Annotated in this window: 32 protein-coding genes and 1 tRNA gene; 20 read left to right on the top strand and 13 right to left on the bottom strand. The window is 44.2% G+C overall.

Annotated features, from left to right (window positions below; translation table 11 throughout):
• The first annotated feature begins 191 nt into the window (after positions 1–191).
• The 3 genes from PSI23_RS09310 to PSI23_RS09300 all read left to right on the top strand — a co-directional run bounded on the left by PSI23_RS09310 (position 192) and on the right by PSI23_RS09300 (position 1,877).
• On the top strand, positions 192–653 hold the full coding sequence (locus tag PSI23_RS09310; RefSeq protein ID WP_273554829.1) for a YchJ family protein: 462 nt from the start codon (positions 192–194) through the stop codon (positions 651–653).
• Between the two features lie 67 nt (positions 654–720).
• On the top strand, positions 721–1,569 hold the full coding sequence (gene purU / locus PSI23_RS09305) for a formyltetrahydrofolate deformylase (RefSeq protein WP_273554828.1): 849 nt from the start codon (positions 721–723) through the stop codon (positions 1,567–1,569).
• A 223-nt stretch (positions 1,570–1,792) separates the two neighbouring features.
• Positions 1,793–1,877, top strand: a tRNA-Tyr gene (locus tag PSI23_RS09300).
• 531 nt (positions 1,878–2,408) lie between these two features.
• Here PSI23_RS09300 and PSI23_RS09295 read toward each other — a convergent pair.
• Positions 2,409–3,272, bottom strand: coding sequence for a helix-turn-helix domain-containing protein (locus PSI23_RS09295; protein WP_273554827.1), 864 nt, complete (start codon positions 3,270–3,272; stop codon positions 2,409–2,411).
• Between the two features lie 651 nt (positions 3,273–3,923).
• On the opposite strand from PSI23_RS09295, the gene xthA reads away from it, so the two are divergent.
• The gene (gene xthA / locus PSI23_RS09290) at positions 3,924–4,730 is read left to right on the top strand and encodes an exodeoxyribonuclease III (RefSeq protein ID WP_273554826.1); all 807 of its coding nucleotides are present in this window, start codon (positions 3,924–3,926) and stop codon (positions 4,728–4,730) included.
• Positions 4,731–4,800: 70 nt separating this feature from the next.
• On the opposite strand, the gene PSI23_RS09285 is transcribed toward xthA, so the two are convergent.
• From PSI23_RS09285 to PSI23_RS09275, 3 genes are read right to left on the bottom strand one after another with little or no spacing between them, the layout of a single operon-like run.
• The gene (locus tag PSI23_RS09285) at positions 4,801–6,732 is read right to left on the bottom strand and encodes a DNA topoisomerase III (protein ID WP_273554825.1); all 1,932 of its coding nucleotides are present in this window, start codon (positions 6,730–6,732) and stop codon (positions 4,801–4,803) included.
• Between the two features lie 4 nt (positions 6,733–6,736).
• Positions 6,737–7,780 (bottom strand): selenide, water dikinase SelD, encoded by a 1,044-nt coding sequence (gene selD / locus PSI23_RS09280; protein ID WP_273554857.1) that lies wholly within the window; start codon positions 7,778–7,780, stop codon positions 6,737–6,739.
• Between the two features lie 12 nt (positions 7,781–7,792).
• Positions 7,793–8,344: an NAD(P)H nitroreductase gene (locus PSI23_RS09275; RefSeq protein WP_092518454.1), complete on the bottom strand. Its 552-nt coding sequence runs from the start codon at positions 8,342–8,344 to the stop codon at positions 7,793–7,795.
• Positions 8,345–8,511: 167 nt separating this feature from the next.
• Here PSI23_RS09275 and sppA point away from each other — a divergent pair, with 167 nt between their 5' ends.
• The 3 genes from sppA (at position 8,512) to pncA (ending at position 12,179) form a co-directional block, all read left to right on the top strand.
• Positions 8,512–10,389, top strand: coding sequence for a signal peptide peptidase SppA (sppA, locus tag PSI23_RS09270; RefSeq protein ID WP_273554824.1), 1,878 nt, complete (start codon positions 8,512–8,514; stop codon positions 10,387–10,389).
• Between the two features lie 110 nt (positions 10,390–10,499).
• Complete coding sequence (ansA, locus tag PSI23_RS09265) at positions 10,500–11,519, top strand: asparaginase (protein WP_273554823.1); 1,020 nt, start codon at positions 10,500–10,502, stop codon at positions 11,517–11,519.
• A gap of 24 nt (positions 11,520–11,543) precedes the next feature.
• On the top strand, positions 11,544–12,179 hold the full coding sequence (gene pncA / locus PSI23_RS09260) for a bifunctional nicotinamidase/pyrazinamidase (RefSeq protein WP_273554856.1): 636 nt from the start codon (positions 11,544–11,546) through the stop codon (positions 12,177–12,179).
• Positions 12,180–12,263: 84 nt separating this feature from the next.
• On the opposite strand, the gene PSI23_RS09255 is transcribed toward pncA, so the two are convergent.
• Both PSI23_RS09255 and msrB read right to left on the bottom strand, forming a co-directional pair.
• Positions 12,264–12,545: a YeaC family protein gene (locus PSI23_RS09255; RefSeq protein WP_273554822.1), complete on the bottom strand. Its 282-nt coding sequence runs from the start codon at positions 12,543–12,545 to the stop codon at positions 12,264–12,266.
• A 225-nt stretch (positions 12,546–12,770) separates the two neighbouring features.
• Complete coding sequence (gene msrB / locus PSI23_RS09250) at positions 12,771–13,184, bottom strand: peptide-methionine (R)-S-oxide reductase MsrB (RefSeq protein ID WP_273554821.1); 414 nt, start codon at positions 13,182–13,184, stop codon at positions 12,771–12,773.
• A gap of 342 nt (positions 13,185–13,526) precedes the next feature.
• On the opposite strand from msrB, the gene gapA reads away from it, so the two are divergent.
• Complete coding sequence (gene gapA / locus PSI23_RS09245) at positions 13,527–14,522, top strand: glyceraldehyde-3-phosphate dehydrogenase (RefSeq protein WP_273554820.1); 996 nt, start codon at positions 13,527–13,529, stop codon at positions 14,520–14,522.
• Positions 14,523–14,651: 129 nt separating this feature from the next.
• On the top strand, positions 14,652–15,575 hold the full coding sequence (locus PSI23_RS09240; protein WP_273554819.1) for a D-hexose-6-phosphate mutarotase: 924 nt from the start codon (positions 14,652–14,654) through the stop codon (positions 15,573–15,575).
• A 92-nt stretch (positions 15,576–15,667) separates the two neighbouring features.
• Here the strand turns inward: PSI23_RS09240 and alr are convergent, their stop codons facing one another.
• The 3 genes from alr to fadR form a co-directional block, all read right to left on the bottom strand.
• Positions 15,668–16,735 carry an alanine racemase gene (alr, locus tag PSI23_RS09235; protein ID WP_273554818.1) on the bottom strand — a complete coding sequence of 356 codons (1,068 nt, stop codon included), beginning with the start codon at positions 16,733–16,735 and terminating at the stop codon, positions 15,668–15,670.
• Positions 16,736–16,754: 19 nt separating this feature from the next.
• Positions 16,755–18,056 (bottom strand): D-amino acid dehydrogenase, encoded by a 1,302-nt coding sequence (locus PSI23_RS09230; protein WP_273554817.1) that lies wholly within the window; start codon positions 18,054–18,056, stop codon positions 16,755–16,757.
• A 720-nt stretch (positions 18,057–18,776) separates the two neighbouring features.
• The gene (fadR, locus tag PSI23_RS09225; protein ID WP_273554816.1) at positions 18,777–19,499 is read right to left on the bottom strand and encodes a fatty acid metabolism transcriptional regulator FadR; all 723 of its coding nucleotides are present in this window, start codon (positions 19,497–19,499) and stop codon (positions 18,777–18,779) included.
• A gap of 254 nt (positions 19,500–19,753) precedes the next feature.
• Here fadR and nhaB point away from each other — a divergent pair, with 254 nt between their 5' ends.
• Together nhaB and dsbB are read left to right on the top strand one after the other, a co-directional pair.
• Entirely contained in the window at positions 19,754–21,298 is a 1,545-nt protein-coding gene (nhaB, locus tag PSI23_RS09220; protein WP_273554815.1) for a sodium/proton antiporter NhaB, read from the top strand.
• 185 nt (positions 21,299–21,483) lie between these two features.
• Entirely contained in the window at positions 21,484–21,996 is a 513-nt protein-coding gene (dsbB, locus tag PSI23_RS09215; protein ID WP_273554814.1) for a disulfide bond formation protein DsbB, read from the top strand.
• A gap of 283 nt (positions 21,997–22,279) precedes the next feature.
• Here the strand turns inward: dsbB and PSI23_RS09210 are convergent, their stop codons facing one another.
• Positions 22,280–23,293, bottom strand: a complete 1,014-nt coding sequence (locus tag PSI23_RS09210) for a helix-turn-helix domain-containing protein (protein WP_273554813.1) — start codon at positions 23,291–23,293, stop codon at positions 22,280–22,282.
• A gap of 264 nt (positions 23,294–23,557) precedes the next feature.
• On the opposite strand from PSI23_RS09210, the gene PSI23_RS09205 reads away from it, so the two are divergent.
• The 9 genes from PSI23_RS09205 to PSI23_RS09165 are packed head-to-tail and all read left to right on the top strand — an operon-like array spanning position 23,558 to position 53,570.
• Positions 23,558–25,564, top strand: a complete 2,007-nt coding sequence (locus PSI23_RS09205; protein ID WP_273554812.1) for a TonB-dependent receptor — start codon at positions 23,558–23,560, stop codon at positions 25,562–25,564.
• Positions 25,561–26,817: an MFS transporter gene (locus PSI23_RS09200; RefSeq protein WP_273554811.1), complete on the top strand. Its 1,257-nt coding sequence runs from the start codon at positions 25,561–25,563 to the stop codon at positions 26,815–26,817. Before PSI23_RS09205 ends, PSI23_RS09200 begins: the two co-directional genes overlap by 4 nt.
• Positions 26,804–28,648, top strand: coding sequence for an ABC transporter ATP-binding protein (locus tag PSI23_RS09195; RefSeq protein ID WP_273554810.1), 1,845 nt, complete (start codon positions 26,804–26,806; stop codon positions 28,646–28,648). The genes PSI23_RS09200 and PSI23_RS09195 overlap by 14 nt, the downstream gene beginning before the upstream one ends.
• Positions 28,635–30,407: an ABC transporter ATP-binding protein gene (locus PSI23_RS09190; protein WP_273554809.1), complete on the top strand. Its 1,773-nt coding sequence runs from the start codon at positions 28,635–28,637 to the stop codon at positions 30,405–30,407. Before PSI23_RS09195 ends, PSI23_RS09190 begins: the two co-directional genes overlap by 14 nt.
• 60 nt (positions 30,408–30,467) lie before the next feature.
• On the top strand, positions 30,468–36,737 hold the full coding sequence (locus tag PSI23_RS09185) for a non-ribosomal peptide synthetase (protein ID WP_273554808.1): 6,270 nt from the start codon (positions 30,468–30,470) through the stop codon (positions 36,735–36,737).
• On the top strand, positions 36,734–48,709 hold the full coding sequence (locus PSI23_RS09180; RefSeq protein ID WP_273554807.1) for a non-ribosomal peptide synthetase/type I polyketide synthase: 11,976 nt from the start codon (positions 36,734–36,736) through the stop codon (positions 48,707–48,709). Before PSI23_RS09185 ends, PSI23_RS09180 begins: the two co-directional genes overlap by 4 nt.
• Positions 48,706–49,803: a Gfo/Idh/MocA family oxidoreductase gene (locus PSI23_RS09175; RefSeq protein WP_273554806.1), complete on the top strand. Its 1,098-nt coding sequence runs from the start codon at positions 48,706–48,708 to the stop codon at positions 49,801–49,803. Before PSI23_RS09180 ends, PSI23_RS09175 begins: the two co-directional genes overlap by 4 nt.
• Before the next feature lie 12 nt (positions 49,804–49,815).
• Positions 49,816–50,619, top strand: coding sequence for a thioesterase II family protein (locus PSI23_RS09170; RefSeq protein ID WP_373567311.1), 804 nt, complete (start codon positions 49,816–49,818; stop codon positions 50,617–50,619).
• A 35-nt stretch (positions 50,620–50,654) separates the two neighbouring features.
• Positions 50,655–53,570: a salicylate synthase gene (locus tag PSI23_RS09165; protein ID WP_373567313.1), complete on the top strand. Its 2,916-nt coding sequence runs from the start codon at positions 50,655–50,657 to the stop codon at positions 53,568–53,570.
• Positions 53,571–53,805: 235 nt separating this feature from the next.
• Here PSI23_RS09165 and PSI23_RS09160 read toward each other — a convergent pair whose 3' ends face one another.
• From PSI23_RS09160 to PSI23_RS09150, 3 genes are all read right to left on the bottom strand, one after another.
• On the bottom strand, positions 53,806–54,273 hold the full coding sequence (locus PSI23_RS09160) for a hypothetical protein (protein WP_273554804.1): 468 nt from the start codon (positions 54,271–54,273) through the stop codon (positions 53,806–53,808).
• Positions 54,274–54,280: 7 nt separating this feature from the next.
• Positions 54,281–54,724, bottom strand: a complete 444-nt coding sequence (locus tag PSI23_RS09155) for a hypothetical protein (RefSeq protein WP_273554803.1) — start codon at positions 54,722–54,724, stop codon at positions 54,281–54,283.
• 478 nt (positions 54,725–55,202) lie between these two features.
• On the bottom strand, positions 55,203–57,671 hold a 2,469-nt coding region (locus tag PSI23_RS09150; protein ID WP_273554802.1), incomplete at its 5' end, for an adhesion domain-containing protein.

Below are 57,671 nucleotides of genomic sequence, written 5' to 3'. Positions count from 1 at the left end.
ATATTCTCTTTCCTCGCAATTCTTTTTCATAACGTCAGCCTTTACCAAACATTGCAGCTCTTGCCCATATTCGAGTATCATCGATCGATGATAACCTAATAGATCTGTACTATTTATACTCTTTTATACTCTTCATATCTTTGCAAGATCACTGGTACTAACAGCAATCACTTTAAATAACTGGAGTTATTTTGACAAAAATGTGTCCCTGCGGCAGTGGCTCATCTTTCGCCCTTTGCTGTAGCTCCTATCTTGGAAACCATCATCCTGCCCCAAATGCTGAATCCTTAATGCGTTCCAGATATAGTGCTTACGTCACACAAAATGCAGATTATCTCATCGCTACCTGGCACCCAGATTGCGAGGCTGAACACTGGCGTACAGAAATAGAACAAAGTTTTGCTGGTGTACAATGGCTGGGATTAAATATCCTCGAAACTAATCAAGGAGAACATAATAACGAAGCCTATGTCGAATTTTCAGCTTGCTTTATTGAACAAGGAAAGCAAGATAGACAATTGATTCATGAGCGCTCACGTTTTTTGCGCATTGACCAATGTTGGTTTTATATAGATGGCATTCGTCCTCAAGTAGGCCGAAACAGCCCTTGCCCATGTGGTTCAGGCAAAAAATACAAGAAGTGCTGTGGTTAAATCAGTATCTAAATATTAAACATAACAATTCACACACAGTGAAAAATATTTAAGGATCTTGTAATCCATGCAAAACACAAACATGCAAAGAAAAATCTTGCGTACAATTTGTCCTGATTCCAAAGGATTAATCGCAAAAATCACAAATATTTGTTACAAACATCAATTAAACATCGTTCAAAATAATGAATTTGTTGATCATTGTACTGGACGATTTTTTATGCGTACCGAGCTAGAAGGTATTTTTAATGATGAAACCCTTCTGGCCGATTTGGATGACGCCCTGCCAACGGGTTCAAGCCGTGAATTAAATAAAGCAGGTCGACGCCGTATCGTTATCATGGTGACAAAAGAAGCACATTGCATTGGCGATATCTTAGTCAAAAGTGTCTATGGCGGGCTGGATGTCGAAATTGCAGCTGTTATCGGCAATCATACTACCTTGCAACAGCTGGTTGAACAGTTTGATATTCCATTCCATTACATCAGTCATGAGGGATTAACCCGCGAACAACATGATGAATCATTGATGGCTCAGATTGATCAATATAAACCTGACTATGTTGTGCTTGCTAAATATATGCGAGTCTTAACACCAACATTTGTTCAGCATTACCCGAATCAAATAATCAATATTCATCACTCATTCTTACCTGCATTCATCGGTGCACGCCCCTATCATCAGGCTTATGAGCGTGGTGTGAAAATTATTGGCGCAACGGCTCATTATGTAAATGACAATTTGGATGAAGGGCCAATCATCACTCAAGATGTAATAAATGTGGATCATACTTATACAGCTGAAGAGATGATGCGTGCAGGACTAGATGTTGAGAAAAATGTGTTGAGCCAAGCATTACACTGGGTATTTTCTCAGCGTGTCTTTGTATATGGTAACCGTACCGTTATTCTTTGATAAGATATGAAATAATAAAGTATTGCATCTATACCTGATAGGAGAAAATGTAACCTATAATAGATGGGTTCCTATTGATAGCATTACCCAATAGGTTACAATCCGATCACAGAGCTCACAAAACAAGCGCTCGATACTTTATTTTCAATTACCTACTTTACAGCGGCGGCTTATTTGATATTATGCCGTCCGCTGACAACGACAGCATACAATTCAAAAATCTGGTGGGGTTCCCGAGCGGCCAAAGGGAGCAGACTGTAAATCTGCCGTCACAGACTTCGAAGGTTCGAATCCTTCCCCCACCACCATCAAAGATTTACATTCCATTACATCCAAATCAAAAGAAAATTCTTTTAATGGTTTATAAACAGTAAGTTATAACGTAACAACGTGTAGAATGTATCGATTTGGAAAGTGCTAATGCGTTCAGCATAACTGTGGGCGGGGTGTAAAACTTTGTGCAGAGAAATGACGAGACGTGCAATATCTACATAAACCAACATCTGCATAAATCAATACCTACATAAACCGAAGGTGAGGAACGAAATGACGAACTCCCCTTCCTCACCACTATCAAGAATCTATTCCAAGCTCTCAATGCATTACAAAATCAACAAATGGCTACTTCATTGCTTACATTAATCGTCGAAGCTCATCGCTATTTGTTTAAAAAATCTGTTTAAAAAACCTGTTCAAAATAGACATGTTTGAAATAAAACAGATCAACAAAGCACTTCAGATTAACGACCAAATCAATGTTTTCAAAATTAATGCATTTGTTGGGCAAGTACCAATAGCGGAGCAAGGGATCTGATAGTTCGCTCCGCTTATGCAATCGGTTATTCCATATCGCTGACAGAGTCGATAAAACGATTTAACACGCTTGAATGAGATTTTGATTTGTAGACATAACACTGATTAAGTGCATCAGGCCGTGATATTGGAATGAAGCCTAGGCTTTCTCCCTCTTCCAACGCACCGGAGTGGGAATCTGTAATAAAAATATAATCACTTGACTGAATAAAATTGAGACAACATTCTATATTATCCATCTGACGAATATTAACTTTTTCTCCATTTTTTACCATTTCCTCTTCCAAACTCTTTATCAAATTGCCTTTATAGAGTACTGGGTCACATAACCATGTTCTCTTTTTCAACAATTGAGTAAAGTCCCCATTTACTTCATCCAATAACTCTCTACGGCAGCAGATCCCCAAATTTGGTCCATTAATTTTCCGCACAAGACTGAATCGATCACTAAGTACTTTTTCTGAACTTAAAATTATTGTATTGCCCTCATAGTCAACTATTTCATCAATGTTATCATAACTGAAGCGTAATATATTAACTTGAGCATTATTTCTGTCCGCTGCTTTATAAAGCGAAATCAGATGCTTTTTCTTACCCCAATCATGGTATATATTTACAACATTACAAATACTCCCGCTGATGTGTTTCTTTGTAATTTCTTTCTCTTTCAAATAGAGCTCTTTCAGGTCATTATATAACTCCACTCCGTCTTTGGTCAGAATCATCCCAAACTTCTCCCTTTTAAATAAGCGCTTTCCTAACGTCGCTTCAAAGTCTTTAATTGATTTAGCGACTGGGGGAGTCGTACGGTTCATCACTCTTGCCGCCTTGCTTAAAGAACCCATTTCCACCACCGCCATGAATGCTTCTAATTTACGAGAAAAAAACATAATTCACCGTTCCTATGTAACTTGTGGCTAAAATAATTTCCTTGAAATGGCCTTCTCATCAGGTAACCGCTAAATCAAACTTGATATTATGAAGGTATAATTTTGTACAATAAAAACAGATATTTTTCAAATGACATTTATATAAAATGCCAGTCCCTGATGCAATAATGCGGTTTAGGTGAACTATATTATTCACCCATATCATGATGAATATTCCATCGTGATTATAAGCCATTAATAAATATAACCATGGCCTACAAGTTCAAATTTCTATCAGAGATTGATTAACTCTTCTACTTTTTCATTAATTAATTTTTGTAACGCATGCCATAAAATAAATTTCAAGGACAAAAATCCTCACAGAAATTATAATATCAGGCATTAAATATAACACGCTATAACTAGTGGATTATAATATATACATTAATTTACCACTTGTTAATTCTGTATTTTTTTATTATTTAAAAAACGATTCGACACTCTAAATTTTGGCTAACGAGAGTATTATACTCAATATAGTATTATATATAGGAGTAAAATAGCGAGTTATAAAGATAGTCTGGTAAAATTTATTATTTAATAAATAGTTACATATTTATTTATATCTGCTAACATAAAAAACAAGAATATTCTATAGGTGATTATAACTATATGAAATTTATATCATTCAATATTAATGGGCTAAGAGCACGCCCTCATCAACTTGCTGCTATTGTTGAACAGCACCAACCTGATGTTATCGGATTACAAGAAATAAAAGTCCATGATGAAATGTTTCCTCTGGAAGAAGTGAGTAAATTAGGTTATCACGTCTTTTATCATGGTCAAAAATCACACTACGGTGTCGCCCTGCTGATCCGTCAACAGCCAGTAAATATCCGTAAAGGTTTTCCTACTGATGACAATGATGCACAACGCCGCATTATTATGGCCGATATCGAGACACCTCTTGGTTTATTAACTGTAATCAATGGCTATTTTCCTCAAGGGGAAAGCCGTGATCATCCGATTAAATTTCCTGCAAAAGAAAAATTTTATCAGGATCTACAGTCCTATCTAAACACTCACCATTCTCCTGAATCGCATATTCTGATTATGGGAGACATGAATATCAGTCCAACTGATCTTGATATTGGCATCGGAGAAAATAATCAAAAACGCTGGTTGAAAACTGGAAAGTGTTCTTTCTTACCCGAAGAAAGAGACTGGATGGAACGCCTGAAAAATTGGGGATTCATTGATACATTCCGAGCACAACATCCCGAAGTCAATGACCAATTTTCTTGGTTCGACTATCGTTCAAAAGGATTTGATGATAATCGTGGACTCCGCATTGATTTACTGCTTGCCAGCCAACCATTAGAAGAAAAATGCATCTCTTCTGGTATTGATTACGCTATTCGAAGCATGGAAAAACCGTCCGATCATGCCCCTGTTTGGACAGAGTTTAAAATATAAGCAGCGATCGTGAAACACAGCACCATTTATTATGGTGCTGTGTCATCATTTGGGTATGTACTTGACTGTACTAATCTTTCTTTGCCCTACTTTTACTGGATTTTGCCTGCTTTCCTTTCCTTTTTTTGGTACTAGCGGGAACAGGAGGCAGATCCCTAAAAGCTTTCAAATTACGATACTGTTTTGCCTGCCAGATTAATTGCTGCAATGTTTCCTGAAGCGGTAACATAAAATCCTGATAACGAAATTGCTTTTCGCTGATTTGCGTCAACCGAGATTCCCAGTGTGCAGTCATATCCGGTAATACCGCCATATCCGGCAATACATGGATCAAAGCCCTACCAGCCGGAGTAGCGTGAATATGGCGCCCTTTTTTGTACAGGAACTCTCGTTTGAAGAGCAGTTCGATTATCCCTGCTCTAGTCGCTTCAGTACCCAACCCATCGGTTGCACGCAACACCTTTTTCAAGGCCTTGTCCTGCACAAATCGAGCTATGCCAGTCATTGCAGACAATAATGTTGCATCAGTGAAAGGTCTTGGTGGTTGTGTCTGCCTTTCCACCACTTCCCCCTTTTCACACAACAATTCATCTCCTTTAGTAACAACGGGTAATGGAGTACCTTCATTCTCCTCATCCCGTTCCTTGTTGCCAAGCAAAGTTCTCCAACCCGCTTCTGCCAGAAAACGCGCCTTAGCGATAAATTTTCCGCCTGCAATATCAAGTTCAATCGTACATTTTCGGAAAACTGCATCAGGAAAAAACTGCATCAGGTACTGGCGGGCAATCAAGCTATAAATATGCCTTTCATTTTCTGTTAAATTGACTTGGCTACTGCGCGCAGTGGGAACAATTGCATGGTGGGCATCAACCTTCTTATCATCCCAACAGCGATTCTTTTTCTCTACATCCAATGCGTCCTGTGGGAGCAAATGTGCGGCATGAACCGAAATAGCATTCAAGACCGCATGACGCCCCACAAAATGTTCTTCCGGCAGGTAACGACTATCAGAACGTGGATAGGTGATCAACTTATGGGTTTCATAAAGCCGCTGACAAATATCAAGTACGTCCTGAGCACTCAAACCAAAACGTTTGGCCGCTTCAATCTGCAAAGATGAAAGGGAAAACGGTAATGGCGCAGTTTCTGATTCACGTTTGTCCTGATAAGCGGAAACATAGGCTGGTTGCCCTGTAATACGCGCCACGACATGCTCAGCCAATGGCCGGTGAATAATTCTCCCTTCTTCGTCCTGAAAATCAATGCAAGACTCACTTGGTTGCCATAAAGCTGTAAATCGCTCTTCATTTGGTGTAACAACATGAGCTTTGACTTCAAAGAAGTCTTTCGGCACAAAATGTTCTATCTCTTCATCACGACGCACAACCAACCCTAAAATGGGTGTTTGGACACGACCAACCGATAATACACCCTGATAACCCGCATTTTTGCCCAATAATGTATAAGCACGGGTCATATTGATGCCATAAAGCCAGTCTGCCCTGGCTCTGGCGAGTGCAGAAACACACAAGGGGATAAATTCCCGATTGCTCCTCAGCCGCTCAACGGCTTTTGTGACTGCCTGAGGATTCAGGTCATTAATCAGACACCGCTGGACATTCTGTTTTTTCTCAGTGTCCAGATCTAAAAAATCCAGTACTTCATCCACCAGCAATTGCCCTTCACGATCAGGGTCACCTGCATGGACTATTTCGTTCGCCCTTTCCAACAGGGATTTAATGGTGTTGAGCTGTTTAGCCACGGCTGCCCGTGGCTTCAACTGCCATTTTTCAGGAATGATCGGTAAATCACCCAATACCCAGCGAGCATAACGGCTATCGTAGGCACCTGGTTCAGCCTGCTCCAATAGGTGACCAACACACCAAGTCACAAACTGGTTATTACCGCATTCAATGAACCCATCCCCACGTCGATGTGGCTTTGGTAAAATATCTGCTATGGCTCTTGCGAGGCTGGGCTTTTCTGCAATAAAAAGACGCATGGAATTATTCAAGAACTTCAATTAATGCCCTGTCTGAGCACTGCTCAGTCAGTTCACCAATAGCAATAAAATCAATGTTGTGGTTTCGTGCAACGGCTTTCGCCTCTTCCACGGCATCCGGCAAAATCGCCAGCAATAAACCACCCGAAGTTTGTGGGTCACACAAGAGATAACGTTGAAGAGTTGTCATCTTTCCAACTAAGTGTCCATAACTGTCAAAGTTGCGTCCTGTGCCACCAGGTACGCAACCTTTTTCGATATAAACATCAACATTTGGCAATCTCGGAACTTGTGAAAATTTGACTGTCGCTTGAACGCCCGAACCTTCACAAATTTCGCTCAAATGCCCTAACAAGCCAAAGCCTGTTACATCCGTCATAGCTGTAACACCGTCAATTCCTGCAAAATCTGTCCCCGCGTTATTCAGCAGGCACATAATTTCTTTCGCAATACCTTGATGTTCAGGCTGTAGCAAGCCTTTCTTTTCAGCCGTAGTCAATACACCAACGCCTAAAGGTTTAGTCAGAAACAGGAGACTTCCCGCTTTTGCCTGATTATTACGCTTCACACGCTCAATATTGATGATACCAGTCACTGCCAAGCCAAATATCGGCTCAGGTGCATCAATCGAATGCCCTCCCGCCAGGGAAATACCCGCATCCTTGCAAACAGCCCTGCCTCCCTCAATGACATTTTGAGCAATTTCCGGAGCCAGCTTATTAATTGGCCATCCCAAAATCGCAATCGCCATTATTGGCTTTCCACCCATCGCGTAAATATCGCTGATGGCATTAGTGGCAGCAATACGACCAAAGTCAAAAGGATCATCAACAATAGGCATAAAAAAATCGGTAGTACTAATGATGCCTGTACCATTACCAATGTCATACACAGCAGCATCATCACGGGTTTCATTGCCTACCAGAAGATTAGGATCGAAAAATTTTGCCTGTTTACTGTGCAAAATAGTTTCCAGCACTTTGGGCGAAATTTTGCAACCACATCCGGCACCATGGCTGTATTGAGTCAGACGGATTTTAGTTGATATTAGTCTCTCCAGTTAGAAATAACTGACAAAGTTGGTCAAATCTGGTGTTGCGACTTTTGCAGGCGCCTTGAGTTCTGGAGTTCCTAAATAAAGAAATCCAACAATTTTGTCATTCTCCCCACATCCCAAACCGGCTCTGACAGTTGGATCTTCTGTCCACGAGCCTGAACGCCATATACCACCAAAACCTTGAGCAACTGCGGCCATCTGCATGGCATGAACAGCACACCCCGCAGCAACGACTTGCTCCCATGCAGGAACTTTCACATGCTCAACGACCTTGGCAATAACTGTAATAATCATTGGTGCTCGGAAAGGAGCATTTTTCGCTTTTTCTTCAACCTCTTTTCCTAATTCACCCTCAATTGCTGCTTTTTCGAGGAGTTTACTGAATTTATTAATACCTTCTCCCTGCATCACAACAAAATGCCAAGGACGTAAAGCTCCATGATCAGGTGCCCTCATCCCTGCTGCTAAAATATGCTGCAATTCATTTCCCTCTGGGGCGGGGATTGTTAAACGTGAAACTGAACGACGATTTAACAAAAGTTCCAAAGCACTCATTATTTTCTCCTGAATAAGATAATCTGTCATAAACTAACATTCTCTGTTTATTCACGAATGAATGAAAGTACATAAACTATTTTTTCAACCAACAACATTATTTTCAGCTGACATTTCTAGACGAGCTGTTTAGGATAACCCTATTTGATACCATAATTGGAGACGATATGCGTACTTTATGGCACTTCATAGCTGCATTACTGAAATGGAGTTGGAGACTTCTAAATTTTACTCGTCAGCTTACTTTCAATCTTATTTTTATCCTACTGACTGCTATTGTGGTTTTTGGGTACATCACTTATCAAAAATCATCCAAGATTGAAAATAACTATCAAGGGGCATTGTATGTCAACCTGTCCGGTATTGTTCGTGATCGCGTAACTGTTCGCGATCCATTTGAACAATACGGAAAAAGTCTTTTTGATCTATCCAATAGCAATTATAAAGAAACTTCCTTATTTGACGTCGTTGACAGCATTCGTCGAGCAAAAGACGATAAAAAAATTACAGGAATGGTATTAAAGCTGAGTGATTTTATCGGCGCAGATCCAACTTCCATGAGATATATTGGCAAGGCCATAAATGAATTTAAAGCAACAAACAAACCTGTTTATGCGATTGATGATAGTTACAGCCAATCACAATACTATTTAGCCAGCTATGCTAATAAAATACATTTATCTCCATTAGGTGCCGTTGATATCCACGGTTTCACCACCAACCACTTATATTACAAATCATTGTTGGATACGTTGAAAGTGTCCACCCATATTTTCCGTGTGGGAACGTATAAATCAGCAGTTGAACCCATGCTGCGTGACAATATGTCAAAAGAATCTCGTGAAGCTGACAGCCTCTGGCTCAACGAACTTTGGGACAGTTATTTAAACACTGTTGCAGTTAACAGGCATATCCCTGCCGAACAAGTCTTCCCCGGAACAACGAAATTTATCGAGAAATTCCGTAAAGCTGGCGGAGATAATTCACTGTATGCATATCAAAACAAGCTGGTAGATTATATTGAGCCACGCAGTGTCGTTGAAAAAAAAATGCAGGATGTATTCGGTTTAGATAAAGAAAAAAAACATTTCAATTACATCAGTATTTATGACTACATTGCTCAAGAACCAGTACAATATGGTGATAATGAGGGCAACATTGCCGTTATTATTGCTGACGGCGCCATTACAGAAGGTAAGCACTCATCAGGTATCGTTGGAAGCGACTCTATTGCTGAACAACTACGTGAAGCACACCATGACTCCAACATAAAAGCGATCGTATTACGAGTAAACAGCCCAGGTGGCAGTGTCAATGCATCTGAAATTATTCGTAATGAGTTGGTAGCTATCCGGGATGACAAGACAGGAAATGCGAAACCCATCGTTGTTTCAATGGGTGGAGTAGCTGCCTCCGGCGGTTACTGGATCTCCACTCCCGCTAACTACATTATTGCTGATCCCAGCACATTAACAGGCTCCATTGGTATTTTTGGTGTCTTTCAGACCCTTGAGAAGAGCCTCAATTATATTGGCGTGAATGCTGATGGTGTTTCAACAACCCCGTTCGCCGATATTTCTACAATCAAAGGTATCAATCAGGCGTTCTCAGATGTAATACAGCTATCTATTGAGAATGGTTACAATAAGTTTATCGGACTAGTAGCAAGTGCCCGCAATAAATCTCCGGACGAAATCAATAACGTCGCTCAGGGACGTGTTTGGAGTGGCCTTGATGCCAAAAAACACGGATTAGTCGATCAATTGGGTGATTTTGATGATGCCGTTAAAAAAGCTGCTGAATTGGCAGGCATCAAAAAAGTATCACTGAACTGGATGCAACCTGAATTATCATTCTCTGAAAAAATCATGCAAGGGCTAACTTCATCAGCACAAGTGCTATTGCCAAATACCTTGCAATCAATGTTGCCAGCGCCATTCGCCGAAGTTGCCCGAGATATGAAAAAACAAGCCGCATTTTATAGCAATATGAATGATCCACAGAATATCTACACGTACTGCCTGAATTGTGTCGATATCCATTAACAACTTCTGACAGAATTTTTAATAAATTTAAAGCCTGATTTCACCATCAGGCTTTTTTTATTTCTGATACTCCCTATAATCCAGCTAATTATTTTTATTGAGACGTTACCATGCAGAAGAAGTCTATCTATGTTGTTTACACTGGTGGTACTATTGGGATGCAACATTCTCCCAATGGATATATTCCCGTTTCCGGTCATTTACAACAGCAACTCTCAAAAATGCCCGAATTTCACCGCCCTGAAATGCCAACATTCACTATCCGTGAACATCATCCCCTGATCGATTCTTCTGACATGAGCCCTGATGACTGGAGCATTATCGCAAATGATATCTATCAGAATTATCATGACTATGATGGCTTCGTGATTCTACACGGTACGGATACCATGGCTTTCACGGCATCAGCACTTTCTTTCATGTTTGAAAACCTCAATAAGCCAATTATTGTGACAGGGTCACAAATCCCTCTGGAAGCATTGCGTTCCGATGGGCAAACCAATCTCCTTAATGCACTGTATCTCGCAGCAAATTATCCTATTAACGAAGTCAGTCTGTTCTTCAACAATAAATTATTTCGTGGAAATAGAACGATTAAAGCCCATGCTGATGGCTTTGATGCCTTCTCATCACCAAACTGCTCACCACTAATGGAAGCTGGTATAAATATCCGTACCTTCAAAACAAATCCCATACCTGTCAGTCACGGCAAGTTTGTTGTGAATCCGATTACATCACAACCGATTGGTGTTGTGACTATCTATCCCGGATTATCCAGTCAGGTGGTAGAAAATATACTGATGCAACCAGTCAAGGCTTTGATTTTACGATCATACGGTGTCGGTAATGCCCCTCAACGTGCTGACTTACTGAAAACGTTACAGGAAGCAACCGAGCGAGGCATAATTGTGATCAATTTAACACAATGTATTTCTGGTCGAGTCAATATGGGAGGCTATGCTACTGGTCATTCTCTGGCAGCATCAGGGGTTATCAGTGGCTATGACATGACTTTCGAGGCAACTTTAACGAAATTGCACTATTTATTGAGTCAGCCTTATACACCTGAAGATATCCGCCACCTGATGCAACAAAATCTGCGTGGAGAATTGAGTTATACCGATGAATAATAAATAGGTAAATCGAGAAATATGATGAAAACAGCATTATTACTTGTCGATCTGCAAAATGACTTTTGCACTGGAGGTGCACTGGCTGTCAAAGATAGTGATACGGTGATTGAGGTAGCAAATAACGTAATTGCACTATGCCAGAAAAACAACATCACTGTCATCGCAAGTCAGGATTGGCATCCGGCGAACCACATGAGCTTTGCAGAAAACGCCGGACAAAAGGTAGGGGAATTAGGAGAACTCAATGGCATTCCCCAAGTATGGTGGCCGAACCATTGTGTACAAGGACAATTTGGTGCAGAGTTCCATCCTTCATTAAACCAATCCGCTATTCAAGAAGTTTTCCGAAAAGGTGAAAACTCCCAAATAGATAGCTACAGCGCGTTTTTTGATAATGACCATAAAAGCGAAACCCGTCTGCACGATTGGCTAACCAAACAGAACATTCAACGTCTGTTTGTGCTGGGTATCGCCACTGATTACTGTGTAAAATTTACTGTGCTTGATGCTTTAGCACTAGGCTATGAAACCTATGTCATTACTGATGGTTGCCGTGGTGTCAATATTCAGGCAAATGACAGTCAGCAAGCATTTGAGGAAATGGCAGCGAAAGGTGCTAAATTAATTCCACAAAGCGAAATCATAGCCATTTCGTGACACGATCAAATTTATAACGCAATCAAAGCCAAAATATAACCTCGTCCTATTTCTGCAAGGACGAGGTTGTCAATTCATCCTATTTCAATCTTCCGATTGGGGTTTCAATTTTGCAACCATTTCGGACTGAAATATAGCCTTTAACTCTTGTTTGCTTTTTATGGCAATTTGACCATTTGTACCAATCGTCATATGTTCAGGATCATGATTATGTTTTGCTTGCCAAAGCATTACCACCTGTAAGCTGTATTCTTTCTGTTCCGGTGTGAGTGGTACACCATCCTGCCACTTCCCGAGTTCAACAGCCTGAGCTAGCCGCTGATAAATTTCAGGCGTCATGGCGGAGAGTAAATCATCCAACTTCATTGATATTTCCTTTGTACTTTATCAAAAACCAAGCTGAATCGTTTTTTTTCAGCTTATTAATTCAATATTTCATTTATACCCAATGAATTTCAAAGGTGCGTCGCGGCGGCCAGAGAGCGAATCCCCGGGAGCATAGATCACTATGTGACCGGGGTGGTGAATGCAGCCAACAAAGAGGCAACTTGAAAAACGAAGAGTATAGGTTCAGAGTATTCAGTCATAACATTAACCTGCTGTTTCTTCGCCTGTTTCTTTATCAACAAAACGCAGTGCTGCTGAATTAATACAGAAACGTTCTCCTGTCGGCTTGGGACCGTCGGGAAAAACATGCCCCAAATGTGCCTGACAGTGGCTACAACGCACTTCTATCCGGTGCATATTATAAGAATAATCATCAACATATGTGATAGAACCTTCACTAATTGGTTGGTAAAAACTCGGCCATCCACATCCCGAATCAAATTTCGTATCAGAAACGAATAATGGCTGGCGGCAACACAGACAATGATAAATGCCACTTTTTTTGTTGTGCAGTAGTTTTCCTGAAAATGACGGCTCAGTGCCTGCTTCTTGCGTAACATGGCGCTGTATTTCACTAAGCTGCTCTATGGAAAAGAAAATGTTTTGACTTTTAGTCATAATGACCACCTTTTAAGGTCAAAATTTTCAATAAAAAATCATCGAAAACAACAAAAAATTAACAACAAAATGTCAAAACGCATTCTAACCCATTCAACATAGCAATTTGCCTTACTAATTGTGATAAGTCTCACATATCTAACCGATGGTAACTTTAAATATCTCCTTATGCCCCGATAATGATGTGCGTAGAGCTTGTACCAGCTGTATAGCAAGCGTCCAGATAGTGATTACTATTGATATTTTTCAATTGTTGACACGATTCCGCTTGACGGCTGACAAGATTTTGGTAACTTTAGAAACAACTTTTAATTCACTAAAAAAAATAGCTGGTGGAATACTATGACTATCAAAGTAGGTATTAACGGTTTTGGTCGTATCGGCCGTATTGTTTTCCGTGCTGCTCAAGAGCGTTCAGACATTGAAATCGTTGCGATCAATGATCTGTTGGATGCAGAATACATGGCTTACATGCTGAAATACGATTCAACCCACGGCCGCTTCAACGGTACTGTTGAAGTTAAAAACGGTCAGTTGGTTGTTAACGGCAAAACCATCCGCGTTACATCTGAAAGAGACCCAGCTAACCTGAAATGGAACGAAGTGGGTGTTGATGTTGTTGCAGAAGCAACAGGTATCTTCCTGACTGACGAAACCGCACGCAAACACATTGCTGCTGGCGCGAAAAAAGTTGTTCTGACTGGCCCATCCAAAGACAATACTCCAATGTTCGTTATGGGTGTCAACCACAATGCCTATGCAGATCAGGAGATCGTTTCCAACGCATCTTGCACCACGAACTGTCTGGCTCCACTGGCTAAAGTTATCAATGACAAATTCGGCATCGTTGAAGGTTTGATGACTACAGTTCACGCAACAACTGCAACCCAGAAAACAGTTGACGGTCCTTCAGCGAAAGACTGGCGCGGTGGCCGCGGTGCGGCACAGAACATCATCCCATCTTCCACTGGCGCAGCAAAAGCAGTAGGTAAAGTTATCCCAGAACTGAACGGCAAACTGACTGGTATGTCTTTCCGTGTTCCTACTCCTAACGTATCTGTTGTTGACCTGACTGTACGTCTGGCTAAACCAGCAACTTACGCAGAAATTTGTGACGCAATCAAAGAAGCCGCAGAAGGCGAGCTGAAAGGCATTCTGGGCTATACTGAAGATGACGTGGTTTCCACCGATTTCAACGGCGAAAAACTGACTTCTGTATTTGATGCAAAAGCAGGTATCGCGCTGAACGACAAATTTGTAAAATTGGTTTCTTGGTATGACAACGAAACCGGTTATTCCAACAAAGTTCTGGATCTGATTGCTCATATCTCTAAATAATCGAGTTTTCTATCCACGTTCAAAAGCCACCTGTTTATAGGTGGCTTTTATATTTATGTATCTAAAATATTGAGCTATCATTCTCCTTTGGTTCAACCACCAATTTAAGTTTACATAAGGTCATGACAGATGCTTGATAAAATTTTTTCATTACCGATTGTAGAACAAATCTCCCCTTATATCAGCCAGCGAAACATTGATGGTTTTCCGTTAGTTGTTGTTTCTCATCCCAAAGTCCGCGGGGCAATCAGTATTCAAGGTGCACACCTGATTACATGGCAGCCCAGTAATGAAAAACCTATATTATGGCTAAGCGATAAAGCCATTTTTAGTGCAGGCACTGCCATTCGTGGTGGTATTCCCATCTGTTGGCCTTGGTTTGGTTCGTCTGCGGCTCCCAGCCATGGATTTGCACGAACATTGCCTTGGGAACTCAAAGCCCATAATGAGCATGAAAATGGCGTTATTTTGACGTTTACATTACAGGACAACGCATATACCCATAAGTTATGGCCACATGAGTTCACGCTGATTGCCCGCTTTAAATTAGGGGAAACCTGCGAAATAGAATTCGAATCCCACGGTGAATATCAAGCCACTGGTGCCCTTCATTCTTATTTCAATGTCAGTGACATCAATCAAATTCAGGTCAGTGGGCTTGGTTCTCATTTTATTGATACCCTTACCGATAGAGAGCAATACATCAAAGGAGACTTAGTCTTCCGCGGAAGAACCGATCGCATTTATACAGAGCCAGATAATTTTAGCCTGCTCAGAGATCCTGTCTGGAAACGAACGATTGAAATACACCACTATCACCATAGCGATATCGTATGTTGGAACCCTGGTGCTGCTCTTTCCAGTAGCATGAAAGACATGAGCAAAGATGGTTATAAGAATATGGCTTGTATTGAAACTGCACGTATCAATAACCCATTAAGACCTAAAAATGGCAATCCTGACAGGCTTTCTGTTGTTATCCGCTGTCGTAAACTTTCAGTCAATAGTCAATTAAGTGGAAGTCATGAGAAAAATAGCGGCGGGGAAAAATAGCAAAGAAAATTCAAAAGAGATGGTATATAAAACAGGCATTTATTCCAAAACCAAGGATAGAAATGCCTGAAAATGTCTGAATATAGAAAGGATTAACCCACCGTAACAGGAACGCGCTTCGCTAAAGCACACAAAAGCTCATAACCAATAGTTCCCGCCGATTCTGCAACTACATCTACTGGTAGATTTTCTCCCCATAACTCAACAGTACTACCTATATTGGCCAGAGGGCATTGAGTTAAATCAACCGTCATCATATCCATTGAAATAGCGCCCAATAATTGGGTTCGGACACCATCAACCATGACAGGGGTTCCCGTTGGAGCATGCCTCGGATATCCATCCGCGTAGCCACAGGCGACTGTGCCTACGCGAATGGGCATCTGGGTCGTGTAACGACTGCCATAGCCAATTTTTTCTCTCTTGGGAAGTTCATGCACCGCAATAATTTCACTCTGCAATGTCATGGCTGATTTCAGCCCAATATCGGCAATATCACGCCATTTCCCACTCGGAGATGCGCCATAAAGAATAATACCCGGCCGTATCCAATCCCTATGTGTTTTCGGATGCCACAAAACAGCGCCAGAATTCGCCAAACATTGAGGAAGTGAGTTCATTTGCAAACGTTCTATAACCGCAAACTGTCCATCAATACCAACTTCATTATCCGAGTTGGCAAAATGACTCATCAAAGTTACGGAATTTATATTTTTAATCCCTTTCGCCATTGAAACTATCTGTGGATACTCTTCTGAGATAAATCCCAACCGATTCATGCCACTATTAAGTTTCAAATAGATATCAATGGGATTGTCCAATTTAGCTTTTTCTATTTCATCTAACTGCCAATGGCTGTGTACTGCGGTCGTCAGATGGTACTTATTGATAATCTGTAAATCCGCTGGTTTAAAAAAACCTTCCAATAGCAAGATTGGCCCTTGCCATCCCTGCTCCCTTAAATAAATAGCTTCATTCATGTCAAGCAGTGCAAATCCATCTGTCTGCATGAGTGATTGCCATATTCTGTCCAATCCATGCCCATACGCATTCGCTTTGACTACCGACCAGACTTTACTGTTATTCGCTCTTTGGCGAATAATCGACAGATTATGACGGAATGCATTGAGATGGATCGTTGCCAAAATAGGACGTGGCATGACGACCCCTTATTATAGTTTATGCAGTATGTAAATGAGGCTTCATTGGAAACACTTTTATACTGAATCCATTGATATATCTGAATACAGAGAGATCATCTGCTGCAATATCAGGCTCTTTGCCAGAAATTAAATCAGCCAGTAACTTCCCTGAACCACAGGCCATTGTCCAACCTAATGTTCCATGTCCGGTATTTAAATAGAGATTCGCATATTTGGTTGGCCCCACAATAGGAGTACCATCCGGAGTCATAGGACGCAAGCCTGTCCAGAATGAGGCCTCCGCGATATTGCCACCGTTGCGGTATAGATCCTGTACAACCATTTTTAACGTTTCACAACGATTTTGTGGGACATTCAAATTAAACCCGACCACTTCCGCCATGCCACCAACACGAATACGATTGTCAAAACGCGTAATGGCAATCTTGTAAGTTTCATCCAGTACGGTTGAGGTAGGTGCTTTTGATTCATCCATAATCGGCATCGTCAGTGAATAACCTTTCAGCGGATAAACCGGAATTTTCACCAAATCTTTCAATATCTCAGTAGAATAAGATCCCATCGCCACCACATAGTGATCCGCCGTCATGATGCCATCATCGCATTGAATACCCATGACTTTATTCCCGTCTACCAAAATTTGTTTAACTTGCTTGTTGAATATAAACTTAACACCAGAATCTTCTGCCATTTTAGCCAATGCTTTGGTAAAAACCTGACAATCACCAGTTTCATCATTCGGTAATTGCAAACCACCTGTTAGTTTATGAGAAGTATGGGCCAGTGCCGGCTCTACTGTAGCGAGTTGCTCGGAAGTTAATAGGCGATAAGGGACTCCTTCCTGCTCTAAGACTTCAATATCATTGGCTGCATTATCAAATTGCTTGGCAGTTCTAAACAATTGCAAAGTTCCCTCCTGACGCCCTTCATATTGGATCCCCGTATCTTTCCTTAATTGCTTAATACAATCCCGACTATATTCTGCCAGACGTACCATTCTGCTTTTATTCATTGCGTAATGGCTTGCATCGCAATTGCGCAGCATTTGCCACATCCAGCGCAATTGAAACAGTGAACCATCAGGGCGAATAGCCAAAGGCGCATGACGTTGAAACATCCACTTGATTGCTTTTAGTGGGATCCCTGGTGCTCCCCAAGGGGTCGCGTACCCTGGTGAAATTTGACCGGCATTACCGGCACTTGCTTCTTCCGCAGCACTATTCTGGCGATCAATGACGATAACTTCATGGCCTGTCTGTGCAAGATACCATGCGCTGGTTACGCCAATAACACCACTGCCTAAAATAAGAACCTTCATTCCACCCCCTACTGGCAAGCAATATCTTCAAGCATAATATGCTAAACATAAAAAACCAACATAGAATAATAGACTGGAGCATGATTAATTGATTTTTAGGATTTAAATCACATTTTCATTACAAAATGCAACTAATCCATTTATTTAAAAAACGAATAATTTTGACTTAAATACAGTTAAATCAAATTAATAAAGCAGATTAAAATGCTACCCACCCCCTTTATTTTCTACCTGTCAAAGTGATTTTTATGGCAAAAAAGAAACATTTCATTCACAAAATGAAAATCACAGTTAAACCAAACAAAGTGAAATTCACAGGATTTAACTCTGATTTTATATTAATTAAATAGAATAATAATTTAAAAAATTGAAATACGCACTACTTAAAATACCTCTTAAGTACCTTCTATATACCCAATGGATTTCAAGTTGCGTCGCGGCGGCAAGGGAGCGAATCCTCGGGAGCATAGATCACTATGTGACCGGGATGAGTGAGTGCAACCAACAAAGAGGTAACTTGAAAGACGAAGGGTATAAATAGTACGCATATATTAAGCAGTGATTAGAGAAATGCCCCAGCAGTATAGATAATTTCGCATCATATTATTATGACGTTATATGATCGAACCATTATATAACCATACAACTGGGGTAAATAAACGCAATCAAGAGCGAGGCAATCAAAAAACGAAGAGTTTAACCAACCAAGACATACTTCTGTTAATGCATTGATCCTTCAGCTAATTCATTAAGCATAATGCTCTGCATACCATGCCATATAATGCCACTTTCTTTACCATAATTACGTACACAATCCATGATTTTGTCATAGGATTTATCCTGACAAAGTAAACGTAATTGCTGGTAGAAATTCAATGCGAGTTTACGCGCTTCAGGACTGGAGAAATAATAACGACCCACGCGGGTATACAGCCCTTTCAGCCCATTAATAATCAAGCCATAAATTGGGTTTCCTGAAGCAAAAGCCAAGCCACGGAAAATATCATAGTCCACAGCACTGAAAGACTCCGCAGTATCTTCCACATTTTCTTTTTCCGCCAGAATTTCCAGTGATTTTTCAGGATTGAGCCTGAATGCGGTACGGATAAAGATGGCTGCGATATTAGTCCGCACTGCCAATAAGTTATCAATCAACTGAGGAACGCGATCATGATCAAGACGCGCCAACGTTTCCAGAATATTAAGACCGGATGTTTCCCAGAAGTTATTAACCTTAGTTGGCTTTCCATGCTGAATAGTCAACCAACCATCACGGGCAAGTCGCTGCAACACTTCACGCAAAGTCGTACGGGTGACACCAATCAATTCAGATAATTCACGTTCTGCTGGCAGTATGGAACCTGGTGGAAAGCGGTTATTCCATATACTTTCAATAAGATACTCTTCCGCAAAATTAGCAGGGCTTTGAGCCTTAATTACCATAATTTTAATTATTCCAAAGCAGTTTTCTTGGCTAATAATAGCCGTCGATCATACCAGAATGTGTTTGTTCGACATAGCTACCTGCTAAATAAACCGTGAAAGAGTGAAAGGGCTCATAAAAAATGCAATCATTCGCGGATTAATTATGTGCTAATGCCCTTAAATTGCTATCGTTTTGAGCGTACTATACCAATATATTTCTATATGGCTGTTTAGATTTGCCCACGTGTCCACAAAGAGGAATGTTAATAATAATGGAAATCAGTATTCAACGTGCAGTGGTGAAAAACTTTCTCGGCAATTCGCCGGATTGGTACAAATTAGCTATCATTGTTTTTCTTATCATCAATCCACTGATTTATTTCTTTGTCAGTCCCTTTTTTGCTGGCTGGATGCTTGTTGTTGAATTTATATTCACATTAGCAATGGCATTAAAATGCTATCCTCTGCAACCCGGTGGGTTACTCGCCATTGAAGCCGTCATCATCGGAATGACTTCTCCAAAACAGATAGGCCATGAAATTTCCAATAATCTGGAAGTCATTTTATTGCTGATTTTCATGGTTGCGGGCATTTACTTCGTGAAACAATTACTGCTGTTTGTTTTTACGAAGCTGCTGTTAAATATCCGCTCAAAAAAAATGCTGGCACTGGCATTCTCTCTGGCCAGTGCTTTCTTATCCGCTTTTCTTGATGCCCTGACTGTAATTGCAGTCGTCATCAGTGTGTCAGTCGGGTTTTACTCTATCTATCACCAATTCCTTTCCCGCAATAGCAGCTCTGAACTGAATAATGATAATGTTATTGATAGTGAAGATAAAAAACAGACATTGGGGCAATTCCGGGCGTTTCTGCGTAGCCTGATGATGCATGCAGGGGTTGGTACGGCACTGGGCGGCGTAATGACGATGGTTGGTGAACCACAAAACCTGATTATTGCCAAACATGTTGGCTGGAATTTTGTTACCTTCTTCATCCGTATGTCACCCGTCACCATTCCTGTGTTTATTTGTGGCTTACTGGTCTGTTTGCTGGTCGAACATTTTAAATTGTTTGGTTACGGTGCTGAATTGCCTGAGCAAGTTCGCTCTGTCTTAGAAGATTATGATCAAAAAGCCAGTGAAAAACGTACCCGCCAAGAAAAAGTTCAGCTTGCCGTTCAGGCATTGATCGGCATTTGGCTGATAGTGGCACTGGCTTTTCATTTAGCTGAGGTGGGTTTAATTGGTCTGTCAGTCATTATTTTAGCGACCGCATTCTGTGGTATTACCGAAGAACACGCATTAGGTAAAGCGTTTGAAGAAGCCTTGCCATTTACTGCTTTGTTAACCGTGTTTTTCTCTGTAGTTGCCGTGATTGTTGACCAACAATTGTTTACGCCATTTATTCAATTTGTCTTGCAATCGTCACCTGCTTCGCAGCTTTCCTTATTCTATTTGTTCAATGGGTTACTCTCTGCGGTTTCTGATAACGTCTTTGTCGGCACGGTTTACATTAATGAAGCCCTGACGGCCCTGAAAAACGGTTTTATTTCACAACAACAGTATGAGTACTTAGCTGTTGCCATCAACACGGGAACTAATTTACCATCCGTGGCAACCCCAAATGGGCAGGCGGCTTTTCTATTCCTGTTGACTTCCGCCTTGTCTCCGCTGATTCGTCTCTCTTATGGGCGCATGGTCATGATGGCACTGCCTTATACCATTGTGATGACACTAGTAGGTCTATTGTGTGTTGAATTTTGGTTGGTACCTGCCACTGAATATCTCGTCAAACTCGGTTTGATCAGTCCACTATAATCATTAATCGAATTTATTGTTGTATCCTGCCGGATAATATGTAAAACCATATCATCCGGTTTTTTTATTAATCATTTTCCTGAAAAAATGATTCTGTTGATTGTAATTTTATTTTTTTATAGCAGCTGAAACGGCAAAATAACCCAATGATTATTTATATTGAAAAAATAGAGGGGAAAAAGTAAATGTTTCAATTTTTGAAAGTGAGCTCCCAAGGGCGAGGCTCATGGTTATTAATGGCACTGACCGCTCTGATCCTAGAAACAACAGCACTCTACTTTCAGCATGTGATGCAGTTACAACCTTGTGTAATGTGTATTTATGAGCGTGTTGCGCTGTTTGGTGTTTTTGGGGCGGCGTTGTTGGGGGTAATTGCACCTAAGACTCCTTTACGCTGGCTGGCGATCTTAGTGTGGATTTACAGCGCATGGCAAGGATTGAGACTGGCATGGGATCACACCATGATGCAGTTACACCCTTCTCCATTTAATATCTGTGAGTTCTTTGTTCAATTTCCATCTTGGTTACCGTTAAATGATTGGTTGCCTTCTGTATTCCAGGCCTATGGTGATTGTTCAATTAGGCAATGGGAATTTTTAACACTGGAAATGCCCCAATGGTTGATTGGCATTTTTGCTGTTTATTTGTTGATAGGCGTGTTGGTGCTGGTAAGCCAAGTTTTTCGGGGTCAGAAATAGATATTCAAAGATAAATATTTAGAGATATACCCAATGGATTTCAAGCTGCGTCGCGGCGGCAACGGAGCGAATCCCCGGGAGCATAGATCACTATGTGACCGGGGTGAGTGAGCGCAGCCAACAAAGAGGCAACTTGAAAGACGAAGGGTATAGATATTTAGAATAAAAATCCCCCTGCTATGCAGGAGGCATCAATTTAATCATAAAAAACACAATGTAACCGCCAAATTTATGACGCATTGTATTAATACCAATTAACAAATAGATCTCACATTCAAAACTTCTACTGATTTTCTGCTGTAATATGTTCTGCCCTAAATATATGACTCACGGCATATTTCGCCTGCCATGCTTTGGGGTTGATCAAATAATGTTGCCGGAAACGTTTAGAAAAGTGGCTTGGACTGGAATAACCCACTGCGGCAGCAACCTCAATAACACTCATCCCTTTTTTCAATAGATCTTCCGCTGTAGTCATACGTACATTTTCCAGATATTGATGGAAAGTACGAAAAACAACTGCACGGAATCCCTCTTTTAATTTCCGCTCATTCAAACCTACTGCTCTTGAGAGCGATTTTATTGTCCAAGGGTAATAATAATCACTGTTAATTATTTTTATTGCATTATAAACAGCGCGCCGCTGCAAGCCGTTAATAGCATTATATTGGCAGTCATAAATTTGAGCAGTCACGCAGGCGAGTATTTCTAACGCTTTTGCCTTTAAATAAACCTTTCTGACACTACCATTTAATTGACATTCTTCTATTTGATTAACTATCTGCATAAATGGTGGATAGATAGGACGAGCCATCATCAAAACATCACTATAACTAGCGTTTTTTTCAAAACCAGTCGTTAATTTGGTAAAAGATGGTAACTCCTGAGCTTCAATTTCGTTCAAAGAAAAACGGATATCAAGGATATGCCAGGTTCCACAACCAAAGAAATTCATACCACGCGTCATCTTAGGCGAATAGAAAAAAATCATTGTTCCCGGATTAATATCTAAATCATCGCCGTTCTCAATCGCCATTTTTCCTTTTCCACTTAAAATAAAAGCAATTGATACCGTCGGCGGCCCTTCACAATATTCCGTAAAATCCTTATTCAGCTCAAGACGAATCCGGTTTATGTGAATTCCATCAGATAATTTCTCCGTTAACAACGAGGGGTTTATATTATTTTCCTCCACCTGTGAATGTATGTAAGTGCAATGGCCAGCAGTGAAAACTCCCAATTTCTCGCTATAGATCGTCTTCATGAGATCCCCTGTAAAATTAGCATCAGATTCCATTTCAAAAGCTATTTACGTAATAAAAACAGCATGTTGTGTGTGTTTAGGGCATTATGCTTTTATTTTATATATATTACATAATGTAAATATCACGCAATTTATCATTAATGATAATCATTATCAATAGTACGTATTGCGCTACTTTTGTCCCTATCCCGTTAGCTCTATTTTTCTACTCTCGTTAGTCTCCCCGAAATGTTTTTTTTGTTTTACCACACTTGGTTTTTGTAAAAAATGATTTGGAACGGTATAAAGAGTAACCATATGAAAAAAAAATGTGTTAAGGCATCTGTCTTATGTTGCCTGATCTCACCTGTCGCCTGGGCGGAAAATGCGCCTGAAGCTAAAGAAGATGTTTTGATCGTGACGGCGAATAAACGAGAAGAAGCATTAAATAAAGTTGACGGCAGCATTTTGGTTAAAACTGGCGAAGAACTTGAGCAAGCGGGTATCACCCAAGTGCAGGATCTTGAGCGGGCTTTCCCCGGCTTACAAATCCGCTCTCGCGGTAACCGTACCTATTCGGCAACCACAATTCGGGGTATCAGCTCACCCGATTACTATTCACCTTCCATTCGAATTTATGTTGACGGCGTTCCTCAGGATCACCAATTTCTAACACAAGAATTAATCAATGTAGAATGTGTCGAATTATTACGTGGTCCTCAGGGCACTTTGTATGGCGGAAATGCCCAAGCGGGTGTTATCAATATTATCACTCGCTCTCCAAAAGAAGGCCCTTGGCTTAACCTTTCCGGTAATTATTCCAGATTGAAACAAGGCGGCTCTTTCAGCGGTTCAACTTCTTTGATCGAAGGCATTCTTTATGGCAGTACCAGCCTACGTTGGGTAAAAGAACCGGGGCAAATTGATGCGCCAAATCGGGGTGATAAAAATATTGACTCCAGTAAAACCTGGCTAGGTAAAGGGCAACTGACATTTGCGCCAGATGATTCCCCTTTTAGTGCTGAACTTAGCTTTGCTCATGAAGATCTTAATTCGCACGAAGAACTTTATTTAACCGGCGAACAATTCCGTCGGAAAGAGTACGATGGCTCTACCCCTGATTTAAAACGGCGGGTTAATAGTTATGCACTGAAAGCTGAATATGATTTTGTCAACAGCACATTAACCAGTGTCACATCCTATCAGGATCGCGATATCTTCCGTGATTTCATCGGAGGTAAATGGAAAGAGAAACACCATGCCACAACCCAAGAATTGCGTTTAAATTCCAACTACTCAAATGGAATAACCAGTATTCTCGGCGGTTGGTTCTCAGATGAAAATAGTAAACATCTGGTTAGTGCTTATCCTGATTACTATAGTGATTCTCTTAACACAATTAAAACAAAATCACTGGCGCTGTTTGGTGAAATTAAATTACCGCTTGCTTCTCAATGGGATCTGACCCTTGGTGGGCGTTTGTCACATGAAAAATCGCAGATAGCTTATGCAGGCCGTTCTGGCAAGATGGCGATCGCCGCGTTTGATAATCAAGTTTCCACCAACGAGTTTACACCTAAAGCAGCTTTGGGCTGGCAATTCACGCCTGATACCCGTTTCTATGTTTCCTCTACTAGAGGTTACAAACCCGGCGGATTCAACAATATTATTTCCTCTGCCGAGGATAGAAAACCTTACGATACCGAAACCTCAGATAATTATGAATTCGGTTGGCATACATCGTTCTTTAACAATGCGATGACGTTAAACAGCGCGGTTTATTATATCCGTTCAAAAGATAAGCAAATCTATGTTGGGCCTATTGGCATGCAGTCCTTTCGCAACGCCGGAAAAGCGGAAAGTAAAGGTATAGAACTGAGCAGCCAGATTAAACCAATGCAAGGACTCAGAGTTTCACTGGGTGGCAATGTAGGTAAATCAAACTTCACTCAAGCAACCAATACAGCAACGGGGGCCAGTTACAACGGCAAACGTCTGCCATATGCGCCAGATGTCATGCTCAATGCCAGTGTCGACTATCTTATTGATCAAACATTATTACCAGGTAACCTCTATGTAAATGCCGGTGCCCGCCACTATTCAAAAAGCTACTTTGATGAAGCGAATACCCTTGAGCAAGGGGCATATACTCTTTATGACGCCTCATTAAGTTTAGAAATGGCTCATGGTGTCAACATCAAACTTTATGGCGAAAATCTGGGCAACAAAAAGTACCGAGTCTCTAGTTTCCAGCAAGGCCCCAGTACGCTCAGTATGATAAGTAAGGGCTTGAATGTTGGGCTGGACGTGAGCGTTGCACTATGACGCAAACGCACAATATTTCAAATTCCCGTCACGTCTCGTTACTGCTTCTGACTTTGGCTGGTGTTTACACCATCCAAAGTACCATTGGCATGTTAACGTTACAAAGCATGCCCGCATTTTTGCGCAGCCACGGTGTAACGCCGGATAAGATAGGGTTACTTTACCTGTTGATGTTACCCTGGGCATGCAAATTCCTTTGGGCGCCGATTGTAGAGCGCTATCGCAAATCAGGTTCGGGGGATACCCACCCCCGCCGCCTCATGCTCTGTGGCAATCTGCTGATTACACTGCTTTTCTGTGCAATGTCATTGGCAAACCCCACCGAACATATGCCGCTGATTATTGCGGCGCTGTTTCTGATAACACTTTGCCTGACCGTCGTAGATACCACCACAGATGGTCATGCTATCGACCGGTTATCACCACAACAGCGTCCCTGGAGCAATGTCATGCAGGTCGGCGGCGGTTATCTGGGAGCCATTATCGGCAGCGGCCTGTTTTTATATCTGACTTCACTGTATGGCTGGCACATTGGTGCAGGTGCATTAACCATTGTGATTCTCTTGATGTCACTACCTATTTTGTTCATCCAAAAAACTCAGGGAAAGCAACAACCGGATGTCTCCAAGGCTGTGCCAACGCCCTCCCTGAAGAGTGCATTACGCCGCACTCCGGTTAAAAAGGCACTGGTTTTAATACTGTTATGCATGATTGGTACACGCCTGTCACTCGGTATGCTCTCTCCATTTTTAGTCGATCGTGGAGTGGATTTAACCCAACTTGGCATCATTGCGGCCAGTGGTGGTGCATTAGCCGGATTATCCGGTGTCCTGTTTGGCGGCATCATTGTACGTAAATTAGGGGCCATTCAAACATTATTAGGCCTTATGCTACTTGAATGTATGGTGTTAGCAGGAATTTTCTGGCTTGCCCAACAACCAGAATCTTCCATATCCCTACTTTCAGCTGCATACGTCCTCATCACGTTAATCACCGCTGCCAAATTTGTTGCCTTATATACCCAAATGATGTCTCTGGCGGCAGGTACACAATCTGGGGTGGATTTTGCGTTGATGCAATCCGCAGATATGAGCATTGCGATCATCTGTTCAATACTGGGTGGACTGATTGTGACCAAAGCAAGCTATGCTTCCCTTTTTGCTCTTGCATCACTCTTCACCCTCGCAGGTCTGTTCTGGACATTACGCAAACGCCGCGATTTCCAAAAGGAAAACACCTATGCTCAGTCATGATTCTTCTGTGCAGAACTCGCCAGAGCAACGCGCCGCGGATGCCGGAGTCATTAAGGCATTGTGGAATATGATGCGCCCATACCGTACTCTCAGTTACGTTGCCATTGCGCTTGCCATCGTTTCTGCGGGTCTGCAAATATTACCGGCAGCAATTGCCGGGTTGATTACCCAATCTATCTATGACGGGCAATATCATACGTTACTGAGTTACGGCATCATGTTATTAAGCGCCACCTTTGCTGCAATGCTGACTTTCAGTGGCTCGACATTTGTTTCTCATTTGATCGCCGCCGATGTTCAGGCTGATGTCCGTCGTAACATCAGTAGCAAGTTGAAGTCTGTTCCCCTTGGTTTCTTCATGCAGACCGACAGTAGCGAAATCAAGAAAATAATGCTGGATGACGTCGAACAGCTTGAAGATGGTATTGCCCATATTATCCCAGAGATGTCCGCAACCTTGTTCGGCCCACTGATCGCATTAAGTGTTATGTTGACCATTGATTGGCGGTTAGCATTAGCGGCATTCGCCCCGACTTTGGGCGCTTGTCTCTTATTCATCTATATTCAGATGAAAGTTCAAACCACAACTCAGCGCTTTTACGCGGCCCAAAATCGTATCGCTTCAACCATGGGTGAAGTTATTAATGCAATCCCTGTGGTAAAAACCTATTCAGGTGGCAATATTGCGCTACAGCGAGCGGAAGAAGCATTTACCGCCCTGACACGTATTATTGATGTTTGGGTTGAGAAAGTGCAGGTCAAATCCAGCCGATTTTTTGTGTTATCCAGCGCTAACTTGTTGTTTGTCCTCCCGTTAGCAGTCTGGCTATTTAGCCGTCAAGAAATTTCTGTATTTGAATTCACTTTCTTTATTCTGGCTGCTATGGCATTCGGCAATATTGCCTCATCCATGTTCGCTGTGATGACACGTTTGCAACAGCAAGAGGCATTAATCACACGTTATCACTGGATAATGAATCAACCTGAATTAACGCCATGTACTCAGAGCCAAACATCTGTCGATCAGGCCCCTGTCGATCAAATACCTATTGATCATAACGTGACCTTACATAATGTCAGTTTCTCCTATCAAGATGGGCAGGATAATGCATTAAATAACATCTCATTTTCCGTACCTGCCGGAAGTTCACTGGCTCTGGTCGGAGCCAGTGGTTCTGGTAAATCCACGGTAGCCAGTTTGATTGCTCGTCTTTGGGACCCGCAGCAAGGCAAAATTACTGTTGGGGGGATTGATATCCGCAATATGGATGAACACACTCTGCGTAATAACATCTCTTTCGTTTTCCAGCGAATATTTTTGTTCAACGATACGATAGCCAATAACATCCGTCTGGCCCGCCCCGATGCTTCCCAAGCTGAAGTTGAAGCTGCGGCTACCGCAGCACAAGCACACCAGTTTATCCAGCAGTTACCACAAAGCTATAACACCGTGCTTAACAATGGGATCAGCTTATCGGTAGGAGAAAAACAGCGTATCGCTGTTGCCGCAGCCATCCTGAAAAACGCACCAATTCTTGTCTTGGATGAAGCCACAGCTTATGCCGATCCAGAATGTGAAAAAGAGATGCAACAAGCACTCAATGCGCTCTGCCACACTAAAACAGGCCGCAATAAGACAGTGATTGTTATTGCCCACCGCCTGCCAACTATCCGCCATCTTGATCAAATCGTGGTCTTGGATAAAGGACAAATCATTGAGCAAGGTACTCATGATGAACTGGTCGCACAGCAAGGCGCATATGCCAAACAGTGGGCAGCTTGGCGGGGAGAAAATACCGGAACAGAAGTAAATTATCATGGGGTTATTTAATCGTCTCCAGCAACATCTGTCCCCAAAACTGCAACGGGTCTGGTTCAGTGGGTTGTTGTATAAGCAACTTGATACCATTGCGATTATTGCTCAACTTGCTATCGCAGCTTGGGCTATCACTCATCTGGAGGACACGCTTCTGAAGGAAAGTGGCAACGCTATGCTGCCGCTTATTACTCTGACGTTATTGATTATTTTACTGTTGCTGCGGTTCGCTTTTATGTCTCGCGCATTACGTCAACTCACCATTGCCGCTTATGGATTGGGCATAGAAATCCGTCGTTCTTTACTACAACGGCTTGTGAGTATGTCTGTCGCGACAATTCGGGGATTAAGTGCCGGAAAAATAGCACTGACGTTATCCGAAGATGTGCAATGGCAGGAAAATCAATCCGCCTATACCACTCCACAAATTACTTGTCAGATTACGATGCTGGCACTCATTTATCTGGCCTTATTCTGGTTCGATTGGGTTGTTGCTGGCAGCGCACTATTGGTATTGATGGTTGGATTAATCATCCTGGGCGCGATCCGTCAAAAACTCAATGAAATATTGCGTCGACGGGCAGCTATGATGGTAGACGTATCTGAATCGATCGTAGAGTATGCACAGGGCATGGCCTTTATCCGCGCAGCGGCGGCGACCACGACGGTAGAACAACGTTTTGACCAAGAAATTGAACAATTACGTGCCGCATTCCGTAGCGGAATATTCAAAAGCATACCGCTACTGAGTCTGTTTTACATCGTCATTGATACCAGCGTGGTTATTGGCATTTTGGCCGGAGCACTACGCTTCCATTCTCCGGAAGCACTCACACTCTCCGAAATGCTCATTACAATTCTGCTGCTATTTGCCACGATTACGCCTTTACGTGGGATCATTCCCCTGCTCAATGTCACCGCATTGACTCAAGTAGGCGAAACACATATTACAGAGATAGAAGCGGTTGAAACGCAGGTTTCCGGCTCATTGGCAGCCCCTGCTAAATACGATGTTGAAGTTAACAATATTTCATTTACCTATCCGGGAACCAGTCAGCCAGCGATCGAAAACGTTTCATTTTATGCGCCACAAGGCAGCATGACCGCCATTGTGGGACCAAGCGGCAGCGGCAAATCCACGCTGGCCTATTTATTGCTCTCTTTCTATCAACTGGATAAAGGTGAAATCCGTCTGGGTGGTAATCCTATCCATCATTACCAGACTCAAGCCCTGTATGACACCGTCACAATGGTATTTCAGGAAACAGCGCTATTCCAGGATACTGTCGCGAATAATCTCCGTTTGGGTGATCCGAATGCGACTCAGTTGGAGTTGGAACAAGCTGCTCGTCTTGCCAATATTCACGACACGATTATGGCCTTACCGCAAGGATACGACACCCTTTTAGGTGTGGATGGCGGTACATTGTCCGGCGGTGAACGCCAGCGCCTTGCCATCGCCCGCGCTATTTTAAAACAATCACCCGTTTTATTTCTGGACGAAGCAACAGCTTCACTGGACCCCGAAAATGAACGACTGATACAAGAAGCGTTTGATTCTCTTACTCAGAATAAAACCGTCTTTGTTATCGCTCATCGGTTAAGCACGATAACCCGCGCTGATCAAATATTGGTAATGGATCATGGAACCCTTTGTGATAGTGGCACCCATGATGAATTATTGAATCGTTGTCCGCTTTATCAATCTCTCTGGAAAAATCACCTTGGTTCAGAAGAGCATTGGCACTTACACCCGCAACATCCATCCGAATAAGGTGTAACCCACCCATTCTTTGACTTATTTACGTAACTGCCATTTTTATAGGATTTTTTCATGCACACGGACCTTTTCTCCCCTGATTCGCTGCGCCAGCTTATCTCTGGCCTGCTTAATCAAAAAAATATTTTGGTGGACGATAACGACGATTTAATTCGCAACGGACTGGATTCAATGCAAATAATGGCATTGCTAAACCAGTTTAGGCGTCAAGGATATCGCGTTACCCTGCGTGAGCTTTACCAAAAGCCAACACTGCATGCCTGGAGCCAGCTTCTGCAACGCCATGCACCGGTTGTTCCTTCGGTATCCCAAGATATAACGCCACTGCCACGGATGCCACTGCCGCGAATTGTAGATGCTCGTCCATTCCCATTGACGGCTGTACAACATGCTTATTTTGTCGGGCGCTCACCGGAACAAACGTTGGGGGGAGTTGGTTGTCATTTGTATCAAGAATTTGATGGTATCGGGCTAGAACCAGAACAATTAGAGGCTGCAATTCATGTGCTGATTCAGCGGCATCCGATGTTACGCGTGCGTTTTTTGCCAGATGGACGCCAACAAGGCATAGACCACGCTTACTGGAAAAAATTAACTGTTCATGACCTGCGCAATCTGGCAGCAAATGAACAGCAACAAGCACTGAGCAACATACGTGAACAACTGAGCCATCGGGTATTACAGGTTGAAGAAGGAGAAACTTTCGATATTCAACTTAGCCTGTTTGGTGATAATCAACACCGGCTGCATACAAATATCGACCTGTTGATCATGGATGCAGCCAGTTTCAGTCTGTTCTTTACCGAACTGGCAGCACTAATTGCCAAACGCAGCCTGCCTGCTATTTCTTCTGACTATGATTTTTGCAGTTATCTAACGCAATATCAGAGCCAATTCGGGCAAACCCGACAGGAAGCAAAGTTATTTTGGCGTAGCCGATTAGACACTTTGCCACTTGCTCCCCAGCTTCCTCTGGCGCGGGATCCTTCCCTGATAAAAAACGTCCGGATTCAGCGCAGATGTTTCCAGTTAGCGCCTGAACATTGGGAACGTTTTAAACAATTAGCGCAGCAAAATGGTGTTACGCCAACCATGGCACTGGCGACTGCATTTGCTGCTTTATTATGTCGCTGGAGCAATTCAACACGCTTGTTGTTTAACCTAACACTATTTGACAGAGCTTCGCTGCATCCTGCGGTTGACAACATTTTGGCGGATTTTACCAACATTCTACTATTGGACATTCCCGGTGATAATTTACCGTTCTGCCAACTGGCTCAGGATGCACAGGCAACATTCGCCGAAGCTTACGAACATCGTCACTGGTCCGGCGTAGAAGTTCTGCGTGAACTCAAGAAACGAGGTAACCACCCACACGGTGCGCCAATTGTATTTACCAGCAATTTAGGCCGACCTTTATATGGTGAGAATACCCGTGATGTTCTGGGAAAACCAAGTTGGGGAATATCACAAACACCTCAGGTATGGTTGGATTTCGTTGCTTTTGAACATGAAAACGCGCTCAACATTCAGTGGGATAGCAACGATGAACTCTTCCCTGATGGTTTAATGGATACCTTATTTACTGCCTACCAAGGGCTTATTGAGAATCTGACAGAAAATGCTGCGCAATGGAGCGAAAAACTCCCCGATCTGATGCCTGAATCGCAATACCATCTGCGACAGCAAATCAATAACACACTTGAGCCGCTACCAAACGCCTTGTTGCATGAGGGAGTATTTACACAGGCAGAACGCACCCCCAATGCTGTTGCTTTAATCATTAATAATGAAAAAATGAGTTATAGCGAACTCAGTCTGGCAGCCCGTCGTTTAGCAGCAGTGCTGCAAAAAATGCCGATTATGCCGGGAGATCGGGTTGCCATTAGCATGGAAAAAGGCATCGGACAAATTGTCGCTGTATTAGCCATACTTTATGCGGGCGGTGTTTACGTTCCAGTCCCCGAAGATCAACCATTAAACCGACGTCGTGCTATCTATGAAAGCGCCGGGATCAATGTTGTTATCATTGACCCTGAACAACAGAATACGGCTTGGTCACAGGATGTACACTGCATTTCCTGGTATCAGGATGAGCGATTACTGCCTCTAGCCAACATGCTTAAGCGCGCGGTGACCGATCCTGCTTATATCATCTATACCTCTGGTTCAACCGGAATGCCAAAAGGTGTGGTGATTAGCCATCAAAGCGCCCTCAATACCTGTCTGAACATCAATCGCCGTCATCAGGTTCAAAACAGTGACCGGTTGCTGGCACTCTCTGCCCTGCATTTCGACCTCTCCGTTTATGATATTTTTGGCATCCTCAGTGCCGGAGGAGCACTAGTATTAATTAACGAAGCGCAACGCCGCGACCCATCAACCTGGGAAATGCTGATCGGGCAACATAACATTACGTTATGGAATAGCGTGCCAGCACTGTTCGATATGTTGCTGACCTATTGTGAAGGGATGGAAGTCGATGCGCCGAAAGTTCTTCGTACCGTGATGCTGTCCGGAGACTGGATCAGCTTGTCACTGCCTGATCGTTACCGTGCGTTAAATCCCGATGGTGTACTAAGTGCTATGGGAGGCGCGACAGAAGCCGCTATCTGGTCGAATGAATATATCGTTAAACAAATTGACGCACAGTGGCGTTCTATTCCTTATGGTTATCCTTTGGCTAACCAGCGTTACCGTGTAGTAGGTGAAGATGGTCGTAATTGCCCTGACTGGGTTGTCGGTGAACTTTGGATTGGCGGCGCTGGTGTAGCATTGGGTTATTTTAATGATAAAGAACGCACAGCCGCCCAATTCGTCGTCGATCAGGGAGAGCGCTGGTATCGTACTGGTGATCTGGGCTGTTATCACCCCGAAGGCTGGCTTGAGTTTATGGGGCGCCGCGATAGCCAAGTGAAAATTGGGGGTTATCGAATTGAGCTGGGAGAAATTGATGCTGCCCTCAATCAAGTAACGGGTATCAATAAAGGGGTTGCCTTAACCAGTGGCGAAAAAGAAAAATCGCTGGTGGCTTTCCTTGAATTGGAAGGTGATGCTTTATGCCAACGGGTAAATCGTGCTCCGCAGTTACCGACAAACTATCGTGATCTGTTTCCTGCAATTCAGGTAATAACCAATGAGACCAGTAAACCTGATGATCTCAGTGAACCTCAAGTTGCAATATTCCTGTTGGAACATCTGTCTCGTTATGGCATTACGTTTACTTCACCTCAATCGCTCACCGATTGTCTGCAACATTACCAACTTCAACCGGAATACCATAATTGGTTTGCCCGTATGCTGGCATATCTTTGCCAATGCAATTTATTGGTTGAGTCTACTCATCACGTATACCAAGCTACGTCGCCATCCGCTAAATTTAATCATTCATCCACTGCATTCAATAATAATGAAGCAGGATCTATCCCTGAGCGCTGGCATTCTACGCTGCGTAATATTCTTACCGGACAACAGGCAGCAGTAACGTTACTTGATGATCCACAATTTGCACCAGAACAACAGCTCTTTGTACTGCCGGAAACCCAGCAATGGCTGGCAGGATTAAAACAGGCCATCATTGCCCTTTCCCAACGATTACAACGCCCTGTTACCGTGATGGAGTTCGACGCACGTAGTGGTCTCTGTGCCCAGTGGCTGGCAGAACATATTACAGACCAACATCTGTCCTATATCGGCTTTGAACGTTCTCAGGCACTGATTAACCAGATGCAAACACGGTTAAGTCGCTACGCTCATACGTCAATAAAACGCTGGCCTGAACAAATTCCTGAATCGCTACAGTCTGAGTTACTACGATCTGGGTTACTACAACCTGAGCTACTACAACATCAGGCAGATATCATCCTGCTGAACAATGTATTACACCGGGAAGAAGATCCAGCAAGCTGCATCAAGTCATTGCTACCTCTGGCACAAGCCGGTGCGTTGGTATTGGCAATGGAGTTGCAAAAAGCCTCGTCTCTTTCTCTGGTTACAACTGAGTTACTTTCGCCTCATGTTATTCAGCTACACTCTGCGTCACAGTGGTTATCTCTTCTATCCCCACTACCATTACAGATGGAAACACCAATTACCATCGGCAATATTAGTGTGTTGTTGATGCAGGCAAGTGACAGTGTCACCCTTCCTGATCGGGAAAAAATTAAGTCTGTACTGGCGCAACATTTACCGGGATATATGATCCCACAGCGCTTGCATGTTATTCCGCGTTTGTCCCTGACCCCTAACGGTAAAATTGATCGTAAGGCACTGGCGCAAGGTTTATTGTCCGTTACAGGCGTATTGTCCTCCACAAAAACAGAAGCTGCACACCAGAATGAAATCACCTTGTTGAATACGCTGGAACAAACCGTTGCCGCTATTTGGCAACGCCTGCTCAATACAGGGCAGTTAGACCATAACAGCGATTTTTTCCAACTGGGCGGTGATAGTCTTTTAGCTACACGTCTGATTGGTGAACTGGCACAACAAGGCTTTAAAAGTGAACTGAATCATCTTTTCCGTAATCCGCAATTAGCTGCGTTCACCGCTACACTTTCTCCTTTACTTGCGCCTCTGTCTGAAACTTCATCAGAATCAGAAGAATATTCAATACCAAAAGAACAAGATCAATATCAGCCTTTCCCATTAACCGAAGTTCAGCAAGCTTATCTGGTTGGACGCCATCCCGGGTTTGCCCTGAGTGGAGTGGGTGCGCATTTCTTTATCGAATATCGGATAGAACAATTAGATGTTCAACGTCTGAATCGGGTATTAAATCGTCTGATCCAGCGCCATCCTGTGCTTAGAACGGTTGTTATTAATGGACAACAGCAGATATTGAAAGATGTCCCCATGTTTTCAGTTAAACAACACCAATTTACTGATATCACTAAAGCAGACACATTGCGCGAACGTCTGTCACATCAGGTATTAGATGCCAGTCACTGGCCGGTGTTCGATTTCCAACTGGCACAAGATAGCAATCTTGTCTCCCGGCTATTTGTCAGTCTGGATAATCTGCTGTTAGACGGGTTGAGCATGCAGATATTGCTGGCTGAATTAGAACAGCTATACCTTGACGAGCAACACGAATTGCCGCCACTGAACATCACATTCCGGGATTGTGTGTTACGTCAGCAACAAATGCCGGCGCATCAGAATTCGCTGCAATATTGGCAGGAGCAAGTGAAAACATTACCACTGGCTCCGCAATTGCCATTGCGTATTGCACCGGAAAGTGTTCAATCCCCGCGTTTTGTACGCTATAGCGATCGGTTATCTGCACATGAATGGAATCAGTTAAAGCAACATGCTGCACCTCATCAAATAACGCCTTCTGCGCTTCTCATTGCAGCTTATGCGGCTGTTTTGTCCGCTTTCAGCACCAAGTCGGAGTTAACCCTTAATCTCACCCTTTTTGATCGTCCACATTGGCACGAGGACATTAAACATATTCTGGGAGATTTCACTTCACTGTCACTACTGGCCTGGCACCCAGAGAAAAATTGGTTATCAAGTGCACGACGGCTGCAACAACAGTTATGGCAGGATCTGGATCACCGCCATATTTCAGCGATCAGGGTGATGCGTGAACTGGCACAGAGCCGTGGCTCCGATGCTGCCATTATGCCGGTTGTTTTCACCAGTGCTTTGGGAACCCATGAAGGACAATTCCTTTCACATTCATCATGGATGAAACCAGTTTGGGGTATATCGCAAACACCACAAATCTGGCTGGATCATCAGGTTTACGAATCTGACAACGAACTTTGCCTGAACTGGGATGCGGTGGAAGAATTATTTGAGCCACATCAGCTACAAAGCATGTTCAACAGCTATATGGCGCTATTACGCACTCTCGCTGCACAACCAGAAAGCTGGCATTCAGCGTTGGTACAGCTTATGCCACGTCAGCAATGTCTGACAGCTGTCAATAACATAGTCGAAGATAACGCTTCTGTGGTTCTTGCATCATCACCGCATTCGGATGAATTCGATTCACAAGTACGCCATGAAATATGCAGCGAAATTCAACGCCTGTTTTTATCTGTAATAAATCAACCTATCAATGCACAACAGAACTTTTTTGAGGCAGGAGCCAACTCGCTACAACTCATTCAATTGCACGGCAAATTACAACATGCGGGTTTCCAGCATCTTGCCGTTACTGATTTATTCGCTTATCCAACACCAGAAGCGCTCAGCTTGCGCTGCCAAAAAGACCCCCAAAACGAAAATCGCCAGTCGATTACTCTTCGTCAGCGTCAACAACAAAAGCGTCTGCAACAACGGGAAAAACGTCATAAAGGAGCTGCACAATGACTGATTTAACGCCTCACTACGATAATTGTGATCCCATCGCAGTGATTGGCCTTGCCTGCCGCTTTCCGCAGGCACCAGATAGCGATACTTTCTGGCACAACCTGCAACATGGGGTTGAGTGTATCACTACACTCTCCCGTCAAACATTATTGGATGCAGGTATTCCTCCTGAAGTCATTGATAGTGAAAATTTTGTCAATCGGGCTGCGATACTGGAGAACGCGGAACAATTTGATGCCGCGCTGTTTGGCTATTCACGGCAAGAAGCAGAAATGCTCGATCCCCAGCAGCGCCTGTTCCTGCAAACAGCCTGGCATGCGCTTGAACATGCTGGTTATGCGCCACGGAATGTACGCCTGAAAACAGGCGTTTTCGGTAGTAGCCGGGTCAGTACCTGGCCTTCATGGTCACAATTCACCATGACCGATGTTGGCAAAGTTAAAGGGCTACAGGCGTTAATGAGCAATGATAAAGATTATCTTGCGACTCGCACTGCCTATAAATTAAACCTGAAAGGCCCGGCCCTGACAGTACAAACAGCCTGCTCAAGTTCATTGGTTGCCGTACATATGGCTTGTGAAAACCTGCGTTCCGGTGAATGTGACATGGCACTGGCTGGTGGTGTGGCAGTTTCTTTCCCACAAGAAAGTGGCTATTCGTATCAATCGGGAATGATCTTCTCACCTGATGGACATTGCCGCCCCTTTGATAGTCAAGCCAATGGCACTTATGGCGGCAATGGTGTTGGTGTTGTCACACTGAAACGTCTGAATGATGCGCTACGCGATGGTGATCCGATCATGGCGGTACTGCGTGGCAGTGCGATTAATAACGATGGCAATGAAAAAGTGGGCTTTACAGCCCCTTCGGTTAATGGTCAGCGCAGCGTTATTACTGAAGCATTACAACTGGCAGATGTCAGTATTGATGATGTTGGCATGATTGAAGCCCACGGCACAGGCACACCTCTTGGTGATCCGATAGAAGTTGACGCATTACGCAGCATATTCTCCGACCGTAGTTCGGCAAAACCACCTTGTTATCTTGGTTCAGTGAAAAGCAACATCGGTCATCTCGATACCGCCGCAGGTATTGCCAGCCTGATTAAAACAGTTCTGTCTGTCTGGCATGGTTACATTCCGCCGACGATCAATGTACAGCAACCCAACCCAGCATTGCGGCTGGAACAAAGTCCATTCAGGCTGGCAACACAAGGGCAGCGCTGGACGCAAGAATTGCGTACCGCCGGCGTTTCTTCATTCGGCATTGGCGGCACCAACTGCCATATCGTGGTGCAATCATTACCCGAAGAATTACATCACCGTCGTGTCAATTATTCGCAAGCTCATGTACAAGTTCCTTCACAAACAGCGCTTTTATTGCTCTCTGCGGCTTCCGAATCCTCATTGCGTCAATTAGCGCAACGTTACGCGACGGCACTCAATAACACACCAGAAAATCATGCAAATTTGGCCTGGACTGCCTTGCAAGGGCGCAATCTTTCACTTCCCTGGCGTTTGGCTCTTACATTAACGCCACAAGATACTGAAAAAAACGCTGAAAAAAGCACTGAGAAAAGCGCTGCGCGTTTATCCGCCTTTGCGAATCAAAACCCAACAACAGACATTTTTAGCGGGCAAGTCAAAAGCGAAAACAAGCAATTGTGGCAATTCAGCGGACAAGGTTGTCAATGGTCTGGCATGGGAAAAGCCATGTATGCCAGTTCTCCTGTTTTCTCTGCCATGTTGGATCGTTGTTGTGCTGCTTGTGCATCCGAGTTGGCACTGCCATTAAAAGCCGTAATGTTCGGAGAGCATGATGCTGCACTAGTCACCACCGAATACGCACAGCCGGCAATTGTAGCGCATCAAATTGCGCTGGCAGCACATTGGAGAGCGCTCGGATTAAAGCCTGATTACGTATTGGGTCACTCCGTCGGAGAATTTGCTGCTGCCGTTGTTGCCGGAATTTTCACGCCTGAACAAGTCATGCCGCTAGTCGCGGTGCGGGGCAAATTGATGCAAAAATGCGCCCAAGGCGGGGCGATGCTGGCAGTTTTTGCCAACGAAGAAGATATTCTTCCTTTTACTCGTTCACTGGCATTGGATCTGGCGGTTTGCAATGGCCCACAACACTGGGTCTGGGCGGGTACAGAAACGGAAATTGATACACTGTCACAACGTCTGGAACAGCGGCAGATTCGTTGCCAACGCCTTAACGTTGCCTGTGCCGCACATTCAACCATGCTTGATTCAGTTCTGGGTGCATTTTCTCTGCGTTGTAACGGCTTACAGCCTGCATCGGGAGAAATTCCACTGATTTCTACCCTGACAGCCAATATTGCAACGTCTGAACAATTGGGTTCACCAGACTACTGGCGTAACCATATGCGTCAGACGGTGCGTTATTATCAATCCATTGAGTTTGCCCGCCAACAAGGTGTTGCATTATTTGTAGAGTTCGGTGCTGATGCACAGCTAACAGGGATCGGGCGGCGTGTCAGTCTGCCACAAGAAACGTGGGTTGCTGGTGCCCAGCAGCAAAGCTCCCCAGAGACAGCTCAGCAAACGGCGCTAATGCAACTTTACTGTGCTGGTGTACAGCTTGATTGGCAGCGTCTTTTCACGTTTACAGGAGTAAAATGCCACGCTCCACTCTATCCATTTAATAAGCAGAACTACAGCTTCACTACCGCCAAATCTGTGCAACACACAGCCAATTCCAATACTGGGCTGGATATCAATTCCCTGATCGATCCTGCTATTGAGCAAAATTCCGATGCGGCAATACTACGAGCACTGTATACCGATGCATTGATATATCAATGTCATGGGCGTGAAGCTGAACAAGGTTTCAGCGCTATCGACACTATTCGGGCTGGTCGGCTGCAACCTTGCTGGCGCCCACTGCTGGAACAATTACTGACTTATTGTGTTCAACAAGGCTATTACCAAGAAGTTCCCGCACCAACAATTTCCATACAAACAATTTCCATACAAACAATAAGTCAAATGTATCGTCCTCACCGTGCCCTGCCGTATGCCAGACGCCGGTTATTGGAGGCGAATTTACTCACTGATTTCCCGGCACTGATCTATTCTGGTGAACGCTTATTCGCTCTGTTGAGTGATCGTTCCGATCTGTCCCGCCAATGTTTATCCATAAAAAAACAAATCATGACAAAATCATGGCTGCCTACGCCTCAGCCATGTCCTGATACTCACTATGCCCTGCATTGGCGCACAATAAATATTGCGGATAAGCAGAAATCTTCAGTGGTATATACCCTCCGTTCGTCAACGGCGAGTGACACGATTGGCAATCATTGGCGTCAGGCAGGTATTCATTTGCAGCCTGAAAGCACAAATACGTTATTACTGCTCCAAGGCAATGATGTTGCTGAATTATGTGATCAAGTTATCAGCGAATTAAAACGCGATGAAACAGCGTCTTTAACCGTCATTACCTGCTGTGCCCAACCGGAAACCACCTTATCAAAAGAGGATATCAATCCGGCTCAATACGCTGTCTGGGCATTGCTGCGTGTCGCGGTTGAAGAATATCCCCATCGTCGTATTCAGGCGATTGATATGGCTGATATCAACGAAGCTGACGCTTTGTCATTAGCACTGGGCTATTTGAATGAATACAAGCATGAAAACCAACGCTGGCTGAGAGTGCGCGGAAATCAAGTTTCTGTGCTTGTTTTACAACGTCAACCATTACCGTTATCGCAACAGCCGATGTCAATTCCTCATCAGGGTTGGCACATCGTTACCGGCGGTATGGGCGGTATCGGTCAGATTTCCATCCGTTGGTTGCTGGCACACGGCGCGCGTAAGATTGCCGTATTTGCCCGCCGCCAAAATGCGGACTGGGATGCTTTTGTGCAAGAGCTGTCACTGAATACCGAATGTGAAATACGCTGGATTAACATTGATGTTACTGATACGCCAACCTTGTTAAACGCAGTGCAAACTCTGGCACAAGAGGATTGTATCGCGGGTGCGATTCATGCTGCCGGAATCACTGATCATACCCGGCTGGAAGAACTTGAGTGTTCACGCCTGTCGCAAATGTTATCCGTCAAAGCCCGAAGTGCATCGGCGTTGCAAACTGAGCTTCAACAACATAATGCACACTATCTGCTGCTTCACGCTTCTGCCGCATCAATGCTAGGTGCTCAGGGGCAAGGAGCCTATGCAATCGCCAACGCTTGTTTAGAATCTTTAGCTCTGACAGCATCCGAGTCGTTGACGGTAAAAACATTAATAGTAAAAACGTTGGTTTGGGGCGTTTGGGGTGGCATTGGTATGGCCAGCGATAGGCGATTAGTGGAAAAATTGGCACAAGATGGCATGTTACCGTTCAGCACAAATGAGGGTATCTGGCATCTTAATCAATCTCTGCACACCTCATCTCCTTGCTATCTGGCAATGCGGTTAGATGAACGTCATCCTGATATTTTGCGGCGTTTACAGGCTGACATTACCCATGTGGTCGAAAAATCTGCATCTTCCCCCTCTGCCGAAGTTTCTGTAGGTAACACACTCTATCAGGACAGTAAACAGCGAATTAGCTGGCTGCGTCAGCGTGTCGCGACACTATTGCGCTTAGAACAGCCTGAACGTTTGGAGCCACAACAGGATTTATTGCAATTTGGTTTGGATTCCCTGTTGTTCCTGGAACTAAATACGGTGATCCACCAGCAATTTGGTTTCAGATTAACCGCTGAATCGGCGTACCAGAATATGACATTGGAAGGGCTGAATGCACTCATTGGAGACGCATTACCTAAGCAATCCGTTGCCTCTTCTCAATCTGAGATCATGATTGACAGCGCCCGACATCATGAGCCATTTCCTCTGACGCCAATTCAACACGCTTACTGGATCGGTCGTACTCAGGCCATTGATTTTGGTGGTGTGGCTTGTCACGTCTTGTTTGAATGGGATCTGGAACTGGATAGCTTTGATATCCCGCGTTTTGAGAAGGCATGGAATGCTTTAATTCAGCGTCATGGCATGTTACGCATGATAGTGGATGAAGATGGGCAACAAAGAATTCTGCCTGAAACGCCTTGGTATGCTTTATCACAAGATGATTTACAAACGCTGGACGATACAGCCTGTGAACAGACTTTAGCTCAGCGTCGTCATACCCTTTCTTATCAAGTGCCATCTGCGGAACATTGGCCACTATTTGAAGTCTCTGTTTCGCTGCTACCGAATGAACATTGTCGCTTACATATGAACCTGGACCTGTTGCAATTTGACGTACAGAGTTTCCGGATCATGATGGACGATCTTCAACGGGCTTATCACCAACAGCAACCATTGGCTCCACAAACATTTACTTTCCGCGACTACGTGATGGCAGAACAGGCGCAACGTGAAAGTAAAGAGTGGCGGGCATCATGGGCATACTGGCAGGAACAATTGCTTTCATTGCCCCCTGCGCCAAGATTGCCGTCGAATCCACAACTACCTGAGCGTAGTCAGCCACAATTCACAACTTATGAAGGTCGTCTGGCACAATCTGACTGGCAACGACTTAAACAAAGCTGGAAAAAATGGGGAGTGACGCCTTCTGCGGGACTGTTGACACTGTTTGCTCATACGCTTGAATGGTACAGCCGTCATCCGCTGTTTACTCTCAATCTGACATTCTTTAACCGACAGCCTTTCCATCCAGAGGTTCAAGAGCTGATTGGTGATTTTACCTCTGTCATGTTGATGGATTTTGATTTACGCAAAACCACCTCCCTACGTGCCAGCATGGAAAAAACCCAGTCCTTGCTCTGGCAGCGCCTGAGCCATAGTCATGTCAATGGTGTTGAAGTATTACGGGAACTCGGTCGCCAGCAATCTGGTGAAACCCAAAGCAGACAGCCACTGACACCAGTCGTTTTCACCAGTATGTTGGGGATGGAACAAGAAGGTGTCGCAATCAAACAATCCATTACTCAATTACTGGGCGATCCGGTCTTTGTTCTGAGCCAAACACCACAAGTCTGGCTGGATCATCAGGTTATGGAAGTGGATGGTGACCTGCTGTTTAACTGGTATTGCATGGATGATGTGCTGGAGCCGGGTGTCATTGAAGCACTGTTTGCCGCTTATAACGCGCTGTTAGTGCAAATAGCGCAAATTTGCCGCCAGCCTGAACGCATCGAGAATTATGATCTTCATACACCGCCTGCCGGTTATGCGCGTTATGACTTCTGGCCGCAACATCCTGAATTACGTCAGGCCGAACAATATCTGCGTTCTAAACCGGAAATACGGCTGGCAGAAATTCAGCCACGTCAGGACGATACTCAAGGTTACAACTTATGGCTGGTAGCAGAAGATAATTTGTCATTATCGTTACCAGAACCGCGGGTTATAAACACCGAAGTATTACCGCTGCCAACGTTAGCGGAACAACAAGCATTTGAACGCTCTTGGCAATATATTGAGCAACAAGCATTATTGGGTCTGGGCCAGACCTTACTGCGCCATAATTTGTTCACTTCTTCAAAAGAATGTCACTCTCGTGAAGAGATCGAACAACGCTTACAACTGGCACCACAATATCGACGCCTGCTTACTCAATGGATTGCGTTATTAAGCAAGCAAGGATTTATTGAAAAAATCAGTGTCGGATACCGTTGTCTGCAACCGCTCAGCCAGATCCCTGCTCCTATGGTAAAACTGGATGATGCAGTATGGTGCCAGACTATCAGCCGTTATGTAGCAACATGTATTGAACAGCATGACACCCTGCTTGCCGGACGAGGCAATGCATTGGAACTGTTGTTTGCCGATAAAAAAACCACAGCCAGCCTCTACAGTGAGAATCCGGCGTTACGTTGTCTGAACCAAACTGCTGCTGAAATTATCCGGCAATTGAGCCTGACATCCGAACATTTCACGGTAATGGAAGTAGGTGCAGGAACGGGGGCTACATCAGAAAAAGTGCTTAAACACAATGCACAATCCATTGACAGTTACCACTTTACTGATGTTTCACCGCTATTTTTGGATGATGCACGCCAGTTACTCAATCACTATGGCGAAACCGTAAAATTTGCCCTATTCGACATTAACCAGCGTATTGATTTTGGTCAGCATCCTGAATCTGGCTATGACCTGATTATGGCGGTTAACGTCTTGCATGATGCCATCCATCTGAAAAATACCCTGAGACGTCTGTCCCGCTTACTGAAACCCGGCGGGTGGTTGTTGATTATTGAATCAACCAAGCGCGAAAGTGCTATGCAGCTCGCCAGTGTCGGATTTATTGAAGGCATTAATGCCTGGGCTGACGATCGCGGTGATAATCACGAGGATGACTACGGTAATAGCGCGTTGCTGGAACTTGCAGGCTGGCGTAATTGTCTGGAAAAGTCCGGTTATCGGGTTTCACTGGAATGGCCGGGACAAGATGGGCCAGAACTGCATCAACAACTGATTCTGGCGCAGGCCAAAAAGCAAACAAGGTTGGATGTCAGTGAAATAGCGGCACAATTTTCCACCTTGCTTTACTCATTGCATATTCAACAGCAAGAGCAGTTACCATTAACAGCATTGCCGCCGAGTTTCCGGTTGAACATAGTGACCACCAAAGAGAACATGAAACAACCGTTAACCACGGCAACTGTGCAATCGGAAACGGCAGACAATCAGCTTCATGATATTGAACAGCAAGTGATGACGCTCTGGAATTCACTGCTTCCCCAGTCAATACAGCGTCACAGTGACTTTTTCCAAAGTGGCGGTGACAGCCTAATTGCAACCCGCATGGTAGTACAACTACGCCGCCAAGGTTACGGACAAGCTAATCTGCAACAACTGTTTGAACATCCCAAGTTGAGTGAATTTTGCCGCACCCTGCGGGTCGTTGAGACAAATTCAGTGGTATTGGCAACACCACATCAAACTGAACCAGCATCTGAGCAAATGTTGCCACTCACCCCTCTGCAATATGCTTATTGGCTGGGAGAGAGCCAACTGTTCCAGTTTGGTAATGGTATCGCCCACTTCTATGCTGAACTGGCTATCGACGGGCTGGATCTGCCTCGTTTCACAACTGCATGGAATCAAGTGATAAACCATCATGCGCAATTACGCGGTTATGTGAATGATGGGCAATATCATATTCTGCCGGAAGTTCCCTGTTATACACCGACAGTCATTGATTGCCGTAACATGATATCGAATGAGCGCGAGACACAACTGAATAACGCCCGCGAGACTCTGCGTACTCAAGGGGTTCCCAGCAATAACTGGCCGCTGTTTGATTTAACGCTGTACCATACCGATGACCGGACGCATCTATTGCACCTGACCATCGACCTGCTGGTGGCGGATGGTAAAAGCCTGACGTTGATCTTGCGTGATTTACACCATTGGTATCAGCAACCTGACTGGCAACCAGAGCCACCAACAACGACTATTGGTGACTATATTCAGGCACAGGAGAATGAAAAAACCGAAGAAACCTGGCAACAAAGCCGACAATACTGGCTGGATCGTTTGCCTTCGCTGCCTGATGCGCCGGTGTTACCACTGAAAGATCACCAGTCACAGCAACTGGATCAACAGTGTCTGACAGGGTATATCAGCCCACAACAATGGCAGCGCTTGCAACAACGCGCAGCAGAACATCGGGTATCACCATCACAAGTGATGCTTACGCTATTTGCCCATATTTTGTCGGTATGGAGCAACAGCGAGCATTTCACGATTAATGTCTTGCATGGTAACCGCCTGTTAATACCACAGCATTGCGATATGTTAGTCGGCAACCTGTCCACCACATCATTGTTGGAAGTGGACTTACGCAATATCTCAGGGTTTAGCAATGCTGTAAGCCGGATACAAAAACAATGGTTCGCCGATCTTCAACATGCACTGTTTGACGGTCAATTAGTACTCAGAGAGAAAAATCAGCATCGCCACAACCTGAATGCCGGAATGCCGATCGTATTCAACGATACAACCAGCGCTGCGGGCAAAGGCCCATCAGGGTTAGGAACACTGAATCTCTTTGGGGCGCAAACTCCCCATGTTTATCTCGACTGTATGCTCATTTCCGGCTCAGGTGGCGGTGTCACCATACAATGGGCGATCTTGCCGCAACTGTTCCAGCCCCAAGTGGCAGAAAACATGTTTGCCCATTATCAAGCCAGCGTTGTTGCATTGCTCGAACCGGATTATCAATGGAGCACCCCGCTTCCTGCATGGCTTCCGGCAAATGATCGCGCTTTGTGCCAGAACAGTAATTCGACCAAGAGTGATTTTCCACCACATACTCTTTGCTCGCTGATTGAACAGGCAGTGAACCAGTTTCCGCAACACACCGCAATTGTCGATGCCTCTCGCCAGATCGACTACCGCACTTTGTGGTCACAAAGCCTGACACTGGCGGCTCATCTGCAAACACAGGAAAATCAGACTTCGTCTTTGATTGGCACCTCGCCTCTGATTGGTATCGTGATGGAAAAAGGCTGGGAACAAGTTGTCGCGGTTATTGCGATTTTATTGGCAGGACGAGCTTATCTGCCTATTGATGCCAGCTATCCGCAGCAGCGAATCCACCAGCTATTGGCATCAGGAGAAGTAGATACTGTACTGACGCAACCTAAGTTCGCTCAACAGATAGGCTGGCCTGACAATGTACAAGTCATCTCTCTGGATGAAATATTGCTTAACAACTTGCCAGTAACCAGCGAGCCGCATTTACCTGTACGTCCTGAAGATCTGGCTTATGTCATTTTCACCTCAGGCTCTACCGGAAAACCGAAAGGCGTGATGATAGATCATCAGGGCGCGGTCAATACCATTCTTGATATTAACCAACGCATCGCACTCAATGAGCACGATAGCGTGCTGGCAATCTCAGAGTTAACCTTCGATCTCTCAGTTTATGACCTATTCGGCACGCTGAGCCGTGGGGCAAAACTGGTTATTCCTTCTCCCGGTGACAGTAAGCAACCCGACAAGTTACTGGCATGGTTACAACAGGAATCGGTTACTGTTTGGAACTCTGTTCCGGCATTTGTACAACTGCTTGAGGAATATGCCCGTAGCCATCCGCATTCCCTACATCCTCACCCCCTAAACAGCCTGCGTTGGATATTGATGAGTGGTGACTGGATACCGACTCATTTACCGGCAAAATTATATGCTCTCCATCCCGCACTCAACTTACTCAGTTTGGGCGGAGCAACCGAAGCATCAATCTGGTCTATTGCCTATTCTATTACACACGTTGATCCGAATTGGCGCAGCATTCCATACGGTAAGCCTCTGGCTAATCAGACTTTCTATGTGCTTAATACGACTATTGCAAATTCAACGCTTTCACCTTGTCCAGTCTGGGTTACCGGTGAGCTTTATATTGGTGGGCAAGGGCTGGCACTGGGTTATTGGGCCGACACTGAAAAAACGGAACAGGCATTTATCACGCATCCGCAAACGGGTGAGCGACTTTACCGTACAGGTGATTTAGGACGCTGGCTGCCAGATGGAAATATCGAATTTCTGGGGCGCAATGATCACCAGATAAAAATTCGTGGTTACCGGATTGAGTTAGGCGAAATTGAGCATCGTCTATGTGAGCACCCTGCTATACAACAAGCGCTAGTGTTTGCACATACGACATCAACCGGCGCATTACAACTGATCGCGGGCTTACGTTTAACTGACAACGCGCCAGTATCTACAAAACTTCTATCTACAAAACTTCTACCAGCATTGCCTCACTGGTTGCAGCAAACTTTACCGATTTGGATGTGTCCACAGCGATTTATCATTCTCGATACAATACCTGTATCCGACAACGGTAAAATTGACAGACGCACGTTGATTACTCTGGTTGAAGAAGCGCAAGAAGTTAATTCAGCGCCATCTGCAACGGCTCTCAACGCGACAGGACAAACTGTATTAAACCTTTGGGAATCAGTATTAGAGCAACAAGGTATCAACGTACATGAGAGCTTCTTTACCCTTGGGGGAGATTCTCTTGCAGCAGTACGATTGATGGTAAAAATCAATCAGACGTTCAATCGCCAATACCCGCTCAGCCTGCTGCAAACTTACGATACCGTGCATTCATTGGCTGAGTTTATTGAACATCAACCGGAAAATACCTGCCAAGGTGTGATACTGAACGAGGGAAATGCTGAACAACCTGCATTGTTCATCGTCCATCCTATTGGCGGACATCTGTTGGGATATCGTCATTTGGCGGCTGATTTCGGCGCTCAACGCCTGATTGGTCTGGCATTTACACCAACCAGCCTGAATACCGATGAACCTTCCGTTGCAATGCTGGCGGCTGACTATATCAACCAAATCCGCACCTTCCAACCTAAAGGCCCTTACGCACTGGCAGGCTGGTCTTTCGGTGGATTAGTCGCCTATGAAATGGCGCATCAATTATGCGCTGCGGGTGAAAGCGTTTCTCACTGCATCCTGATTGATAGCTTCGCACCGAACGTCCGCACCGATCTGACTCTGGATGATACATTCTGCCATCATCATTTCCTGCGCGATTTACAGGGACAATTCCCTGATCTGGCGCTGGATAACAGCGCGATCACGACCAATACAGAGGCATTCCTGCAAGCTCTGCATGAAGCCCTGCCACAATCTGTGCAGATTGATGGCTCGCTAACCGTACTTTATGCCGTATGGCGCCATAATCTGCGTGCATTGCTTGACTACTGTCCATCACAGTCTTCACAACCTTTCTGCCTTATTCGGGCAGCTCAGGCATTACCTGATTTTATGGATTACCTCGATCCAACAACAATCACCTCAACTGATCTCGGCTGGCAGGCTTTCGGGCCAGTCAGCGTGACACAACTTGATGGTGATCACTACAGCCTATTCCAATCCAAACATGTCAGCTCTCTGGTTACGTGTCTGAAAAACATGCTGAGTTCAGTCCCAACTATTGAGCCTGTTAAGGAGAATATATGATAAAGCCACGGCGGGTTCTGATTGTCGGTGCTAAATTCGGCGAATTGTACCTTAATGCGTTCTTGCAACCACGGCCAGATCTGGAACTGGCCGGTATTCTGGCACAGGGAAGTACTCGTTCGCAGCAACTGGCCCGTGATTTCAATGTGCCACTATTCTGCTCATTGGATGAATTGCCGGACGACATTGATATTGCCTGTGTGGTAATACGCGCAGAATTTATTGGTGGCAAAGGCGATCAATTAACCCAGGCATTATTGGCGCGGGGTATTTCTGTTATTCAGGAACACCCCCTTGATGCAGAAGCCATCAAAAGACACCAATCAACCGCTGATAAACATGGTGTTATGTTTTGGGTCAATAGCTTTTACAGCCAATGCCATGCTGGCAGAAGCTGGTTACATGCGGCCCATCAAATCAGTCAGTTATCACAGCAACGCTCGATAAGCGGCAATCTGACAACCAGCCGTCAGTTACTGTTTTCCGCACTTGATCTGTTGTTGCAGGCATGTCATTGCCCGGAACAGATAGAGATAGTTTATGTGGGTCAACCGAGTGACGCATTTCATTGCTTTGAACTCAGCTTTGCGGGGACAACGATAACGTTAAATGTTCAATCCTATCTGGATCCCAGAGATCCAGATATGCACAACCTTGTCATGCATAAGACGACGCTGATTTGGCCCGCGGGCTATCTGACGCAAGAAGCCAGTTATGGGCCGGTTATCTGGACACCTGTTCTTCATGCACCAAATCATCTGAATAATGAGCAGAGCCTCTATCTGAACACCAGCCAGCCGGATGGCGCTTATCTGCACCAAACAACATCTCACATTCTTTGTCCGGCAACCAAAGATTGGATGACGGCATTTGAATGTGATGGTGCGGAAGGCGTGGCATTTCTGCTCAATACCTTAAGTTCTGTATTGAATGGTGCACTCTGCCCCCCTGCTTTTAGCTACGATTACCAACTACGGCTGGCAGGTTTATGGCAACAAATTTTGCGCATCATGGGAGAGCCTGTTACTCAGGAATTACAGCCCCCAGTCTGGATTGATCCGGCTCAATTAATGCTGACTGTTGATGCTAATTAAGGAAGAATACTGATGAAGTGGGCACTTCCTGTACATCCGATGATTCGCCCGTGTCTGACACCTCGTGGCGAACCTAAATACACCCTGTTAATCTGCCCCTTTGCCGGGGGCAGCAGCAGCGCATTCCGTCAATGGTCTACTCTGGAAAATCCAGACATAGCCGTTTCACTGGTAATTTACCCCGGGCGTGACAGCCGTATGAATGAACAGGCGGTCACCAGAATTGCGCCATTAGCACAATCACTTTCTGATCTGATCGTGTCACTAACGCCCGCGCAGAGAGAAAACTTGATACTGGTCGGTCACAGTATGGGCGCTCAGGTTGCTTTTGAAACGTGCCAACGTCTTGAACAACATGATTGTCCTCCTAAGACACTGGTGCTTTCGGGGTGTCATGCACCCCATCTTCAATCCCGCCGTCAATTGAGTGGATTACCTGATCATGAATTCATTGAACAACTGATTGATATTGGCGGGTGCAACCCGGTTTTACGAGAAGATCCGGGCTTGCTGGCGCTGTTCTTACCCATGCTACGTGCTGATTTTGGAGCTACAGAGCATTATCACCATGTTATTCAATCTGATTCCGTAAAACTGCAAACACCAACACTGTTGCTGTATGGCAACGAAGACAAAGAAGCTTCCGCTCAGGAAGTTCAGCAGTGGCATCACTGGCTTGCCGGTGACAAGCAAAACCTTTCGTATTGCTGCCAAGAGATTGCCGGCAACCATTTTTATATCACGCAAAAACCGCAGAGTTTTATTCGTCGCGTTACCCAATTTATGCAATATGTTTATCCACAGGAGTTCGCATAATGGCACCTTATTCAATCCCAGGAAAAAATCTTACTATGACGCCAGACTATCTTTGGAATGGCGAAACAATAGACCAACAGCTTGCCGGATGGTCGAAAACCTGGGGTGATAAAACCGCGCTGATCTATCAGGAACAATTCGATCAAAAACAACAACTGACTTACCGTGAACTCCATCAATCTGCGGAAAGGCTGGCAAGTGGATTATTCCAGCGGGGAATACGTCGTGGTGACAATGTCATGGTACAACTGCCTAACCGCATCTCCTTTGTTGTCACCTGTTTTGCCCTGTTCAGGCTGGGAGCTCACCCAATGTTATTAATGCCGACACAACGGGCACATGATATTCATGCACTTTGTCAGATTGCACGACCAGTGGCTTATATTATCCCTGATTGTATCCACGGTTTTGATTATCGGGAAATGGCACGGGAAGTTGCGGCATCTTGTCCTGATATACAGCATGTCATTGTTGATGGGGAAGCAGAAGAATTTACCGCATTGGCCTCCATTGATGGTGAACCACTCAATATTTCCGGCCCATGTTACGGCGATATTGCCGCACTCCTGCTTTCCGGAGGAACAACAGGGACACCGAAATTAATTCCGCGTACTCACGATGCCTATACCTATGATTTTGTGCTCTCTGCCCGTCTGTGTTCAATAAATACCGAAAGCGTTTATTTAGCCGTATTGCCTGTTGCGCATAACTTCACCTTAGGCAGCCCCGGTATTCTGGGCACACTTTCTCAGGGCGGATGTGTACTCCTGAGTGACAGCGCCAGTTGTGATGAAGCCATGCCTTTGATCGAACAGCATAAGGTGACACATATCGCGCTAGTACCGGCGCTTGCCCGGCTTTGGCAACAGGCTCGTGACTGGGAACAGAGCGACCTCTCATCCTTGCGTTGCTTACAAGTCGGTGGTGGCCGGCTCACACCGGAACTGGCAGAACAGGTTATGGCACGCCTTGGGCCTTTGCAGCAGGTATTTGGTACAGCGGAAGGTTTGCTTTGCTATACCCGACTGGATGATCCCCATGAGGTCATTATTAATACCCAAGGTTGTCCATTATCAGAAGACGATGAAATCAAAATTGTTGATGCCAATCTGCAACCTGTCGCATTCGGTGAAGTCGGCGAACTGATTACACGAGGCCCCTACACCATTACGGAGTATTACCGTGCAGAACAACATAATATTGTCGCTTTCACCACTGATGGATTCTACCGTACAGGTGATTTGGTTCGCATGACAGCAGATGGCAACCTGATCGTTGAAGGACGGATTAAAGAGCAGATCAACCGCAGTGGCGAGAAAATCTCGACGCAAGAAGTTGAAACATTGCTGTTGCAGCATCCAGATATTGATGACGCAGTTGTCATCGCGGTTCCTGATGAACTATTGGGTGAACGAATTTGCGCTTGCATACCAAAGAGTGGCAACCAACCAGAACCTACCCAGATGCAGGCATTTTTGCAGCAAAAAGGCGTTCAGCGCCATAAAATCCCTGATCAATGGTTGTTTGTGGCGTATTGGCCATTAACCACCGTAGGAAAAATCGACAAACGCCAGTTAATACAGATGGCACAAGCAGAACACGGAAGTCCAATGCAGCAATATCATGAACACACTATCGCTATTACCAGCACTCCATTAGATCTGGTCACTCACTTGCTTGCAGATCTCGCAGAGAACAGTGCACTACCTTGTATGCTCTATGAAATCAAAGGTGAATGGTCATTGGGGATAGGCTGTGCAGCCACCATCAGCGCGGATGCATCGGGGCAACTAGTTGATGCAAAAGGCAACCATCATCCATACGATATCAATACATTAAGCCAAAAACTGGAGCTGGCACTCAACACGCTTCCTATCAAAGACTGGCGTGCTTATGGCAGAACATTATTTGAATTTTCCCATATGACATACGGGATACCATTAGATCCATCATTAGAACAGCAAAATGAAGCATTAATAAAAATCACTGTTCCACAACATGAATTACGCATTACTCATGGACAGGTTCTGATACGGACGCTTGAAGAAAACCAGATCGCCATATTGAGTGAGAAAGTCAGGCTGGCTGATCAAGCAAGTACACCAGTTTTCCCATATACAAAAGAGCTGGAAATTATCAATACGGCAGACGCGGAAAAACGTTATCAGGATAACGTAGCAAATGCGGTTAAGGACATTGCCGCAGGTCACTACCAAAAAGTGATCCTGTCACGCAAAGTTGAGCTTGGTTCAAATGTTGATATAACACACAGTTACTGGCTGGGCCGTCAGGCTAACACACCTGCCCGCACTTTCTTCTTACGGGACGAAGAATTTTCTGCTTACGGTTTCAGCCCAGAAACTGTGGTTGAGGCCGATGGTTCTGGTTGGGTCAATAGCCAACCATTGGCGGGCACCAGAGCATTGACACATGACAAAGAGCTGGATCAACGGCTGCGGGCCGATTTACTTTCTGATCCGAAAGAAATTGCTGAACATGCAGTATCTGCAAAACTCGCATTAGAAGAATTGGCCCCGATTTGTCAGGCAGACACACTTTGCGTATCAGAATTTATGGCTATTCGTGAACGTGGTTCGGTACAACATTTGGCATCACGCGTAAAAGGATTGTTGCAAACAGACAAAAATCGTTGGGACGCTTTCATTGCCCTATTCCCGGCAGTCACCGCTTCCGGAATACCGAAGAAACCTTCATTGGAAGCCATTGCTCGTTATGAAGATGAACCACGCCGGCTTTACAGTGGTTGTGTCATGCTGCTGGACAGCACAGGCAAACTGGATGCCGCGCTGGTATTACGTTCTTTCTATCAACATAAAGGACGCAGTTGGCTCCAGGCCGGTGCGGGGCTGGTCAGAGATTCAAAACCAGAACGAGAATGGCAGGAAACCTGCGAAAAACTTGAATGCATTATGAAATATGTTTGTTCTTAATTCTGGTAAAAAGATTAAGAGTTTATTGGGATAGGTAGTCATCATATTTCAGGGAAAACCAGAGAGGTATCTGGTTTTCCCAAGATGGTTAGTTTTTTATGATTGATAAAAACAGAGCGACCATGCAGTTACGCTGAATAATACCTTATAACGAACTCACAGAACCGTCGCTCACGTTGAAATAGATAAATAAAGTGGATGATGGCCAGATTAAAACTAATTAATATTATTTCTATTATAATTTTATTTTTCCTAAATATTGCATCGCCTGTACACGATCTCCCATTGTTGCAGATTTTAAATATTCTAATCTTTCAAAGAACTTGATTGCATGATCCCGCATCACAATTAAAAATTCATTTTTCTCGATAGAGGTTTTGACCTCAGAGTGGCTATTTACACTTACGCACACTCTTCTATGCCCTTTTAATGGAATGAATTTTACCTCTATTGGCTGATCAGGAAAATAACATTTAAATTCTTTATTTTCATATGCTAATAATAACCCTTCAGAAAAATAACTCCAAAGATCAACTATATCATCCCACATTGTTTTAGTGATAAGAAGTTTACCATTGATAGTTAGTTCCAATGCACCATCAATATAATCACTTCTTTTTATTTCCCCTTCATATTGAAAGATATCAATGAATTCATCTCCAATTTTAATATATGAATTTATAGTTATGTTTGTATATATCATTTTTACCTCATTCTAACTTCGGATAAAACTGGCCTATTCTTCCGCGTTTAAATCCAACAATATATAGGTGACCTTTGTATTTCCCTTGAATCTGAAATCTACTATGTCCTTTCCTTATTAAAATCTTTCTGTGTTTCTTCATTATACTCTCAATGGCGTGAACAATCTCTTTTACTGACATATCACTCGATAAAAAACTTTGTGTATCTTTAATTGAGCCATTCCAGAAACAAGGGTGATGCCGCTCCAAGATGTGTTTCATTCCTCTTCTATCTAATTGAAACGTTTGATTTCCAAAATGATAAGTTTTTCCATGAAATGAACTAAGTTGATTAACAACGCGATGTTTACACGCTTTCTTATCGGGAACTGCCACAGAATTTGCATGAGACAGCAAGCCGAATGTCATACAAAAGATCGTCAGAATGACGACAAATAATTTTCTCACCATTGTTTCCTGTTTTACAATAAAGAATTGACCATATCACTTTTACATAAGGGATTTGCCATTATGTGGCAACTTGGAACATACAAAAACAAGAAAGACATAACAATAAATACTATAATTTTATATGACTTTGTTTACTTTCTGTTTACAATCATATATTCATATGGAGTTAATTTAAAAATCAACAATTGGATATATTAATTTATACACAATGGATTTCAAGATGCATCGCGGCGGCAAGGGAACGAATCCCCGGGAGCATAGATAACTATGTGACCGGGGTGAGTGAGTGCAGCCAACAAAGAGGCAACTTGAAAGACGAAAGGTATATTAATTATATATTTAAAATAGAGAGATATATCCCTCCAAAAAAACTGGAACATGAATGTGTATTTATAACTGATTCACAGCATCACTGATAATAGAAAAAACCGCCTCGTATGAGGCGGTTTTTTTCAGATTAACAATAAACGGAAATAGTCTATTTACAAATAATTCTCCCCGCAACATTATCGTTACTATTATCAGCTTTGCTGCCATTTAATAGGTCTACAGACATATGATCATTTACACGCGCATGGCCTACCGGATAAGGAGTAGCAGATTTATATCGAGGCGTATTTGCAATAGGCCAACCCAAACTAATATCTATCTTTTTCCCTTGCTGAGCATTATATAGATTTACTAACTCATCTGCTGTAGGCAATGAACAATAGGAATTAGCTGTAGGCCATTTTGCTATCGTCCAACTTTCTCCAACTATTTCCTCAGTTCCATCTGCTTTCCATTCAGCAGATAATTTGGGCCTTTTAAATATGATTCCACCTATAGGTGTTTCGTTAATCATATGCCCCCAATAATTAGCTAGGTGTGTATCAGGACTGGTAATCACGGTAAAAATAACATCCCGTGTCTTTTCCTTAGCATTGGACTTATCATTCGCGGTAATAACTATGGGGGTTTTTAACCCGATACTGCTCTGATCAGTAACTTCAATAACCAGTTTGCCATCCTGAGCAGTATGACCGATGTAAGATTTATCCTTGGTGTAAGTTTCTCCGTTAATCTTCAGTTGCGCAGTGGCGTCAATCTTATCCTTTTTCGCACGTCCCATTGCCTTATCCAGTTTCACTTCAATAGGCACTCCGCCAACGGATTGACCACCCGCCGCGATGGTATTGATGGTGAGCGTAATAGCCTTATCTTTCGCTACTTTCACTGCCATGGTGCCATCGGCATCCTTTTCTGATGTATCTGAGATTATCGTGAAGTCGTCCGCAATCCCTTTCACTGTACCCTCCGGATTGCCCCTTGTTATATTGCCTTTTTGGGTTTCCTGTTTGGTATCCGTTGCCACTGACTCCCCCAACATCATTTTATTATTACCCGATTTAAGCGGACTGCGGGGCACCATGGCGAGCTGGATAATCCGGCCGCTGTCTTCGGGTTTTAGGTTATACGATGGCACGGTTCCACTTGTCTTGATGTGATGGTCAGGATCATCAACCAAATCGGAAATCCTTTTCTCTGGTGAGGTCGAGGCAGTGGGGTCATCGGAGTCCGGATATTTAATACCCCAGAGAAACATGGAGTTATCCACATCATCCTTATCATTCTGTTTAAAGATGTACGAGCCTGTCAGTGCTTTCCCCATTTCCAGCGTCCCGTTAATCGTTAATCCCTCAATGATAGGTCCCCTGTTCGGATCAATAATTGCCCCATCAGCGGTTCCTCCAATAAGGGTATGATCCTGACTCGTATTGATCACCGCATCAGTCCCGGTTTCCCCAAGGCCGTTTTTCGGTGTGATGATGATTTCCAGCAGTCTGCCGGTATCATTTATACCCAGTGTATAAGAAGGAATCGCACCACTCGGGATTTTTCTTCCGTCAACTGTTCCCTTGGCTTCAGGATCTGATACCTCCTCCCGTGGCCCGCCGTCTTTATCCTCCGGCCTTAAACGCTTCCAGACATAGATGGAATTATCTGTGGCATCTCCATTGTGGGCATTAAACTCATACTTAGCGGTTAAGGTTTCATTCAGGTACAGTTTGCCTTCCAGCAGCAGATTATCAATGGACGGTTTTGCCGCCGGATCAAGGACAGTGCCCGGTTTTGCGCCTTTGGAGATAGTTTTGTTGATATCGGTATCTGTCATACCGGTATCCACCGTTTTGGGATCACCCGCTTCGTTGTTGCCGTTAACCGGCTTCACGGTAATCGCGAGGGTTTTCCCTGCATCGGCCTGTTCCAGTTGTTTGCTCAGGGTGCCGGTTTTGTTCTGGGCATTCTTGCCATTGTCCGGTACGGGTTGATAAGTTGCTGCCGGCGTGCCTTTTTCATGCCAGACAAACTGGGAAAGATCCGTGGCATCCCCGCCGTTACTATTAAAGGTGTACTCAGCCGTCAGCGGTTTATTGATTTCCAGCTCCCCGCTCAGGACAATCTTGTCGATAGCCGGTTTGGCATTCGGATCTGCCACACCGCCCTTGCCGTTACCGCCGGTAATGCCCTGATTGGCGTTCGGGTCGCTCACATCAGTGGTCAACGGGGCTTTAGCCCGCAAGTTCGCGTCATTCGCCGCCAGTACCGACACTTCCAGAACCTTACCGATATCACGGCTCTCAATGGTGTATTTCACTTTGTCCTTATCTGCCGCCCCGGCTGCCACCCGGCCTTCACCGTTTTTCTGCGTCAGTTCTATTGGCTCTTTTGTTCCTGCGGCATCTGCCAGTGCAACGACCCGTTTCGCCGTGGAGCCTTTCTCGCCCCAGACATAGAACGAGCGGTCTGTGGTATTGCCCTCTTTAGCATCAAACTGATAGACAGTATGCAGGATACCCTTGACATGCAACACCCCTTCCAGTTGCAGATTGCTAATGCTGGGCGCTTTGTTTTCATCAAACTCAATCACGGTCTCCTGCTTTCTGTCCGTGCCATCGATGGTGGT

This window comes from Xenorhabdus yunnanensis, assembly GCF_028598805.1.
GTDB lineage: Bacteria > Pseudomonadota > Gammaproteobacteria > Enterobacterales > Enterobacteriaceae > Xenorhabdus > Xenorhabdus yunnanensis.
This window is presented reverse-complemented; position numbering and strand designations above follow the sequence as displayed.

Coding starts and splice junctions, on each gene's coding strand:
- PSI23_RS09200 (WP_273554811.1), top strand. CDS start 25,561: ATGACGCAAACGCACAATATTTCAAATTCCCGTCACGTCTCGTTACTG.
- pncA (WP_273554856.1), top strand. CDS start 11,544: ATGAAAACAGCATTATTACTTGTCGATCTGCAAAATGACTTTTGCACT.
- PSI23_RS09160 (WP_273554804.1), bottom strand. CDS start 54,273: ATGATATATACAAACATAACTATAAATTCATATATTAAAATTGGAGAT.
- purU (WP_273554828.1), top strand. CDS start 721: ATGCAAAACACAAACATGCAAAGAAAAATCTTGCGTACAATTTGTCCT.
- PSI23_RS09295 (WP_273554827.1), bottom strand. CDS start 3,272: ATGTTTTTTTCTCGTAAATTAGAAGCATTCATGGCGGTGGTGGAAATG.
- gapA (WP_273554820.1), top strand. CDS start 13,527: ATGACTATCAAAGTAGGTATTAACGGTTTTGGTCGTATCGGCCGTATT.
- PSI23_RS09185 (WP_273554808.1), top strand. CDS start 30,468: ATGCACACGGACCTTTTCTCCCCTGATTCGCTGCGCCAGCTTATCTCT.
- PSI23_RS09165 (WP_373567313.1), top strand. CDS start 50,655: ATGACGCCAGACTATCTTTGGAATGGCGAAACAATAGACCAACAGCTT.
- PSI23_RS09170 (WP_373567311.1), top strand. CDS start 49,816: ATGAAGTGGGCACTTCCTGTACATCCGATGATTCGCCCGTGTCTGACA.
- PSI23_RS09195 (WP_273554810.1), top strand. CDS start 26,804: ATGCTCAGTCATGATTCTTCTGTGCAGAACTCGCCAGAGCAACGCGCC.
- fadR (WP_273554816.1), bottom strand. CDS start 19,499: ATGGTAATTAAGGCTCAAAGCCCTGCTAATTTTGCGGAAGAGTATCTT.
- PSI23_RS09180 (WP_273554807.1), top strand. CDS start 36,734: ATGACTGATTTAACGCCTCACTACGATAATTGTGATCCCATCGCAGTG.
- ansA (WP_273554823.1), top strand. CDS start 10,500: ATGCAGAAGAAGTCTATCTATGTTGTTTACACTGGTGGTACTATTGGG.
- PSI23_RS09175 (WP_273554806.1), top strand. CDS start 48,706: ATGATAAAGCCACGGCGGGTTCTGATTGTCGGTGCTAAATTCGGCGAA.
- PSI23_RS09205 (WP_273554812.1), top strand. CDS start 23,558: ATGAAAAAAAAATGTGTTAAGGCATCTGTCTTATGTTGCCTGATCTCA.
- msrB (WP_273554821.1), bottom strand. CDS start 13,184: ATGACTAAAAGTCAAAACATTTTCTTTTCCATAGAGCAGCTTAGTGAA.
- PSI23_RS09285 (WP_273554825.1), bottom strand. CDS start 6,732: ATGCGTCTTTTTATTGCAGAAAAGCCCAGCCTCGCAAGAGCCATAGCA.
- alr (WP_273554818.1), bottom strand. CDS start 16,735: ATGCCACGTCCTATTTTGGCAACGATCCATCTCAATGCATTCCGTCAT.
- PSI23_RS09275 (WP_092518454.1), bottom strand. CDS start 8,344: ATGAGTGCTTTGGAACTTTTGTTAAATCGTCGTTCAGTTTCACGTTTA.
- PSI23_RS09240 (WP_273554819.1), top strand. CDS start 14,652: ATGCTTGATAAAATTTTTTCATTACCGATTGTAGAACAAATCTCCCCT.
- PSI23_RS09230 (WP_273554817.1), bottom strand. CDS start 18,056: ATGAAGGTTCTTATTTTAGGCAGTGGTGTTATTGGCGTAACCAGCGCA.
- xthA (WP_273554826.1), top strand. CDS start 3,924: ATGAAATTTATATCATTCAATATTAATGGGCTAAGAGCACGCCCTCAT.
- sppA (WP_273554824.1), top strand. CDS start 8,512: ATGCGTACTTTATGGCACTTCATAGCTGCATTACTGAAATGGAGTTGG.
- PSI23_RS09155 (WP_273554803.1), bottom strand. CDS start 54,724: ATGGTGAGAAAATTATTTGTCGTCATTCTGACGATCTTTTGTATGACA.
- PSI23_RS09190 (WP_273554809.1), top strand. CDS start 28,635: ATGGGGTTATTTAATCGTCTCCAGCAACATCTGTCCCCAAAACTGCAA.
- PSI23_RS09210 (WP_273554813.1), bottom strand. CDS start 23,293: ATGGAATCTGATGCTAATTTTACAGGGGATCTCATGAAGACGATCTAT.
- PSI23_RS09255 (WP_273554822.1), bottom strand. CDS start 12,545: ATGAAGTTGGATGATTTACTCTCCGCCATGACGCCTGAAATTTATCAG.
- nhaB (WP_273554815.1), top strand. CDS start 19,754: ATGGAAATCAGTATTCAACGTGCAGTGGTGAAAAACTTTCTCGGCAAT.
- dsbB (WP_273554814.1), top strand. CDS start 21,484: ATGTTTCAATTTTTGAAAGTGAGCTCCCAAGGGCGAGGCTCATGGTTA.